A 43,306-nucleotide genomic window follows, 5' to 3' on the forward strand; every position below is an offset into this window, starting at 1 on the left:
AGACCATGGGCCACGCGGGTGCGATCGTGTCCGGCTCGGCCGGCACCGCCCAGGCCAAGAAGGACGCCCTGGAGAAGGTCGGCGTCCGCGTCGGCAAGACCCCGAGCGAGACCGCCCGCCTGATGCGCGAGGTCGTCGAGTCGCTTTAGGGCCCGAGCCCGAGCCCGGGGCCACGGCCCCGGGCGAGGGAACGCGGTATGGCGCCGCGCGATCCGGTGGTGGGCTCGCCACCGGATCCGCGTTGTCCAGGTGGTGGGCTCGTCACCGGATGGCGCACCGGTCCCGCCGCGTCAAGTCGCGTCAGGCCAGGGCGAACCGGGTCGAGCCGGACCCCGCCAGATCCACCGCGTCGAGGACGATCGAGGGCGTCCGGCCTCCCGCCGGACGCCCTCCGCCATGTGAACCCCATGGCCTCGGTGGTCCCGGTGTGGTCCCGCTGTCGTCGTGGAGGTTTCGCCGGTTCCCCGCTGATGAGCGCCGTACGTCCCTCCCCGGAAGAGGGGCCGCACGCGGTTTCCGTACCGGCGCCGTCCGGATACCACAGGCGGCTCCCGTCACGCGGTGCGCGACACGCGGGCGCGGGAGTCCCTTCCGCACCGAAGATCCTGAGACCATCGACTACTGTGACGGCCCTTTTCGATCAGCTACGGACGGCTCCCCGCAACGTCCTCAGCCGTATCCCCCTGCCCGGCCTCACGGGTGACGACGATGACGTCCGCCGGCCGCTTCCCGTCTCCGGGATGCTCGCCGCCGCGTGGACCCTCGGCGTGGGGCTGGCGGTGCTCACCACGCTCACCCTGGTCGGCTGGATCGCCGCTCCCCGTGGCGCGCTCGGCGCGGGCCTGCCCGCGGTGTTCCGCACCGCGTCGCAGCTCTGGCTGGCCGCGCACCACGCGGGCTTCGCGATCCCCGGCGGCTCGGTGGGCCTGCTCCCGCTCGGGCTGACGGTCCTGCCCGCCTTCCTGCTGTACCGCGCCGGGATGTGGATGGCCCGCGACGCGGACCTGCGGCTCCGGCTGCCCGCCAGGCTGCCCAAGAACACCCCGAAGGAGGTGTCCAACGCCCGCCGCAAGGCGCAGCTGGTCCTGATCGCGCAGGCGGGCATCTCGCTCGCGGCGCCGTACGCGCTGCTGGCCGGGCTGATCGCACTGATCACCAGGAACGAGATCACCCAGCCCTTCCTCGGCGACGTGCTGATCAGCCATCTGGCACTGGCCTTCATCGCGGGCTCGGTGGCCGTCGCCAGGACGATCGGGCCCTGGCGGTCGATGCTGCGCCTGCTGCCCGAGCGGCTGCGCTCGGTCGTGGCCGGGACGTCCGCCGCGTTGGCGATCATGCTCATGGCGGGTGCCGTCATGGTGCTCGGGGCCGTCGTGGTCAACTTCGGGCAGGTCCAGGAGCTGTCGGGGATCCTGGCGCCGGGGTTCGTCGGCGGCCTGCTGCTCCTGCTGGTGCAGGGGCTCTACCTGCTCAACGCCGTCATCTGGGGCCTCGCCTACATCGCGGGTCCGGGTTTCGCGGTCGGCACCGGCACACTGGTCGCGCCGACGGGCGTGCAACTGGGCACGGTGCCGAGTCTGCCGATCCTGGGCGCGCTGCCCGAGGCGGGCCCGACCCCGGCCTGGGTGATGATCGTGATCGCGGTGCCGTTCGTGGCCGGGGCCGTGGCGGGCATCCTGGTCGTCCGGATCTCGCCCTCCCCCTCGTACGAGGGGGCGCCGCTGTGGGGGTTCGTCTGCGGGCTCGCGACCGGGGCGGTGGCGGGCCTGCTCGCGGCGCTCTCCGGTGGCTCGCTCGGCGGCGCGCGGCTGGCCGCGCTGGGCCCGTCGGGGTGGGAGGTGATGCTCTCGGTGACCCTGGAGGTGGGTGTCGCGGCGGGGATCGCCGCGGGGCTGGCCAACTGGTGGCTGATCTTCCGTGGGCACAACACCGCCGTCACCAAGGCGGCGGCCAAGGTCGGCACGGCCACCGCGCCGGTGCGCAAGGCGGGCGTCAAGATCGCCAAGGCCGCGGCCTCCGCGGCGGGCAAGGTCGGCTTCGCCGAGTCGGAGGAGCTCCAGAAGCTCCCCGGTTACTGGCTGGACGCCACGGAGTGCGAGACCCAGCCGATCCCGGTCATCAGGGACGACTGGGAGGACGAGCACGCCTCGGCCGCGGCGGAGAGCGCGCAGAAGGCCCGCCGCCCCGACCCGCCGCGCCCGCCCCGGCGCGACATCGTCGACGAGACCGACGACAAGGGCGGCCATGTCATCTACGTCGACCCCTACGCCTGGGACCGCGACTGAGCACCCGATGCGCATCGGCCCCGAGCGCCTGAAACCGTGACCGCCGGGGCCGCGACCGCCTGAGAGCGTGACCTCCGGGAGCGCTGGGACCCTGGGCCCCGGGGCCGTGACCCCTGGGCCCCTGACCTCCGGGACCGTGATCGCCCGGGACGCCGACCGCCGCGACAGAGAAACGCGACCGGGAAGCCGGTGACCGGAAATCCGGTCAGGGCTGGAAACCCTTTGCGCGGGGCCGGGCGTATGGACGGGTATGAGACCTAAGACGGCCGCGTGAGCGGTCACGAGGGGTTCACCGAGTTCGTCGCGGCGCGCGGAGCGAGCCTGTTCAGGATCGCCCATCTCACCTGTGGCTCCCGCGACGAGGCCGAGGACGTCCTGCAGAGCGCGCTGGAGAAGGCCTACCGCAGCTGGGGCCGTCTGCACGCGGGCAGCGACCCGGAACCCTACGTGCGCCGCATCATCGTCAACACCGCGATCAGCCGCGCCCGCCGTCGCGCGATCCTGCGGATCTTCCTGACCCACTCGCCCCCGGACATCCCGGCGCCCGACTCCCTGAGCGGCGTCGAGCTTCGCCAGATCCTGATCGCCGGTCTTCGGAGTCTGCCGCCACACCAGCGTGCCGTACTGGTCCTGCGCTTCTTCGAGGACCTGACCGAGGCCCAGACCGCGGAGGTCCTCCGCTGCTCGATCGGAGCGGTCAAGAGCCAGGCGTCCAAGGGATTGACCCGTTTGCGCGCCCTGATCGGCGCCGACCTGCACGAGGAGGCGTTGCCCCATGCCGAACACTGAGATCGAGAACGAACTCCGGCTGGCCATGATCGAGGAGACCTCCGCGCTCGGCGTCCCCCCCGGACTCGCCCACAGGGTCGTACGGGACGCGGACCGGGGGAGGAGGGGGCGTACGACGGCCGTGGCCCTGGTCGCCGCGGCCGTGCTGGCGGCGGCCGTACCCGGCTACCTGAGCGTGGCGGACCGGAGCGGGGTGGCCGCTCCCACCCAGGCGGCGGGCGTGGACGGCGTCAAGGTCGGTTACCTCCCCATGGGACTCGGCACCCCGGTGCTGGCGAGAGCCGACGCCGGAGGTCTTCGCGGCACCGGCGCGACCTGGGGTTCGGGGGACGACCTCGTCCGCGTCACCGTCTACCGTGACCCGGCCTTCCACACCGGGGGAGCCGAGCGCGTGCTCGGCGGGATCAAGGACATCCCCGAGACGCTGCCGGGGATCCTCACGGTGACGGTGCGCGGACGCGGGGCGTTCACCCGGCCCGAGGGGGACGACCTGGTCTGGGAGGAGCGGCCCGGTCTGGTCCTGCGCGTCACGGTGGGCGCCCGATACCGGGACGACCTGCGGAGGATCGCCGGTGGTCTCATTCCCAAGGATCCGACCGGCGGGGTCTTCCAGGGCCTGCGCGTCACCTACGTTCCCCCCGGCCTGCACCTGACGGCCCCCTTCTCCATGGTCGACCGGAACGGGTGGGCCGAACTCGGATGGGCCGGGGACGACGGCGCCTCGATCCGGCTCCTAGCGGTGCGCGGGGTGGACGCCGCGGACGCGGAGAAACTGCTCACCTGGGCCAAGACCCGTCAGAACCTGTCCACCGCCACCCCGGAGAAGGTTCGCGGCAAACCCGGGTACCGGGCGGAGGGGAACGGCGACGAGACCTCGTCCCCGCGGATGCGTCTGTGGCTGGAAAAGCCCGGCCTCGGATACGTCGTGATCGTGAACCAGGGCCTCGCGACCACACTGAACAGGATCGTGAAGGGCCTCGTCCCCGCCGAGCCGCCGTCCACCTCGGGTAACGCGGTCGACCGCGTCACCGTCGCCTATCTGCCTCGCGACCTGCGGCGGGTCGCCGGGGAGACGACGCGGCTCGGCGGGGGCTGGAGCGCGACGACCGGACGGTGGTCCGGCGGCTCGCGCGACGTCGAGGTCAGCGTGATCCGCGGCGGGGTCCTGCACAGCAGCCAGTGGGTGGACGAGTTTCTGCGCGGGGAGAAGCGGGAGCGCTCCCGGGTGGGAAGGTCGCTCCCGATCGTGACACGGACCACCGATCGGGACGGGCGCCGGGGAATCTTCTTCGAGACCGCGGAGGTCGCCGTCCACATCAAGGCCGATCCCGCTCTCGCCGGCGAACTGGACAGGATCGCCCTGGGGATCCGCGTCCCGCCGCTGACCTACCGGCCCTAGCCGGCCAAGGAGGGGGCGGAGCCCGCCCGCGCTCCCTAGGGAGCGCGGGCGGCTCTCCCACCGGTGCTCGCCCCGGGGCTCCGCTCAGAAGCCGGACGGAAACCGACCGGGTGACGGGCGGGGGGCCTGCTCAGGGGCCGGTCCGGGCGGGAAGGGCGACCAGGACGGGAGACGGGAAGGGCCAGGACGAGAGGGGAAGGTCAGGGCGGGAAGGGGAACTGCACCTGGCCGGGCTGGAGGAAGGTCATCTTCTTCTCCATGGCCCGTTCGAGCTGCTCCACGCACTCGTTCTGCGACGCCACGGTGCCCGCGCCCCTGCCGCACTCGGTGTAGGCGGCCAGCTCGTCACCGAAGTAGAACTGCAGCGCCGTCACCGCGAGCGAGATCAGCAACGCCCCGGCCGACAGCACGACGCCCACCACGGCGGTGCCGGCCGGCTTGGGGATGGAGCGCAACGTCCTGATCGCGCGGATCGAGGTGACGAGGGCGAAGATCGCCATGACGATCCCCGCGAGGGGGAGCACCAACGTCATCACCACCGCGGCGACCGCGAGCCACAGCGCCCTCCGACCGGCGCCCTCGGTGGGCCGCGCCTGGACCGGTAGTGTCACCTGACCTCCTTGCGTTGTTCGTGTGGACAGGCCGATACCCTTGCAGCGGCGTGAGTCCCCGTCCGAATGGAGTGCGTCGGTGTCATCCCAGGCCGTTCGGCTTGTGGTTCTCGTGTCCGGTTCTGGGACCAACCTACAGGCCCTGCTGGACGCTGTGGCAGACGAGACCTACGGTGCCCGGATCGTGGCCGTGGGTGCCGATCGCGGCGGTGTCGAGGGGCTGGCCCGCGCGGAGCGCGCGGGGGTGCCGACCTTCGTGGAGAGGCTGGCCGATCATCCCACCCGCGAGGAGTGGGACGGCAGGCTCGCCGCCCGCATCGCCGAGCACCGGCCGGACCTCGTGGTCTGCGCGGGGTTCATGAAGATCCTCGGCGCGCCGACGCTGGAGGCGTTCCCGGTCCTCAACACCCACCCCGCGCTGCTGCCCTCCTTCCCCGGCGCGCACGGCGTCCGTGACGCGCTCTCGTACGGCGTGCGCGTCACCGGCTGCACCGTGATGCTCGCCGACGCGGGTGTCGACACCGGGCCGATCATCGCCCAGGAGGCCGTGGCCGTGCTGGACGGCGACGACGAGGCGACCCTGCACGAGCGCATCAAGACCGTCGAGCGTCACCTGCTCGTCGACACCGTCGGCCGGATGGCCCGCGAGGGCTGGACCGTCACCGGCAGGACTGTTCGATTCGGACGACCCGGCGGATGAGCCGGGCGCCCCGGAGAAAAGCCCCGGAGAAAACCGGGACCAACCAGGAGGAGCACGAAGTGACCCGCATCGCCATCCGGCGCGCGTTGATCGCGGTGTATGACAAGAGCGGGCTGGAGGAGCTGGCCCGCGGGCTCGACGCCGCGGGTGTGGAGATCGTCTCCACCGGGGGCACCGCCGCGAGGATCGCCGCCTTCGGCGTCCCCGTCACTCCTGTCGAGTCGCTGACCGGCTTCCCCGAGTGCCTCGACGGCAGGGTCAAGACGCTGCACCCGCGCGTGCACGCCGGGCTGCTGGCCGACAGCGGCAACCCGTCCCACGTCAAGCAGCTCGAAGAGCTGGAGATCGAGCCGTTCGAGCTGGTGGTGGTCAACCTCTACCCGTTCCAGGAGACCGTGGCCTCCGGCGCCTCCGACGCCGAGTGCGTGGAGCAGATCGACATCGGCGGCCCCGCCATGATCCGGGCCGGGGCCAAGAACCACGGCACCGCCGCGGTCGTGGTCGACCCCGCCTCGTACGGCGACGTGCTCGCCGCTGTCGCCGCGGGCGGCTTCACCCTCGTCGAGCGCCGCCGCCTGGCCGCCGCCGCGTACGCCCACACCGCCTCGTACGACACCGCGGTGGCCTCCTGGTTCGCGAGCGTCTACGCCGCCGAGGACGGCGCGTGGCCGCGCTACATGGGCGCGGCCTGGGAGCTGCGGTCGCCGCTGCGCTACGGCGAGAACCCGCACCAGGGCGCCGCCCTGTACTCGGGGCAGAAGGACGGCCTGGCCAACGCCGAGCAGCTGCACGGCAAGGAGATGTCCTACAACAACTACCTCGACGCCGACGCCGCCTGGCGGGCCGCCTGGGACTTCGACGCGCCCGCCGTGGCGATCATCAAGCACCAGAACCCGTGCGGCATCGCGGTCGGCGCCGATGTCGCCGAGGCGCACCGCAAGGCCCACGCCTGCGACCCCGTCTCGGCGTACGGCGGTGTGATCGCGGTCAACGCCGAGGTGACCGGGGAGCTGGCCCGGCAGATCGCCGAGGTGTTCACCGAGGTCGTGGTGGCGCCCTCCTTCACGCGGGAGGCGCTGGAGGCGCTCACCGCGAAGAAGAACATCCGGCTGCTGTCCTGCCCGGTGGGGCCGTCCAACCCGGCGGAGTTCCGCCGGATCGACGGCGGCCTGCTGGTGCAGGCCGCCGACCGGGTCGACGCCCCGGGCGACGACCCGTCCACCTGGGAGCTGAAGGCCGGGCCCGCCGCCTCCGCCGAGGTCCTCGCCGACCTCGCCTTCGCCTGGAAGGCGTGCCGCTCGGTGAAGTCCAACGCGATCCTGCTCGCCTCGGACGGCGCGAGCGTGGGTGTCGGCATGGGCCAGGTCAACCGGGTCGACTCGGCGCGGCTCGCGGTCTCCAGGGCGGGGGAGCGCGCGGCGGGGTCCGCCGCCGCCTCCGACGCGTTCTTCCCCTTCGCCGACGGCCCGCAGATCCTCATCGACGCGGGAGTGCGGGCGATCGTGGAGCCGGGCGGTTCGATCAGGGACGAGGAGGTCGTCGCGGCGGCCGAGGCGGCCGGGGTGACCCTCTACTTCACCGGCACCCGCCACTTCTTCCACTGATCCGTTCCCGGTGCGTGGCCGCCGTACGGATGTGGCGGCCGCGCACGGGAGATAAAAAAGTGGCGGATTGGACAGGACTACCTGGATGAAAAAGGCTTGACCTGCGGTTAGTCTGAAGCATCCCTTTCATCCCAGCCGTGGAGATCCCTTATGCCGTTGCTCGACCACGCCCTGTACGCCTTTGTGATCATGCACGGTTTCTGGGTCAGCCCCTGGATGATGATCATTATCGCGCTCGGCGCGGCCTACCTCAGCGGGCGGGCCATGGAGTGGATTCCCTTCACCCGCAGGATCATCGAGCGCAGGGAGGCGAGGGAGGCGGAGCGCGGCTGATCCCGGCGCCGCCGTGAGAGTGCCGTGAGAGGGTTGTCCGCATGAGCGCGCGGATTCTCGACGGCAAGGCCACGGCGGCGAAGATCAAGGCAGACCTCACAGCGCGGGTGACCGCGCTGAGGGAGCGGGGCGTCGTCCCCGGGCTCGGCACCGTCCTGGTGGGCGGTGACCCCGGCAGCCAGATCTACGTGGCGGGCAAGCACCGCGACTGCGCGGAGGTGGGCATCTCCTCCCTCCGCAGGGACCTGCCGGAGGACGCCACCCAGGCCGACGTCGAGGCGGTCGTCGACGAGCTCGACGCCTCCGCCGAGTGCACCGGCTACATCGTCCAGCTCCCGCTGCCCCGTCACCTCGACACGCAGGCGCTGATCGAGCGGATGGACCCGGCGAAGGACGCCGACGGCCTCCACCCTGTCAACCTGGGCCGCCTGGTCCACATGGTCGACGCGCCGCTGCCCTGCACGCCGTACGGCATCGTCGTGCTCCTCCAGGCGTACGGGGTGCCGATCAAGGGGGCGGAGGTCGTCGTGGTCGGCCGGGGCATCACCGTGGGCCGCTCGCTCGGCCTGCTGCTGACCCGCCGCTCCGAGAACGCCACCGTCACCCTCTGCCACACCGGCACCCAGGACCTCGCGGCCCACACCCGGCGCGCCGACATCGTCGTCGCCGCGGCGGGGGTACCGCACCTGATCACCGCGGACATGGTGAAGCCGGGCGCGGCCGTGCTCGACGTCGGCGTCTCCAGGGTCGACGGGAAGATCGCCGGTGATGTCGCCCCCGGCGTCGAGGACGTCGCGGGCTTCCTCACCCCCAACCCCGGCGGCGTGGGCCCGATGACCCGGGCGATGCTGCTCACCAACGTGGTCGAGGCCGCGGAGCGGCGCGTCCGCGAGCGGGGCTGAGCCACGCCCGCCGGGCCGTCCCCTCGGGGACGCCGGACGAGCTCGGGCGACCCCTGACCGCTCAGGCGACGTTTGACCGCCCAAGCGACGCGGGCGTCCCGAGCGGCGCGGGTGGTGTCGGGCTGCTCGGGCGAGGCCGAACGTCGCGGGAGGACCGGTTGCCCGGCCCGCCCGGCCCGTTCGGCTCGCCCTGTGGACGAGCCCTTTCGCGAGCCCCGCTACGAGGCCCTGCGGTTCGCGGTGGTGGACGACGCCGTCTGAGCCTCCGGGGCGCCCGCCGCGCGCTGCGGTGGCACCACGGGGGTGGGCCTGACCAGCCCCAGGGCGACGACCTCGTTCGCCAGCCTGGTGCGCCGGTTGGTCCCCTCGGGGATCCGGAACTTCTGGTAGAGACGCAGGAGGTGCTGCTTGACAGCCGCCTCCGTCACCACCAGATCATCGGCGATCTCCCTCGCCGTGGCCGGTGCGACGAACGCCTCGTCCGACAGCGCCGGACGGCACAGCGACGTCAGGACATCAACCTCCCGCCTGGTCAGCTCGGGCGCCGCGGCGCGGCGGAGCTCGACCTCCGGGGCGAAGTCCTCGCGTGGAACCCCGCCGATCCTGCCTCGTGCCGCGCCGAAGGACACCACGTCACCGTCGTCAAGCACCCTCCGGGCGATCGGCCGGCCGTTGACCCGCGTGCCGTTGCGGGACAGGCCCAGGTCAACGACGTACAGATAGGGCCCGCGCCGGACGAATTCCGCGTGCAGCCGGGAAACACTCGGATCGGTGAGCCGGATGTCCACTCCCCGGCCACGTCCGATCGTCGTGATCTCGGGGCGCAACGGGACCACCTCGCCTGTGTCCTCGATGCGTATGAACGGCCCCTCCACGGCAGTTCCTCCCCAGGTAGCCCGCCGTAACTATTCCTACAGCTCCGGCTTACCCAAACGAGGTGATGGGGAATCGCCTTTGCCAGAAGGAGAATCCTGCGTGAAATTGGTCTGTACCTCTCGGGAGGGTTTCCGCTGCTCACAGGTAGACTTCGGGCACAGATAAGCGGAGGAAATACTCATGGCGGACAAGCCCACCAAAGGTCTCGCCGATGTCGTAGCCGCGTCCACAGCGCTCAGCGACATCGACGGTCAGGCCGGTCGCCTCTTCTATCGTGGCTACGACATCCACGATCTGGCAGGCCGCACCACCTTCGAAGAGACCGCCCATCTGCTCCAGTACGGCAGCCTCCCCACCCGGGAGCAACTGTCGGCGTACGGTGAGGAACTGGTCCGAGGGCGCGCGCTCGGCACGCTCGCCGAGGCCAACATCGCGGAGATCGCGGAGAAGCAGGCCCCGATGGAGGCGCTGCGCACGCTGGTCTCGCTCGCCGGGGGCGACGATCCGGACAAGGACACCAACGCCCCCGAGGCGAACCTGCGCAAGGCCGCCAGGCTGACCGCGCAGCAGCCGATCCTCGTCGCCCGCTACCACGCGGCCAGGACCGGGACCACCGTCCCCGATCCTGATCCCGAGCTGAGCGTGGCGGCGAACTTCCTCCTCCAGATCACCGGCCGCGTCCCCGGTGAGCGCGAGGTCGAGATCTTCGACGCCTGCCTGGTCCTGCACGCCGACCACACGATGAACGCCTCCACGTTCGCCGCCCGCGTCTGCGCCGCGACCCTGTCCGACATGCACTCGGCCGTCGTGGCGGCCATCGGCACCCTCAAGGGCCCCCTGCACGGCGGCGCCAACGAGCAGGTCATGCGCACCCTGGAGTCGCTCGACGCGGGTTCCGTCGCCCAGGCCGTACGGGACAGGCTCTCCGCCGGAGAGAAGATCATGGGCTTCGGGCACCGCGTCTACAAGACCGAGGACCCGCGCGCCACGCACCTGCGCAAGATGTCGCGGGAACTCGGCGAGGCGTCCGGAGACGACACCTACTACCGGATGTCCAAGGAGATGGAGGAGGTCGTCTTCGAGACGAAGGGCCTCTACCCGAACGTCGACTTCTACGCGGCGACCGTCTACCACTATCTCGGCATCCCGACGGACCTGTTCACTCCCGTCTTCTCCGTCAGCCGCATGTCAGGATGGACCGCACACGTCATCGAGCAGCACGCCGACAACCGGCTGATCCGCCCGGACAGCGAGTACATCGGCGAGCGCGACCAGAAGTGGAAGCCGATCGCCGAGCGATGATCCGGAATCAGATAACCCGGAATCATGTGCCCCAGAATCAGATGAATCGGGATCATGTGCGCCGAGATCATATGAACCGGGATCATATAAACCGGGATCGGACAGGTCGGAATCGATGAGTCGGAGGCGAGAGCGAGTGGTGGGCCGGTGAACGCGCGAGCGGTGAACGCGAACAGGGAGCGCTGGGGCGCGTACCCTCTGGTGGCGATCGGCGCGGTCGGCGCCATGGTCTTCGCGGTGCTGCTTGACATGCCCGAGTGGGGTGGTTTCGCCCTCGGCGCCGTCATGACGCTGGGGGCGCTGGCCCGGCTGGCCGGAGGCGGGCGGCTCGCCGTGCGCAGAAAGGCGACCGACGCCCTCACTCTCGCGGGCCTCGGAATCGCGCTCATGGTGGGCGGGCTGATCCTCGAATTCCCGGCGCTTATGCCGATGCGGTAGGTCTGGGGGAACGGGTGCGTCGCGAGGCGATCGACCCGGTCCGATAGCCTCAACGGCCAGTGAGCCTCAAAAAGGACTGTTTGGCCAATTTAGTTCAGAAGGGGAACCACACGCATGCCCAAGATCAAGGTAGAGGGCCCCGTCGTCGAGCTCGACGGCGACGAGATGACCCGGATCATCTGGCAGTTCATCAAGGACCAGCTGATCCTTCCCTACCTCGACGTCGATCTTAAGTACTACGACCTCGGGATCGAGCACCGCGACGCCACCGACGACCAGGTGACGATCGACGCCGCGAACGCGATCAAGCAGTACGGAGTCGGCGTCAAGTGCGCCACGATCACCCCCGACGAGGCTCGGGTGGAGGAGTTCGGCCTCAAGAAGATGTGGAAGTCCCCGAACGGGACCATCCGCAACATCCTCGGCGGTGTCATCTTCCGTGAGCCGATCATCATGTCCAACGTGCCGAGGCTCGTCCCCGGCTGGACCAAGCCGATCATCATCGGCCGTCACGCGTTCGGCGACCAGTACCGCGCCAGTGACCTGAAGGTCCCCGGCGAGGGCAGCCTCACCCTCACCTACACCCCCAAGGACGGCTCGGAGCCGATCGAGCTCGACGTCTACGACTTCCCGGGCCCCGGCATCGCGCTGGCGATGTACAACCTGGACGACTCGATCCGCGACTTCGCCCGCGCCTCCATGCGGTACGGCCTGTCGCGCGGCTACCCGGTCTACCTCTCCACGAAGAACACGATCCTGAAGGCCTACGACGGCCGCTTCAAGGACATCTTCGCCGAGGTCTTCGAGACCGAGTTCAAGGCCGACTTCGACGCCGCCGGGATCACCTACGAGCACCGCCTCATCGACGACATGGTCGCCGCGGCGCTCAAGTGGGAGGGCGGATACGTCTGGGCCGCCAAGAACTACGACGGCGACGTCCAGTCCGACACCGTCGCGCAGGGCTTCGGCTCGCTCGGCCTGATGACCTCGGTCCTGCTCACCCCCGACGGCCGTACCGTCGAGGCCGAGGCCGCCCACGGCACGGTGACCCGCCACTACCGCCAGCACCAGAAGGGCAACCCCACCTCCACGAACCCGATCGCCTCGATCTTCGCGTGGACCCGGGGCCTGCAGCACCGCGGCAAGCTCGACAACACCCCCGCGCTGATCGACTTCGCGGAGAAGCTGGAGCAGGTCTGCGTCGAGACCGTCGAGGGCGGTCAGATGACCAAGGACCTCGCCCTGCTGGTCGGCGGCGACGCCGAGTGGCTGACCACCCAGGACTTCCTGGCGGCCCTGGACGAGAACCTGAAGAAGAAGGTGGGCTGACCGGCGCCCGGCCGTCACCCGACCGGCATCCGGTAAGCACCGCCGCCCACAGGAAAAGGGCCGCCCCACGGCGGCCCTTTTCCCGTTCCCCGCCTTCACACGGGGCTTCTTCCCCCGTGGCTCCCGCCCCCCTTAGCCGCGCCTTCCCCGTTCCCCGTCCTCCCGTGCGGGGTTTCCCGTCCTCCCGCGCGCTCCGTTCAGCCGCGCCTTCCCCGTCCCCCGTCCCCCGTCCTCCCGCGCGCTCCGTTCAGCCACGTCTTCCCCGCTCCCCGCCCTCCCGTCTTCCGCGCGTTCCGCGCCGGAGGCGGGCCTTCCCGGAGGGACCTGCCGGTGCCCCCCGTACGGCGCCGGGCGGCCGGTCACGGTGTCACCGCGGCCCCCAGCACGAACGGGACGTCGGCCGGGAGGCCGGGCACGCGGTGCGCCCGCCCGCTGACGGCGTTCACCCGGAAGAAGCCGAGGAGGTCGCCCTTGGCCTTGGCGCTCATCCTCACGACCACCTCGCGGTTGTTCAGCCAGCCCACGACCTCGGCCTCGGCGGGCCGCCTCACCTCGGGGAGCGGGAGCCGCCTGAAGACCCGTCGCGACGCGGCGTCGACGATGTGGAGGCTGTGGAGGTCCTCACCCTTCCCGGCGGCGATCGCGGCGGAGTGTCTCCCGCTGGGGGAGTCGGACCAGGTCCCGTACCGCCCCCGGAGCCAGGGGGCGATCTTCTCCGCCGGGGGCATCTGTCCTGCGGGCACAGATGCCAGGGCGCCGGTCGTGAAGTCGGTGCGCAGCCGCCGCTCGCCGAGGACGACGGTGAAGTGGCGGCCGTCGAGGGAGACGCTCACCAGCGTGCCGTTCTCGGTGTCGGCGGGGACGAGGACCGGTGACAGGTAGCGCTTCACACCACTGCCGAGGTCATGGGCCACGTAGCGTCGCTCCGCCGCGCTGAGGTAGGCGATGCGACGCCCGTCGCGGCTGATGGCCGGGGTGAGCAGCGCGGGCTCCCTCTCGTCGTCCCCGTGTGTGAGGCGCTGGACGGCGTCGGGGACGCTCAGAGTCGCCTCGCAGGGTTTCCGGCCCTCGCAGGCGGTGAGGCCGGGAGCGGGGCTCTCGGGGCCGCCTGAGGCCAGTGTCAGCGTCCATCCCGCGCAGGTGGCGTCTCCGGCGCGCGCGGGAGGTGTCCCGACGGGGGCGTCGGGACACGGCCCGGGGACCGCGTAGCGGATCACCGAGGAGGTCGGCGCGGCCTGCCACGGCACCGGGACGGCGCCCGGTTCCCGGCCGGTCGGCTCGGGGCCGCCCGATTCCCGGTCGGCGGGCTCGGGACCGGAGACCGCTCGTACGGGCTCCTGCGCCTGTGCCGCGTGGGGCTGGTTGCGCTCGCCCAGCGCCGAGTTCCACACCTCGCCCTGCTGGAACACGGTGAAGGCGGCGACCAGGCCGACCGGGACGAGCGCCGCCGCCACGGCGAGGAGGGCTCCCCGGGCGCGACGCCGCCTGAGCGTACGCATGGACCGGACGGTGAGGTCGGGGACGGAGGCCTCGCCCGCGGCGTTGGCCATCCTGGTGATCAGACGGCTCTCGCTGCCCTTGGTGAGGGTGTCGACCGCCGTGGTGATCTCCGCGTCCACAGTCTTCTCCGGCACCCCGAGAAGGGAGGCCATCTCCGCGCGGGACCTGCCGTCGTGCAGGCAGGCGACCACGAGGAGCCGCTGCCGGGGCGGGATCCGTACCAGGGCCGTCGGCCCGGCGGCGCTCGGCCGCTGGAGGAAGCGGCGGTAGAGCGCGATCTGGGCGTGCGTGGTGGGGTTCTCCCACAGCGGCGGCGGCCAGGAGAGGGCGACGGTGTGGAAGGAACGCAGGGTGAGGCGGATGGCCTGCTCGTGGCTGCCGGTGAGGAGAAGGGCGGTGCCGACGAGGGAACGCTGATCGCGCTGCACGAACTCGCGATAACCGATATATCGGCGCATGGAAGTTTTTGCTCCGGCTTGCCTGAGGGACGTACAACGGTAGCGATCTAAGCGGCTGGAGCGCCAGATTGGGGTGAATGTCGGAGATTGGGTGGGTGAGAACGCCTGCCATTTTTCACCGTGACACGGGCGGAGGGCGGGGCGTTCCCGGAAGAAATGTGAGGTCACGTCGGGATAACGGGGGGAGAGGTCGGGTCATGGCGCCGTAAAGTTTGCCACGTCGAAGATTACGAGACCGTGGGGACGATGATGCCGGAGATCGCGCCACTGGAAGCGGGAGAGCCGCGCCAGCTCGGGCCGTTCCGCGTTGTCGGGCGGGTCGGCGAGGGCGGTCAGGGCATCGTCTACCTGGGGGTCAACGCCGCGGGGGAGCGGGCGGCGATCAAGTTGCTGCACGTGAAGTTCTCCGGCGACGCCATCGCCAGATCCCGGTTCGCCAGGGAGGCGAGGGCGGCCCAGCGGGTCGCCTCGTTCTGCACCGCCGGCGTGATGGACGCCGACCTCGAAGGTGATACCCCCTACATCGCGAGCGAGTACATCGAGGGCAGGTCGCTGCGCGAGGTCGTGGAGACCGACGGCCCTCTCAGGGGCTCCCCGCTGCAGCGGCTCGCGGTCGGCACGGCCACCGCGCTCACCGCGATCCACCACGCCTCGATCGTGCACCGCGACTTCAAGCCGGACAACGTGCTCATCGCCGCCGACGGCCCGAGGGTCGTCGACTTCGGCATCGCCCGCATCCTCGACTCCACCGGCACGATCACCAGCCGGGCCATCGGCACCCCCGCCTACATGGCGCCCGAGCAGATCTCCGGCGCCGACGTCGGGCCGCACACCGACGTCTTCGCGTGGGGGGCGACCATCGCGTTCGCCGCGACCGGCGAGACGATCTTCGCCGGAGGCTCGATCGCCGTGGTGCTCAACCGCATCCTCAACCACGAGGTCGACCTCGGCGTGCTGCCGGAGCCGCTGCGCGGCGTGGTCGGTTCGGCGCTGGCCAAGTCACCCGCCATGCGGCCCTCGGCCGACCAGCTCCTGCTCCGGTTGCTCGGCCACCCCGAGACGGTGAACGCCTCGCCCGCGATCCTCACCCAGGGCGCCGAGGTCGCCGTCCCCACGTCGTCCCCCGGCGAACCCCGGCCGGGTTCCCGGGACCGCGATCAGGGTCGGGAGCATGAGCGGGGGTACGCCCGCGACGGCGATCAGGGCCGTGACGACGACGCCACCAGTCCCATGCGCACTCCGAACCCCAGGACGGGCGTCTCGGGCGACCCGTCCCTCCCGTCCACGGGGTTCCAGACCCGGCCTCCCGTCTACGGCGACCAGGGCGGCCAGAACGTTCAGAGCGGTCACGGGGTTCACCCGGATCCGGGAGGCCGGACCGGGCCCGGCCAGGGCGAGCACCGCCCACCCGCCGCCCACGGCGGGCCCTCCCACGCCCCCACGGAGCACCTGTCCTTCCCGGACCACCGCTCCCCTGAGCACCGCCCTCCGGATCGGCACCCTTCGGACCACCGTTCCCAGGACCGCCGCTCTCCCGGCTACCGGGACTACCCCTCGTCTCCCGGATACGGCGACGGCAGGGGGTACGCGGAGCACGCCGGGGAGGTGCCGCCGCCCAGCTGGCAGGCGTCCACGACCCGCGTCGGGACTCCGGAGACGCCGCGGCGCCCGCGCGGGAGGCGCTGGATCGCCGCCGCCGTGGTCGTGCTGCTGCTGGCCGCCGGGGCGGCCGCCGCCGTCCGCTGGTGGCCGAGGGCGACTTCGGAGGGCGGATCCGAGGAACCGGTCCCCACGGCGTTCACCTCCGTGGCGGACAAGGCCGCCAGGACGGGCAAGCTCGTCATCGGCCTGCGCGACTCCCTGCCCGGTATCGCGCTGAACAACGGGGGTAGGTGGAGTGGCTTCGAGGTCGACTTCGCCCTTGAGATCGCCAAGGCGCTGGGGGTGCCGGAGAGCGGTGTCACCTTCCGGGCCACCGCCCGCCCCGAGCGGCCGAAACTGCTGGCGGACGGGGACGTCGACCTGGTCCTGGCGACGTACTCGATCAACGACACCGACGACGTCACCTTCGCCGGACCGTACTATCTCGCCCACGTCGACGCCCTCGTCAAGTACGGCTCGCCGATCGTGACCGTGAGGGGCCTGGAGGGCAGCCGGATGTGCCAGCCGGCCTCCAGCGCGGCCGTGACCGTCCTCCAGGGCGCGGTGGAGCGGCTCACGCTGGTTCCCGCCCAGACCTACTCCGAGTGCGTCAACAAGCTGCAGGCCGGTGAGGTCGACGCGATCCCCGGCGACGACCTGCTGCTGGCCGGTTTCGGCAACCGGGAGAGCATCCGCTACAAGCTGCTCGGCCTGAAGCTCACCGACGAGCGCTACGCGGTGGCTCTCAAGAGGGGTGACGTACGCACCTGCGAGGCCGTCAAGGGGGCGATCGCCGACCTCTACCGGAGCGGCGCCGTCCGCAGGCTGCTCGACAAGCACTTCTCCAGGGTCGAGTTCCCCACGCGGGAGAACGACCTCCCCGCCATGGCCGCCTGCGCCTAGCCACCCCGGCCCGCACCTCCCTCGCAGGCGGATCGGGGCACTCGCCGGACGGTCGTCCGCCGTGGACGGGTAGCATCCGAGCGTCACAATTCATCCTTCGAGTGGGGGAAGGTCATGGCCCAGACTCCCGTAAAGGTCACCGTCACCGGCGCCGCCGGTCAGATCGGCTACGCGCTGCTTTTCCGCATCGCCTCGGGCCAGTTGCTGGGCGCCGACGTCCCGGTCACGCTGAGCCTCCTGGAGATCCCGCAGGCCGTGAAGGCCGCCGAGGGCACCGCGATGGAGCTCGACGACTGCGCGTTCCCGCTGCTGAGCGGCATCGAGGTCACCGACGACCCGAACGTGGCGTTCAACGGCGCCAACGTCGCGCTGCTGGTCGGCGCCCGTCCCCGCAGCAAGGGCATGGAGCGCGGTGACCTCCTCCAGGCCAACGGCGGCATCTTCGGCCCGCAGGGCAAGGCGATCAACGACAACGCGGCCGACGACATCCGCGTGCTGGTGGTCGGCAACCCGGCCAACACCAACGCGCTCATCGCCCAGCAGCACGCCCCGGACGTCCCGGCCGAGCGCTTCACCGCGATGACCCGTCTCGACCACAACCGCGCGCTGTCCCAGCTCGCCGCGAAGCTCCAGGTCCCGGTCACCGAGATCAAGAAGATGACCATCTGGGGCAACCACTCCGCCACCCAGTACCCCGACCTCTTCCACGCGGAGGTCGGTGGCAAGATCGCCGCCGAGCTGGTCGACGAGACCTGGCTGCGCGACACCTTCATCCCCACCGTCGCCAAGCGCGGCGCCGCGATCATCGAGGCCCGGGGCGCGTCCTCGGCCGCCTCGGCCGCCAACGCGGCGATCGACCACGTCTTCGACTGGGTCAACGGCACCGCCTGGACCTCGGCCGCGATTCCCTCCGACGGCTCGTACGGCGTGCCCGAGGGGCTCATCTCGTCCTTCCCCGTCGCCTCGCGTGACGGCAAGTGGGAGATCATCCAGGGTCTGGAAATCGACGCCTTCTCCCGCGAGCGCATCGACGCCACGGTGCGCGAGCTGGAGGAGGAGCGTTCCGCGGTGCGCGAGCTCGGTCTGATCTGATCGGTCCGATCTGCGCCGTCACGCGAAAGCCGATCTGAGCCGTCACGCGAAAGGGTCCCGGCACGCCGGGGCCCTTTCGCGTTCCCGGCCCTTTCGCGTTCCCGGCCCTTTCGTGGTCCCCGGCTCTTCTCCCGGGTTTCCCGGGCGGGCGGTGAAGGGAAAAGGCGGCGTGTCGATCGTCGCGGAGCGGCGTGACCCGGCGTTCAATGATCACTTGTGGTCGGGGGATCGGTGTTCGGGGAGTACGCCGCGGTGCGGATCGTCGCCGGGGTGATCTGTCTCGTGCTCGCCGCGGCACCGCGTGGGGCGCTCGCCTCGCCCGAGGACGACGCCTGGGGCGGCGCCGATCTGTCGGTCCGGCTGACGGTCTCCCCGAAACGCGCGCAGCCGGGGCAGCCGCTGACCTACCGGGCCGAGGTGCGCAACGACGGTCCCGGAGACGCGGTGCTTCCGCTGCTCACCGTACGGCTGCCCGAGGAGGTGGTGGTGATCGGCGTCGACGTCGCCGAGTGTCTCCCCGGCACCGTGGCCGGAGCGGCGGCCGGAGTGGTGGTCTGTCCCTCGACGAAGGACGTCCTGGCCGGGCAGACCGGTGGGGTGACGATCACCGGGCTGGTGAGGTCCGGAGCGCGGGGCCCGCTGGAGGCGACCGCGACGCTCTCCTCCGAGGTCGTGGACGACGACGAGACGGACAACTCCTCCCGGACGCTGACCGAGGTGGGCGAGGGCGCGGACCTGGCGGTGAGGCTGTCGCGCGCGACGCGTGCGGGCCGTCTGGTCACCGTGGCCGCGGTGGTGCGCAACCGCGGGCCGCGTCGCGTCCACGACGCCGGGGTCCTCTTCGACACCGGCGGGGCGCGCCTCATGTCGGCGAGGGGCGCCCGGTGCGACTCCCACCCCGCCTACGTCGGGTGCAGGCTTCGTACGGTCGGCGCGGGCAGGCGGGTGAGCTTCCTGCTCGCCTTCGTGGCCCGCGCGCACGCGCCGCGGGCCGAGGCGACCGTCTACTCCCTCCGGCTGGGCGACCGCCGCCCGGCCAACAACACGGCCCGCTTCAGCCTGAGGTAGCCGTGGCCGCCCGGCCCCGGTCGTACGTTTCCAGAAACGGTGGGGCGGGGCGGTCTCAGGCGCGCAGCGCGGCCCAGGCGTCGGCGACGACATCGCGGATCGACGGGTGCTCGGGCTTCCAGCCGAGCTCACGCTGGATCCTGTCGGACGAGGCCACCAGCACGGCCGGGTCACCGGCGCGGCGCTCGCGTACGACCGCGGGGATCTCGTGACCGGTGACCTCGCGGCAGACCGACAGCACCTCCTGGACCGAGAAGCCCGTCCCGCTGCCCAGGTTGTAGATCCTGTGCTCGCCCGGCGAGCAGGCGTCCAGTGCCAGCAGGTGGGCCCTGGCGAGGTCGGACACGTGGATGTAGTCGCGCACGCATGTGCCGTCGGGAGTGGGGTAGTCCGTGCCGAACACGCTGACCGACTCGCGCCCGCCGAGCGCGACGGCGAGGATGTTAGGGATCAGGTGGGTCTCCACGGTGTGACGCTCGCGGTAGACCCTGCCGTCTCCGGCGGTGTAGGCGCCGCCCACGTTGAAGTAGCGCAGGCTCACCGCGGCCAGTCCGTACAGCCCGGCGAACGTGCTCAGCGCGGTGTCGACCGCGAGCTTGGACGCGCCGTAGGGGTTGGTCGGCCGCGTCGGGTCGGTCTCCCTGATCGGGGAGCGCTCCGGCTCGCCGTACGTCGCGGCGGTGGAGGAGAAGACGATCCGCCCCACCCCCGTGCCCCGCATGGCGTCGAGCAGGGCCAGGGTGCCGCCGAGGTTGTGCGCCCAGTAGAGGCCCGGCCGTTCCACGGACTCGCCGACCAGGGATTTCGCCGCGAAGTGGAGCACGCCGTCCATGCCCTCCAGCAGGGGGGCGGCCTCGGTGATCGACCCCTCGACGAAGCGGGCACCCGATGGCACCGCGTCGGCGTGGCCGGTGGAGAGGTCGTCCAGCACGGTCACCTCGTGACCGGCCTCGACGAGTTGCGCCGCCACGACCCCGCCGATGTATCCGGCACCCCCGGTGACGAGCAGCTTCACGGAGCCTCCTGTTTGATGATGTTTGTACTTGTTGACTTTTGTAAGTCTATCGCCAGCATATGCTGGCACATCAAATATCGGCCACCGCCGGAACGGGCGACCGCCATGACGGAGACGATCTCGTGAACAGCGTCCTGGCGAACATCGCCTTGGTCATGCTCTTCGTATTGATCGGGGGATTCTTCGCCGCCGCGGAGATGGCCATGGTCTCCCTCAGGGAGAGCCAGGTCAGGCGGCTCGACACCCAGGGCCGCAGGGGTGCGAGGGCGGCCAAGCTCGCCCGCGACCCCAACCGCTTCCTGTCCGCGGTGCAGATCGGCGTCACCGTGGCGACCATGCTCTCGGCCGCCTTCGGCGCCGACACCCTCGCCCAGGACCTCATCCCCGTGGTGACCGGCTGGGGGGTACCGGAGGCCGTGACGGCCCCGCTCTCCCTGGTGCTGGTGACGCTGGCGATCTCGTACGCCTCGCTGGTCTTCGGCGAGCTGGCCCCCAAGCGGATCGCCCGGCAGCGCGCCGAGGGGATCTCCCTGCTGGTCGCGCCGTTCCTCGACCGGATGGCCGCGCTGTCACGGCCGATCATCTGGGCGCTGTCGAAGTCCACCGACGGGGTCGTCAAGCTGCTCGGCGGCGACCCCGACGCCGACCGCGAGGAGATCTCCACCGAGGAGCTGCGCGACATGGTGGTGGGCCACCACGAGCTCACCGCCGACGAGCGCCACCTGATCGGGGAGGTCTTCGCGGCGGGCAAGCGGCAGCTCCGCGAGGTGATGCTGCCGCGCACCGAGGTGGAGTTCATGTCCGCCGACACGCGGCTGGCCGAGGCGGCGATCCTGGCGGCGGCCATGCCGCACTCCCGCTTCCCCGTCTACCGCGACTCCTACGATGACGTCGTGGGCTTCGTCCACATCCGCGACCTGCTCGACCCGGTGCTGACCGGGTCCATCGAGCCGATCAGCGAGCTGGTGCCCATCCGCCCGGTCAAGCTGGTCCCCACCAGCAAGCGGCTGATGGCCACGCTGTCGGAGATGCGCAGGGAGGGACACCACCTGGCGATCGTGGTCGACGAGTACGGCGGCACGGCGGGCATCGTCACCCTTGAGGATCTCGTCGAGGAGCTCATCGGCGACATCCGCGACGAGCACGACGTGGCGGACGAGCACGTCGCGCTGCCCGCGGGGGAGGTCGAGCTCGACGGGCTGGCCAACCTCGACGAGGTGGCGAGCGAGAGCGGGATCCGCCTGGCCGACGGCCCGTACGAGACCCTCGGGGGGTTCGTCATGTGGGCGCTCGGTCACCTTCCCGCGCTGGGGGAGCGGGTGGAGATCCCCGGGTTCGAGATGACGGTCACCGACATGGACGGCCGCAGGGTCTCCCGGGTCAGGATCAAGCGGAGCGTGCCGCGCCCGGAGACGCCGCCGCCCCCTCCCGACAGCTGAGGGGCGTCGCCGGAGGTGGTGGTCCGGGACCGCGCCCCCCGTGGCGCCGTACCCCCGCCCCCGCGACGCCGCGCCCCCGGACCTCGGCGCCCCCGCGACCTTGCGGCGCCGCGCGATCGGGACGCCGTGATCGAGATGTCGTCGCCGGGTGCCGCGATTGGCGCGCCAACCCTGGCGCGCTGAAGTTGGCGCGCTAACCACTCCTGGCAGCTGACAGAATTGGCTGTTATGGCCAGTCCTCGTGTCCTGTCGGGAATCCAGCCCACCGCAGACTCCTTCCACCTGGGAAACTACCTCGGTGCCATCAGGCAGTACGTCGCCCTGCAGGAGGGTTACGACGCGTTCTACTGCGTCGTCGACCTGCACGCGATCACCGTGGACTACCAGCCCGAGGTGCTGCGCAGGCGCTCCAGGGTCGCCGCGGCCCAGCTCTTCGCCGCCGGTCTCGACCCCGAGCGTTCCACGGTCTTCGTGCAGAGCCATGTCCGTGAGCACACCGAGCTGGCCTGGGTGCTGATCTGCCTCACCGGCATGGGCGAGGCCGGGCGGATGACCCAGTTCAAGGACAAGGCGGCCAAGGGCGGTGAGAGCTCGGCCAGCGTCGGGCTGTTCACCTACCCGATCCTGCAGGCGGCCGACATCCTGCTCTACCAGGCGAACCGGGTGCCGGTCGGCGCCGACCAGAAGCAGCACCTGGAGCTGACCCGCGACCTCGCGCAGCGCTTCAACCACCGCTTCGGCGAGACCTTCACGCTGCCCGATCCGCACATCGTCAAGGGGGTCGAGAAGATCACCGACCTCCAGGAGCCCACGGCGAAGATGTCGAAGTCGTCCTCCTCGCCCACCGGGATCCTGGACCTGCTGGAGCAGCCGGGGCCGCTCCGCAAGAAGATCATGCGCGCGGTCACCGACACCGGCTCCGAGGTCCTCGCCGACGACGAGAACAAGCCCGGCGTCACCAACCTGCTGCGCATCCAGTCCGCGCTGAGCGGCGTCCCGATCCCCGAGCTGGAGACCCGCTACGCCGGGCAGGGGTACGGCACGTTCAAGAAGGACGTGGCCGAGCTCGTGGTCGACACCTTCACCCCGATCCGCGAGCGCACCGAGAAGCTGCTCGCCAACGAGACCGAGCTCGACCGGATGCTCGCCGTCGGGGCCACGCGGGCCCGCGCGGTGGCCGCGGAGACCATGGCCAGGGTGCGCGACCGGGTGGGGTTCCTGCCCACTTCGTGACCTCCCGTCGCCCGGTCCCGGCGGGGTTCCCGCCCGGACCGCGACGCCTCTCGTCCGGCCGGAGGATTCTCCGTGGTACGGGCTCCGGCCGGCCTCCCGTCCGTTCCGTGGTCTCCCGTGTACGCACGGCTGCTTTTCCGCCGCCGTCCACGATCGGGACGGCGGTGATTGGGTAGGGGGCGCACGTGAAAAACGTGCTGGAACGGATCCAAGCGGCCCAGGAACGACTCGGAAGGACGCTCGGCGCGGCCCGGATCAGGTGGCACTGGCTCGATCACCTGGTCAGGACCTTCCAGCGTTACCAGATCCAGGCCGGTGACCGGCTCGCCGGAGCGGTCAGCTACTTCGCCTTCCTGTCGTTCTTCCCGATCATCGCGCTGGCCTTCGCGGTCTTCGGCTACTTCCTCTCCACCAGGCCCGGCGCCACCGAGGCCCTTGAGACGGCGATCAACCAGTACCTGCCCGGCCTCGCCGCCAGGCTGCCGATCAAGCAGATCGCCGAATCCCGGACCAGCGCCGGGGTCATCGGCCTGCTCGGGCTCCTCTACGCCGGGCTCGGCGCGATCGACGCCCTGCGCGGCGCGCTGCGCGAGATCTCCATGACGACCGAGGCGCCACTCAACTTCTTCCTGGCCAAGCTGAGAGACCTGGCCGCGCTCGTGACCGTCGGCACGACGATGGTGACGTCGGTGCTGGTCGCCGGTTTCGCCACCCAGGCCACCGGGGTGGTGGCCGGATGGTTCGGCCTGTCGGGGTCGCTGGTGGCCACCGCCACGATCTGGCTGGCCGGGCTGGCGGTCAGCGTGCTCACCGACGTCGTCGTCTTCCTGGTCATCCTGCGCGGGCTGGGCCGGTCCAGGCAGCCGTTGCGGGTGCTGCTGCGCGGCGCCCTGCTCGGCGCGGCCGGTTTCGCGCTGCTCAAGCAGCTCGCCGCGCTGATCCTCTCGGGCACCCTGAACAACCCCGTCTACGGGGTGTTCGCCGTGGTGGTCGGCCTGCTGGTCTGGATCAACCTCTCGGCCCGGGTGATCATGTACGCCGCCGCCTGGACCGCGACCGCCTCCCTCGGCCCCCCGCCCGACCCCACCCCGGTCCCGGCGCCCGCCATCCGCGCCTGAACGCGTCTCGACGTCCCTGCGCTTGAACGTCCGCTATCCGCGTCCGAACGCCCGGCATCCCGGGAATTCCGGCTCTTTGTATACCCTGCTTTCCGATATATACTGCGAGGCATGACTCCAAGGGCGATGACAGAGCCCGCGTTCCTCATCCTCACCGCGCTGGTCGACGCGCCGTGTCACGGCTACGGCATCGTGCGGGAGGTCGAGCAGCTGTCCGGCGGGCGGGTCCGGCTCAAGGTCGGCACGCTCTACGGCGTGCTCGACCGGCTGGCGGGCGACGGGCTGGTGGCGATCGACCGCGAGGAGGTCCAGCAGGGACGGCTGCGCCGCTACTACCGGCTCACCGACTCCGGCTCGCGGACGCTGGAGGCCGAGGCCGTCCGGCTCGCGGAGAACGCCAGGACCGCCGTCGACCGCCTCCGCGCCCGGCACGCCCGCCCGTCCGCCGCCGGAGGCCCCGCGTGAGACCGGTGCGGGGACGCCCTCCGGGGGCGAGCGCGAGGACAGCGCGGGGGTGCGCCTTGAGGGTGAGCGCAAGGGCGGTGCGGGGATGCCCCCTGGGAGCGAGCGAGAGGCCGGTGCGGTGATGTCCCCCGAGGGTGAGCGTGAGGACAGTGCGGGAGTGCCCCCCGGAGGCGAGCGTGAGGCCGGTGCGGGGGTGTTCCCCGAGGTCGGGCGAGAGGCCGGTGCGCCGGTGAGCCTGCTGGAGAAGCGCTACCGATATTGGCTGCGCCTGCTGCCCGCCTCCTACCGCGCCGAGCGCGAGGAGGAGATGGTCTCCGTGTTCCTGGAGGGCTCGCCGGGCGTGTCCGACGACGACGGGCCCCGGCCTCGCTGGTCGGAGGTCGCCAGCGTCGCCGTGCTGGCGGTCCGGGTCCGTCTCGGGGGAGCGGGCCACCCGGTGCCGAGGTTCCTCGCGTGGGGAGAGACGGTCCGCCTCGTGGCCCTGCTGGGGCTGGGCCTCCAGGCGTTCCTCGGAGCCCTCGCCGCCACGGGCACCCTGCGCGCGTACGGGATGATCGGCACGACCGAGCCCATGATCGCCCAGATTGCCGGGCCCGCCGGGTCGCCCGAGCGGCTCGCGGCCATCCTGGGAGGTCTCGCGGGCGCCCTCTGGTTCGCCCCGCTCGCGGCGCTCCTCGCCGGGCGCCCGCGCGTCGCCAGGGCGCTGGCTCTCCTCGCGCTCGTACTGGAGGTACCGGGCCTGATCCAGGTGTTCCTGACCGCCCTCTCCCGCCTGATCGCCTTCTCCGGCCTGACCACGTTCTCCGGCCTGCCGGTCTTCTCCGGCCTGCCCGACTTCTCCGGCCTGACGGTCTTCCCCTGGAGCGTGCCGGTCGGCCTGCTGCCGCCCCTGGTGACGGTGCTGGCCCTGTGGGCCGGTTTCCACCGGGACGCGCGGCCCGAGCGCCGGTCGCTGTGGCTCCTGCTGCCTCCCCTTGTCAGCGGTGCCGCTCTCGTCGGGATGTACGAGGCGGTCGCGTCCCCCACGATCGCCGCCTGGGTATGGCCCTGGCTGGACCTGCCCGGCCTGGTGAGCGTGCTCATCCTGGGCGCGGGCGTCGCGTACGCCTGCGTACACGCGTACGCGCCCGCCCGGCGCACCCCGTCGTGGCCGCTGGCCCTGGCGATCCTGGCGTTACCGGTGCTGTGCGTCCGTCTGGCCGGGCTGGGCTATGACGTCGGCATCGGCTTCGTCGACGAGACGAGCCGGGTCATCACGCTCGCCATGTTCGGCCAGGCGGCCCTGCTCCTGGCCTTCGTCGTCGGGAGCGCCGTCCTGGGAGTCAGGACCCTTCCGGGCCGCTCCGGCCCGGGAGCGTGAGGGACCGGTCGGGGGGTGACGAGTCGCCGGGATCGGGCGAGCCGTCACGGCAGAACCGCCCCTGCGTGCCGGATATCTGATCATGTAGGCATACGCATTATGTATTGCCGAAATCTTTGGCCGGGAATTCTGTTCTGGTGATACGCGCACTTCTTTGGTATGCTCTACCGCGCAAATATGAATAGCTTAATTTATTTCTTTTAGGTTGAATGTCCAGTATCCTGTAGACCTGCTCGCTCAGTCGAGGGTGACGTCGATGGAAAGACAGCTGGACCCGCCCGTTTTTCCCGGCGTGCGCAACCTCCTGGAACTCATTCGAACCCTCCGGGCCAGGCCCCGTTTCGTCGATCGTGACGTCAAACGCGAGATTCGAGGCGAAGAGCCTCTTCCGATGGTCTGCCTCAAGCGCGGTCCCGGCGAGCATGAGTTCCTGGCTCGTCTCTCCGACCTTTTCTCCCGGGCTGAGGAGGAACAGGCGCCCCATATCCGGATCGACGCGAGTGCTCTGGCCGATCATGCCGATGACCACTGGGATGCCGGTGACGTCCACCTGGTCCCGGAGGGCGATCCCTCGGCCGTTCCGCTCCTCCCGATCGCGGCGCCGTTGTTGCCCCTGCTGGAGGAGATGTGCCGCCGGCTGTCTCAGGACAGGTTCGGATCCGGGCGGCTCGCCCGCTTCGACCATTATCGTCTGGCCTCCTTTCTGACCAGGGTCTCCCTTGCCCCACCTCGTGGGCGAGACCACGGAACGCGCATCGTGAAGGTACTGCGGGCCTGGATGGGAGATATCGGCGGACGAGACGTCGACGTCATCGCGGAGCTGGGGGGGCTGGTGCCCGATCCCGCCACGAAATCCGTTTTCCGCTTCCTGGCGATGGCGGGCCGTTCCCTGTTCTCCCGTTCCGGGAAGAACTGGATTCCCGGGCTGGGCGGCAGGCCCCGCTGGTTCATGCGCAAACAGGGCTTCATGGTTCCGAAGCACTCGATGAGTTTCCTCGGATTCGCCGAACGGCTGACCCTCACCCAGCGCGGCTCGGAAAACGAGAAGGAGGTCAAGGCGCTCCTCGTCCACGCATTTCTGGAGGATCTGCGTGTCGCCTACCGCCGAAGGGGTTTGATCCTGCCCCGGAGGCAGGGGTGGCGGCGAACCGCGTACGTGACCGTTCTGCTGGACAACGTGACCGTCGCGAACGGCGGGTGGGAACTCCTGGAACTCATCAACACCGTCCGCAACAAGACCGGCGAGCTCGATCCTCTGCTGGTGATCGCGGTGAGCGAGGAGCAGTCGGCGCCGATGGGAGAGGCCGAACCGGCCGAGCCGGGCAGGGCGCTCACCGCACTGGAGAACTGGCGGAGAAACCTTCCCAGCAGGCGCCAGCGGCTGGCCTCCGACGCGAGATACCTGCTGCTCCGGCTCCCCGAACCGACACCGGCCGACCGGTTGAACGATCTGAACGCCGACGACGCCGGAGCATGGGGGCGAGATCATGAATTCGCGTCTCGCGCGTCACCGTTCCTGGCCCGCCCATGGGTGGCCGAGTCGCTGGTCTCGCTGGCCGTCGTCCCGGCACTGGTCGTCGGTGCCGTGAACGTCAGGGATCACCTCCAGGCCGGATGCTCGCCCGCGAGCCTGCTCTCCGGCTGGTTCTCCGACGACGTGCTCGTCGAGGCGTACCGGATCGGTGAGGGAAACTCGCAGTGCGTCGGTTACAGCGCCGACGCCCTGCAGGTGTTCACGTCCGGTGGCGACGAGAAGGCGGGTGAGGCGGGCACGCGCCTGCGGACGCTCCAACTCAAGATTTTCGAGCAGAACGACAGAGCCGGCAGGCTTCACGAGCTCAAACCCGGGCGCCCGCTCGTCGGCCTCGTCTACTTCGCGGGGCTCACGCACCAGGAGGCCGACCCCGACACCGACGACGCCGTCGCCGAGGAACTGGAGGGTCTACTTCTCCGGCAGCGGGAGCAGAACACGCCGAACCGGCAGGGCCCCCTGCTTCGGATCGTCATCGCCAACGGCGCGGAGAAGATGGTCGCGGCGGATGAGGTCGCGCGGCGGGGCCTCACGCCTCTCCTGCGATCCGACCCCACCATCATGGGCGTCGTCGGTTTTGACAGGACCGTCCGGCAGACGAGAGACGCGATCGGATCCCTGGGGGCCCAGGGCGTCATCGCGCTGGGCACCACACTCACCGGCGAGCGCCTCGCCCAGAGCTCCCCGCTGTATTTCCAGCTGGTCCCCTCCAACGCCCAGCAGGCGATTCTGATCGTCGGCTACGCCAAGTATCTGCGGAACACGAAGGTGACCCTCTATTACCCGCGCTTCGACAAGGACGACGTCTACATCGAAACGCTGCTGAAGGAGTTGCGGACGCACCTGAAAACGGCGGGCCTGGAGGTGAGGGAGGCCACGGGGGCGATGGCGTCCCTGTGCGGGGATCCAGAGGATTCGGCGAATCTGAAGGACCGCAGCGACGAGATGCTCTTCTACGCCGGACGCGAGGACGGTTTCGGGGACTTTCTCACCAATGCGGTCAGGGGGTGTCACACACCCGCCAGGTTGCCGACGATAGTGGCGGACGACGCGACGTCCAGGTTCATGGCGCAGAATCGCAGCCGCAGCCAGGCGGGACTCCCCGCAGTCCCCGTCTCCTACGTGGGAATGGGCAACCTGGTCGTGCTCGCCGGTAAGGACTGCCTTGAGGGACGAGCCGGTGGCAGGTTCCCGGCCGGTACCCCCATCGACACCTTCTGCACGGGCATGTCCGCCCTGCGCGGGGAGATGAAGGGCGAGCGGAAGGCACCCTGGGTCGGGGAACGGGTCGGGGTCGCCTACGACGCCGCCGGCATGGTCATCGAGGCGACCAGGTCGCTGAGCCTCAACGCCCCGGTGCATCGGGCGGGAGTGGGGCAGTGGTTCAGGGAGAACACGTTCGGCGGCGTCACGGGACTGGTCGACTTCACGGGGTCCCGGATAGGTGACAGGCGGAACATCGCCGTCCTGAGGATTCCCAACATCCGTGATCTCGACGCCCAGCCGGTCTGCGTCTTTCTCCAGGGGGATCTGTACGAGGTGGGGGATCTGAACGAGGTGAACCGGCGCCGTTCGGAAAACGGCTGCCCTCTGGCCGGATCGTGATCCGGGCGCGGGGCGGCCGGAGCGGCCACCCCGCGCCCGGATCACCGCACCCGGCGGGAGCGCCTGCGCAGACCGTACGCCAGCCAGGTCAGGCCGCCGAGCAGGACGGCGCCGAGGGCGGCGTAGACGCCGATCGGGACGCCCTCGCCGGCGGGTCCGCCGGCCGCGGCCGGGTCCGGCGCGGAGACCGGGGCCTGAGCCGTGGGTGTCGCCGGGGCGACGGAGGCGGTGGGCAGCGGGGCGGCCTCGGGGACCGGGTCGACCAGCCTTCCGACCGGAACGACCTTGCCGCGGTTGGCGAAGCCCCAGTCGAGCAGGTCGGCGACCTCCTCCCAGAAGTAGCCGTCGTGCCGCATGATCGACACGATGACGGTGTGGCCGTCGCGCTTGGCCGCGCCGACGAAGCTGCCCAGGGCCTTGGAGGTCCAGCCGTTCTTGACGCCGATCATGCCCTTGTAGCGCCAGAGCAGCTTGTTGTGGTTGCCGATCTCGTAGTAGCCCTTGGGCGCCGGGAACTTATCGGTCTTTGTGCTGATATAACGCCGAAAATCGGCGTTGGCCAGGCCGGCGCGGGCGATCAGCGCCAGGTCGTAGGCCGAACTGCTCTGGCCCGGCTTGTCCAGCCCGCTCGGGGTCTTGGCCACCGTGTCGAACGCCTGTAGTCGCTTGGCCTCGGCGTTCATGTCCGCCAGGGTGGTGGCCAGCCCGCCGTTGGCCTCGGCCAGCGCCATCGCGGAGTCGTTGCCCGATACCAGCATCAGCGCCTTGAACAGGTCCTCGACGGTGTAGAGGGGCTTGGGGACCAGACCGACCGCGCTGCCCTCCTCGTTCACCGCGCGCCTGCTCGGCTTGATCTTCCGCTCCTTGTCCAGCTTCGGGATCAGGGTGAGGGCGGTCAGCGCCTTCAGCGTGCTCGCGGGAAGGTAGCGCCCGTGGGCGTCCTTGGCGGCCAGCACGTCACCGGTCTCGGCGTCGGCGATCACGTACGCCCTCGCGGCCGTCTTGGGAGGGGCCTTCACTCCCGCGGGGACGATGAGGCCCCGCCCCCCGAGCCGGGCGCCGCCGACCGGCTCCCTCTCGCGGTGGGTGCGTGGGCCCGCCTGTGAACCGGCGCCCGCGTACGTCGAACCGGCATCCGCGCGCAGGTCCAGCGGACCGGTGGCGGGCACGTCCGTGACCTGGGCCTGTGCGGGCACGCCGAGGAGCGCGGTCGCCGCGAGCAGCACCCCGACGGGCGCGACATGTTTGATCCCCATGATGATCTCAGGGTAGCTTCGTACCGGTTCGCATGGAGTTACAGGTGCCCTGACCAGCTGTAAGCCACTCGGCGGAATACTGACATCATGCAAATAACGCGAAAGATGGCCGCTTTTCTTATCGGTCTTGCCGTTTTCATGATCTTTGAATGGATCACCCTTGGCTTCAACCTCACGGACGGTCATCCGACGGCCTTCTACGTGGTTCACGGAATCCTGATCGCCGTCAACATCGTGCTGGCGGTCGTGCTCGGGGTGATCGGCCTACGCGGTCTGGCGCAGCGTGACCAGCGTCCTCCGGTGTAACTCGGCGGCCTCGTCCGCGGAGTCGCCGATGCTGGTGAACCCGAGCTTGCCGTACTTCGTGATCCCGCCCAGCATGTGCAGCACGTTCCCGGTACGGCGTTCGCGGTCGAAGCCGAGACCCTCGTCGTGGACCAGCTTGACCACCTCCCCGGGCGTACGGCCCCGCAGCGTGGGCGCGGCGCAGTTGTCCGTCGCCACGTAGTGCTTCGGCCGGCCCGCGTGCACGAGCGTGTGGCTCTCCGGGTCGTACGACGCGCCGGTGGTCAGGAGGGCGGCGCCGAACGGGTGGGTGGTGCCGCCGATGCGCAGGTTGATCTCGCACATCAGGGTCCGGTAGCCGCCGTCGGTCTTGACGGCGAAGAAGTCGATGCCGAACAGCCCCACCACCCCTCGGCCCGCGAGGATCCTGGCGATCCGCTCGGCGTGCGCGCCCAGCTCGGCCCGGTACTCCTGCCGGGCGGGGAAGCTGCAGCCCTGGTAGACGTCGCCGTTGGGGCCGCCGAGGACCTGTTCGTGGGTGGCGACCACGTCGTACGTGCCGCCGGGGGTGATCCGCGCCAGCGCGCTGGGGGAGTGCAGGGGCCGGTCCTCGATGAACTCCTCGATCACCGCTCCCCGCTCGGCGACCTTCTCGGCGAACGTCGTCCAGCTCTCGTCCGCCGCGGAGAAGCTCGTGGGGCAGGAGGGGAGCGGCCGGTCGTCCTTGGTCACGATGGCGTTGCCGAGACCCGAGTAGCTGTTGTTGAGCTTGACCATCAGCCTGCTCGTGGGGCTCATCGCGCGGGCGGCGTGCTCCACCTCGGTCAGCGAGCGCAGGTCGCCGAAGCCCCTGACCAGCGGTACCCCGGCCTCGTCGCCGATCACGCGTCCCCCGCTCTTGGACCCCAGGTGGGCCAGGGAGGTGGCCGGGCCGTACACCGGCAGGGAGAGGATCCCGGCGAGGCGCTCCTCGTACTCGCTCACCACGAACGGCACCATCCAGGCGGACCTGCCGTTCCTGGTGTTCCCGCCGGAGGGATCGTCGCCGAGGGCGGCGCGGACGCGCGCGATCACGTCCGGGCGGCGCAGCAGCGCCTCGGTGAGCGGATGCGTGTCGGGATCATCCAAACTGATCATTTGCAGGCGCGTGCGGGCCTCGTCGGGGTCGTCGAGGAAGCCCAGGTAGTAGTCCACGACCGCGCCGTCCACCGGCGTCGAGGTCAGGTAGACGACCTCGACCTTCGGCTTCCTCAGGGTGAGGAGGAGAAACAGCAGCCGCTCCTCGTAGCAGAGGGCTCCGGTGATCCTGCGCAGCTCATCCTGGGGAAGCGACAGCGAGGGAAGGACCACCAGGGTGCCCTCGTCCGGTTCGAATATGCTCAAACGCGACTGCCTCTCCCCGAATGGGATGTTAGTGATCATGTGAGGAGTGAAACACGCATTCCTCCTGTTTACATCACTCCGCCGGGTTCGATGACCGGCACCGGAGGTCACGTAAATTGCCAGGTCGGCGACGTTTGGAAATGGCTCGGGGGTGACCACCGCCTGGACCTGCCCTCCCCCGATGCGACCATCGTCTCATAGTCAATTTGGGCTATCTTTCCTAGTCCTCCCGGGTCAGAAGGTGTACGAGTGGGGCATGGGGTGACAAAACATTTGGCCTAGATGTCGGCGAGCTGCTCGGGGGGAGGGATAAAGTCGTTGTCATCGCCAACGCGACGGCTTCCCCGGACCACCGGCCTGCCGTTTCAGCGTCGGTGACCACCAGTTCCGTGCTGACGCGGCCCGTGAGAACCCCCTCCGGCCCGTCGGTGCGGCGATCGCTTTTTTTCGAGACTGCCTATGGGTTTCGAGATCCTGGGCAGTTGGCACGGTGCGTCGAGGATCCAGGCCCGCCGGCGCGGATGGGACGGTGAGCAATGCGGGGGCGTAATTTGCGGGGAGAACTCGACACGTTCCTCGCCGGTCGCGAGCAGGAGCTGATCGGCTTTCGTCGAGACCTGCACATGCATCCCGAGCTCGCGTTCGCCGAATACCGCACGACGCAGCGCGTCGCCGAGCGCCTCACCGCCGCCGGGCTGGTCCCCTCGGTGCTGCCGCGCGGCACCGGCCTGCTCTGCGACGTCGGCAGCGGCGACGGCCCGACCGTGGCGCTGCGGGCCGACATCGACGCGCTGCCCGTGCCGGACGAGAAGGACGTCGCCTACAGCTCGACGGTCCCCGGCGTGTGCCACGCCTGCGGCCACGACGTGCACACCACGATCCTGCTCGGCACCGGGCTCTTCCTCGCCCAGCAGGCCGAGGCCGGCCTGCTGCCCGGCAGGGTCCGGCTGATCTTTCAGCCCGCCGAGGAGCTTCCCGGCGGCGCGCTGGAGGTCATGGCCTCGGGCGGCATCAGCGGCGTCGACCGCATCTTCGGCCTGCACTGCGACCCCCGGCTGGACGTCGGCAAGGTCGGCCTCAAGAGCGGTCCCATCACCTCGGCCTGCGACAGGGTCACGATCCGGGTGAGCGGTCCCGGCGGGCACACCGCCCGGCCGCACCTCACCGCGGACCTCGTCTTCGCGCTCGCCAAGATCCTCACCGAGCTGCCCGCCGCGCTCTCGCGCCGGATCGACCCCCGCTCCTCGCTCAGCCTGGTCTGGGGCCGGGTCGAGGCGGGCTCGGTGGCCAACGCCATCCCGGACGACGGCGTCGCCGAGGGCACCGTGCGCTGCCTGGACGAGGCGGCCTGGCACGCGGCCCCCGACATGATCAAGTCGCTGCTGGAGTCGGTCGCCGGCGCGTACGGCGTCGAGGCCGAGATGGACTACGTGCGCGGCGTGCCGCCGGTGGTCAACGACAAGGTCAGCGTGCAGATGCTCGCCGAGGCCGCGGAGGGCGTGCTCGGCGAGGGCGCCCCCGTGCCGACGGAGCAGAGCCTGGGCGGCGAGGACTTCGGCTGGTACCTGGAGTCCATCCCCGGCGCGTTCGCCAGGCTCGGCACCCGCGAGCCGGGGTCGGCGCACCTCGCCGACATCCACCAGGGCACCTTCGACGTGGACGAGAACGCGATCGGCACCGGGGTGCGTTTCCTGGCGGCGACCGCGCTGACGGCCCTGTGGGAGGGACAGCGTCCCGTCGCGGGCGAGGCCCTCATGGCCCTGAACGCCGACAACTAGCGGGCTCCTGACATCTAGTCAGCTGAAAAGTCCGGACTTATCCTGAGAAACCAGTCGACGATCACCGAAGAAGATCGTCGACTGCCGGACGGGCGTGCCGATGCCGGGCCGTGGCGGACGTCCGGATCTACCGACAGGTAACCCTGTCCGGTTTTTGGGTCACAAGGTGGCCTGAGCTGGATAACGGACCTGTTGCGGACTCATGCGTTGGTTTGGTCAACCCTGATGGACCAACTATCTTCCGTGCAGGGTTGCCGTGCGTCTCTTCGCGCGTGCACTGGAACGCGAAGGGAGTCCGTCTTGCTTCAGAACCGATTCGGCAAGCTGGCCGCGACCGCACTGGCCGGCAGCATGCTCATGGGAGCTGCCGCGTGTGGTGGAAGCGAGGAACCGACCACGTCGGCCGCACCGAGCGGGGCCGCCAGCAGCGAGGCGCCGGCGGCGGCGGGACCGAAGGTCGGTCTCGCGTACGACATCGGCGGGCGTGGTGACCAGTCGTTCAACGACTCCGCGGCGGCGGGCCTCGACAAGGCCAAGGCCGAGCTGGGCCTGGCCGAGGTCAGCGAGCTGGAGGCCGGTAACGGCGAGACCGAGGCGGCCAAGGAGGAGCGGCTCCGCCTGCTCGCCGACGGCGGCTTCAACCCGATCATCGCCGTGGGCTTCGCGTACTCCAACCCGGTGAAGAAGGTCGCGACCGAGTTCCCCGACGTCAAGTTCGCGATCGTCGACGACGCCGCGGCGGCCGCCCCCAACATCTCCAACCTCCTCTTCGCCGAGCACGAGGGTTCCTTCCTGGTCGGCGCCGCGGCGGCGCTGAAGAGCAAGAAGAACCACGTGGGCTTCGTCGGCGGCGTGCAGGTGCCGCTGATCAACAAGTTCGAGGCCGGGTTCGCCGCGGGCGCCAAGGCGGTCAAGTCGGACGTGAAGATCGAGGTCAAGTACCTCACCCAGCCGCCGGACTTCACCGGCTTCAGCGACCCGGCCAAGGGCAAGACCGCGGCCGAGGGCATGTTCGACGCGGGTGCCGACGTGGTCTACCAGGCCGCGGGCGGCTCCGGCGGCGGCGTGTTCGAGGCGGCCAAGGCCGCCAAGGGCCTGGCCATCGGCGTCGACTCCGACCAGGCGAAGACCGCCGCCCCCGACCTGCAGAGCGTCATCGTGACCTCCATGCTCAAGAAGGTCGACGTCGCCGTCTTCGACTTCCTGAAGAGCTTCACCACCAACTCCGTGAAGTCGGGCAGCACGATCTACGACCTCAAGGCCAACGGTGTCGACTACTCCACCACCGGTGGCCAGATCGACGACATCAAGGCCCAGCTCGACGAGTACAAGCAGAAGATCATTTCCGGCGAGATCACCGTTCCGGACAAGACCTCCTGACCTGGTACTAATGAGGGGCCCGGTGGACATTTCCCCCGGGCCCTTTTCCTCTCTGACCACCACGTTCCGTATCGGGGCATCCGTACGGAGGAGGCCGTCATCAGCACCTCGGCACCGGCCGTCGAACTCTCGGGCATCACGAAACGATTCCCCGGCGTCGTCGCCAACCGCGACATCTCCCTTTCCGTGCGGCAGGGGCACGTGCACGCCGTCGTCGGCGAGAACGGCGCGGGCAAGTCCACCCTCATGAAGATCCTGTACGGCATGCAGCGCCCGGACGAGGGGAAGATCCGCGTCAACGGCGCGGACGTGGGCTTCCGCTCCCCCGGGGACGCGATCGCCGTGGGCATCGGCATGGTCCACCAGCACTTCATGCTGGCCGACAACCTGACCGTCCTGGAGAACGTGATCCTCGGCAGCGAGCCCCGCAAGGGCGGGATCGCCCTCGACTTCGGCACCGCGCGGCGAAGGATCCGGGAGATCTCCGACTCGTACGGCCTCGGCATCGACCCTGACGCCACCGTCGAGGACCTGGGCGTCGGGGCCCGCCAGCGGGTGGAGATCCTGAAGGTCCTCTACCGGGGCGCCCGCATCCTCATCCTGGACGAGCCGACCGCCGTGCTCGTCCCGCAGGAGGTCGAGGAGCTCTTCGCCAACCTGCGCGAGCTGGTCCGCGAGGGACTGACGATCATCTTCATCTCGCACAAGCTGGACGAGGTGCTCTCGGTCGCCGACGCCATCACCGTCATCCGGCGCGGCACGACCGTGGCCAGCGTGGACCCCAAGGACGTGACCGCGAGGCAGCTGGCCGAGCTCATGGTCGGCAGCGAGCTGCCCAGCCCGGAGACCCGCGAGTCCACCGTCACCGACGCGGTGGCGCTGTCGGTGCGCGGCCTGACCGTCCTGTCGGCGGACGGCCGCCGCGTCGTGGACGACGTCGGCTTCGAGATCCGCAGGGGCGAGGTGCTCGGCATCGCCGGTGTCGAGGGCAACGGCCAGGCCGAGCTGGTCGAGGCCGTCATGGGCATGCGCGCGGCCGAGGGCGAGATCCGCCTCGGCGAACACGACATCTCCTCCTGGACGACACTGCGCCGCCGAGAGGCCGGAATCGGCTACATCCCCGAGGACCGCCACCGGCACGGCCTGCTGCTGGAGGCCCCGCTCTGGGAGAACCGGATCCTCGGCCACCAGACCCGGCGGCCCAACGTCAGGGGCCCCTGGATCGACCGCGCGGGAGCGCGCGAGGACACCCGGCGCATCGTCGAGGCGTACGACGTCCGGACCCCGGGCATCGACGTGGACGCCGCGGCCCTGTCCGGCGGCAACCAGCAGAAACTGATCGTCGGCCGGGAGATGAGCGGGGAGCCCGTCTTCCTGATCGCGTCCCACCCGACGCGCGGCGTCGACGTGGGCGCCCAGGCCGCGATCTGGGACCACCTGCGCGCGGCGCGCGCCGCGGGCCTGGCGGTCCTGCTGATCTCGGCCGACCTCGACGAGCTCATCGGCCTGTCGGACACCCTGAAGGTGATCCTGCGCGGCCGGATCGTCGCCGAGGTGGATCCCAAGGACGTGACACCCGAGCGGCTCGGTTCGGCCATGACGGGTGCTGGAGAGGCGGCATGAACACCCACGCAGCGCACACGCCCCCCGGGACGCGCGGTATGAACACCCACGTGGCGCACACGCCCCCCGGGACGCGCGGTATGAACATCCATGCGGCGCACACGCCCCCCGGGACGCGCGGATGAGCCAGGAAAAGTCCACCTTCACCGACCGGCTGCTCGGACGGGTCTCCCCGGCGGGGCTGCTCTCGCTCGCCGCCCCGCTCGTCGCCATCGTGTTCGCCGCGCTGATCACCATGGTCATCCTGTCGATCACCGGCGCCCCGCCGATCGACACGCTGGTCGTCATGGGCGAGTACGGCATCCGGCCGCGCTCGATCGTGCTCACCCTGAACTACGCGACGACCTACTACCTGTCCGCGCTCGCGGTGGCGATCGGGTTCAGGATGAACCTCTTCAACATCGGCGTCGACGGCCAGTACCGCCTGGCGGCGCTCACCGCCGCGGCCGTCGGCGGCGCGGTCGTCCTGCCCGCCCCGCTGCACGTCGCACTGATCATCTTCGTCGCCATGCTGGTCGGCGCCGGCTGGGCCGCGATCGCCGGGCTGCTCAAGGTGCGGCGCGGGGTGAGCGAGGTCATCTCCACGATCATGCTGAACGCCATCGCCACCGCGCTCGGCTCCTGGCTGCTCAACAAGGAGCGCCTCGCGGTCGAGATCGCGGGCAGCAACAACATCGGCACCAAGCCGATCGGCCCCTCCGGCCAGGTGCCCGGTCTGGAGATCATCCCCGGCACCCAGACGAAGGTGTTCGGCCTGATCCTTCTCGCGGTCGTGATGGGCGTCCTCTACCACGTGGTGATCAACCGGACCCGCTTCGGCTTCGACCTGCGCGCCACCGGCCGCTCGGAGTCGGCCGCGGTGGCGAGCGGCGTCAACGTCAAGCGGATGATCCTCATCTCGATGGTCCTGTCCGGCGCGGTGGCGGGCCTGGTCGGCATGCCGCAACTGCTGGGGGCCTCCTACAGCTACGCCCTGGACTTCCCCCCGGGACTCGGCTTCATCGGCATCGCGATCGCGCTGCTCGGCCGCAACCACCCGGTCGGCATCGCGTTCGGCGCCCTGCTGTGGGCCTTCCTCGAAGCCTCGGCGGGCATCCTGCAGGTCATGAAGATCTCTCCGGACATCGTCACCATCATGAAGGGCACGATCGTGCTCTCGGTGATCATCGCCTACGAGCTGGTCCACCGCTACCAGATCTCCGCCGAGCAGCGCCGGGTGAGCCGTCAGCTGGCGGGCACCACCCCGGCCAGGGAAGGAACACCGGCATGAGCCAGGGCGCCCTCATCACGCCGGAGGCTCCCTTCCTGGAGCCGAAGACCCCCGCCCGCAGGTTCAGGGTCACCTGGCGGGTCCTGCTGCTCGGCCTTGGCGCGCTCGTCCTGCTGCTCTCGTTCACGCGGACCGTCACCGGCGCCGTCGACCTCACCTCCGCGGGCGCGATCAACGCCTCCGTCGCGCTCGCCATCCCCATCGGCCTGGCCGCCCTCGGCGGCCTGTGGGCCGAGCGGGCCGGGGTGGTCAACATCGGCCTCGAAGGCATGATGATCCTGGGCACCTGGTGCGGCGCCTGGGGCGCGCTCCAGTTCGACAACCCGTGGGCGGGCGTCGTGGCGGGCCTGGTCGGCGGGGCCCTGGGCGGCCTGCTGCACGCGATCGCCACCGTGACGTTCGGCGTCGACCACATCATCTCCGGTGTCGCGATCAACATCCTGGGTGCGGGCGTCACCGAGTTCCTGTCCAAGGTCACCTTCGCCGAGATGCCGGGCGGCGGCGACTCCCAGTCGCCCCCCGTGCCCAAGCCCGGCGTGGTGAGCGTGCCGTGGATCGGGGACCCGCTCAGGACGCTGGAGGCCAAACAGTGGTTCCTGCTGTCGGACGTGGCGGGCATCCTGCGCGGCCTGACCACGAACGTCTCGCTGCTCACGATCCTGGCGATCCTGCTCGTCCCGCTCTCGTACTACCTGCTGTGGCGTACGGCGTTCGGCCTGCGGCTGCGCTCCTGCGGGGAGAGCCCGGTGGCCGCGGAGTCGCTGGGCGTCAACGTCTACACCTACAAGTACGTCGCGGTGCTCGTCTCCGGCGCCCTGGCGGGCCTGGGCGGCGCGTTTCTGGCGCAGGTGGCCGCGAGCGCCTACCGCGAGGGGCAGACCGGCGGACGCGGCTTCATCGGTCTCGCCGCCATGATCTTCGGTAACTGGCGGCCGGGCGGGCTGGCCGGGGGCGCAGTGCTGTTCGGCTACACCGACGCGCTCCAGCTGCGCAGGGGCGGCGAGTCGGTGCACGCGCTGCTGCTCGTGGTGACGATCCTGCTCGTCGTGGTCGCCGTCTACCAGCTCGTACGGCAGAACCGGACGCGGGCCGCACTGATCACCGGGGTCGCGGCGGTCGCCGTGTTCGTGGTGTTCGCGCTGACCGACTCCATCCCCTCGGAGTTCACCTCCGTCACCCCGCACATCACCACGCTGCTGGTGCTGTCGCTGGCGGCGCAGCGGCTCCGCGCGCCCGCCGCCATCGGCGCGCCGTACCGCAGGGGACAGGGTAAGTGACCATCACGCGCACCTCACGAGCGGATCTGATTCGATGGGCACCGAGATGAGCACCCAACCAGGCACCGGACCGAGCACCGGACCGAGCATCGACTGGGCGGCGCTGAAGGCCGAGGCCGTACGAGCGATGGGGCACGCCTACGCCCCCTACTCCAAGTTCCCGGTCGGTGCCGCCGCGCTGGTGGACGACGGGCGGATCGTGTCCGGCTGCAACGTCGAGAACGCCTCCTACGGTCTTGGGCTGTGCGCCGAGTGCGGGCTGGTGTCCGCGCTCCGGGCCACCGGCGGCGGCCGTCTCGTCGCGTTCACCTGCGTGGACGGGCACGAGGAGCTCCTCATGCCGTGCGGCAGGTGTCGTCAGCTCCTGTACGAGTTCGGCGGCCCGGAGCTGTTGCTGGAGACCATTGACGGCCCGAAGACGATGGCGGAGATCCTTCCCTACGCCTTCGGGCCCGACGACCTGAGCCGGGGGGCCTGAGCATGGACGCGATCGACGTCATCGTCACCAAGAGGGACGGCAGGGAGCTGTCGGCGGAGCAGATCGACTGGGTGATCGACGCCTACACCAGGGGTGTCGTCGCCGACGAGCAGATGTCCGCGCTCGCGATGGCGATCCTGCTCAACGGCATGAACCGGCGGGAGATCGCCGAATGGACCCAGGCCATGATCCGCTCCGGGTCCCGGATGGACTGGTCGTCGCTGCCGGGGCCCACCACCGACAAGCACTCCACCGGCGGCGTCGGTGACAAGATCACGCTGCCGCTGGCGCCGCTGGTCGCCGCGTGCGGGGGGTACGTGCCCCAGCTGTCCGGCAGGGGACTCGGTCACACCGGCGGCACCCTGGACAAGCTGGAGTCCATCCCGGGCTGGCAGGCGTCCCTGTCCAACGACGGGATGCTCGACGTACTCGGCAAGGCCGGGGCGGTCGTCTGCGCGGCGAACGACGGCCTCGCCCCCGCCGACAAGAAGCTGTACGCGCTCCGCGACGTCACCGGCACCGTCGAGGCGATCCCGCTGATCGCCTCCTCGATCATGTCGAAGAAGATCGCGGAGGGCACCGGCGCGCTCGTCCTGGACGTCAAGGTCGGCTCCGGGGCCTTCATGAAGAACGTGGAGCAGGCCCGTGAGCTGGCCACGACCATGGTCGAGCTCGGCACCGACGCCGGGGTCAATACGGTCGCGTTGCTGACCGCGATGGACCGGCCGCTGGGCCGGGCCGTGGGCAACGCCCTGGAGGTCACCGAGTCGGTCGAGGTGCTCGCCGGAGGCGGTCCCGCAGACGTGGTCGAGCTGACCGTGCGGCTGGCGCGGGAGATGCTCCAGGCGGCGGGCCTGTCCGGGGGCACATCTGGCGGCAAGGACCCCGAGCGGGCCCTCGCGGACGGCTCGGCGATGGACGCCTGGCGCCGGATGATCACCGCACAGGGCGGCGACCCGGACGCCCTGCTGCCCAGGGCCGCCGAGACGATGGAGATCACCGTTCCCTCGTCGGGCGTGTTGTCCAGGCTCGACGCGTACGGCGTGGGCCTGGCGGCCTGGCGGCTCGGCGCGGGCCGGGAGCGCAAGGAGGACCCGGTGTCGTTCGGCGCGGGCATCGTGCTGCACGCCAAGCCGGGAGACCTGGTCCGCGAGGGGCAGCCGCTGATGACGCTGCACGCCGACGAGACCTCGCGCTTCGAGCGGGCGCTCGCCGCCCTGGAGGGCGCCTACAGCGTCGGTGAGACCGCCGACCCCGACCTGCTGCCCCTGGTGATCGACCGCGTCACCGCCTGACACCGGCGGCCTGGCCGTCCTCCCTGTCTTTCTCGCGGCCCTTCTCGCTCCCGCCGAGGCAGTCCCAGCTCTTCCCGCTCCCGCCGGGGGCCTCCCCGTCTCCCTCGCGGGCCGGTGAGCCGAAGATCTCGCCGATCACGGCTCGGTGGGTGGGCAGGGCGGTCGCGTGGCGCTCGCGGCCGTCGTCGGTGACGCCGACGAAGATGCCGCGCCGGTCGTCCTCGCAGATGTGGCGGGTCACCAGGCCCGCCTTCTCCAGGCGGGCGATCAGCCGGGAGCAGGCGCTCTGGCTCAGGTGGACCGCGTCGGCGATCTCCTGAACCCGGTATTTGCCCTGGCCGCCCTCGACCATCCGCTCCAGGACCTCGAACTCGCTCATGCCGAGCCGGTGCCGATCGGAGAGCTCACGCTCCAGCGCGCAGGCGGTCGTGGCGTGCTTGGCGAGCACCTCACGCCACGCGCGGACCGCGTACTCCTCGTTCATGCGGCGGATCGTACCATGCGTGAACATTAAATGCACAGGAATTAAATGCCTTTGCATTAGATGCGCCTGCATGTATTGTCGGACGACATGACCCCTTCACCGACTTCAACGGCTTCACCCGCTTCACCGGCTGCATCTGTTTCCCCAGGCGACGAGCGCTGGGGTGCGGGACTGTGGGCCGCGCTCGCCGTGCTCTGCGCCGTGATCTTCCTTGACGCCCTCGACGTCTCGATGGTGGGAGTCGCCCTGCCGTCCATCCAGGCGGACCTGGGGCTGTCCACGTCCTCCCTGCAGTGGGTGGTCAGCGGATACGTGCTCGGTTACGGCGGGCTGCTCCTCCTCGGCGGCAGGACCGCCGACCTGCTCGGGCGTCGCAGGGTCTTCCTGGTCGCCCTCGCGGTCTTCGCCGTGGCCTCGCTCCTCGGCGGCCTCGTCAACGACGGCACGCTGCTGATCGCGGCCCGCTTCGTCAAGGGCGTCAGCGCCGCCTTCACCGCGCCCGCCGCGCTCTCCATCATCACCACCACCTTCGCCGAGGGGCCCGCCCGCAACAGGGCTCTCAGCGTCTTCACCGCCTCCGGCGCCAGCGGCTTCTCCCTGGGGCTGGTCATCTCGGGATTCCTGACCGAGCTCGGCTGGCGCTGGACGTTCCTCATGCCGGTCCCCGTCGCGATCATCGCGCTGGTCGCGGCCCTGAAGTTCCTTCCCAAGCAGCGGGAGGAGCGCGCCGAGAGCGGCCACGACATCCTCGGCGCCGTCACCATCACCGGCTCCATGCTGCTGCTCGTCTACGCCGTGGTGGAGGCGCCCGACGCGGGCTGGGGCTCGCCGCGCACGATCGCCTCGCTGCTGGGAGCCGCCCTGCTGCTGGCCGTCTTCGTCTACACCGAGCAGCGCGTCAAGCACCCGCTGGTACGCCTCGGCATCCTGCGCTCCGGCCCGATCGTCCGCGCCAACCTGGGGCTCGTGATCCTCTTCGGCTCCTACGTCGGCTTCCAGTTCGTCGCGATGCAGTACTTCCAGAACTTCCTGCACTGGTCGGCCCTGGAGACCGCGCTGGCCTTCCTGCCCGCCGGACTCCTGGTCGCGATCACCTCCACCAGGATGGGCAAGCTGGCCGACCGGTTCGGCACCGCCCGGCTGATCGTGATCGGCTCGGCCGCCCTGGCCGCCGGGTACGCGTTCTTCCTCCGGGTGAACGGCGACCCCAGCCTGGCCACCCTGATCATCCCGGGCATGGTCCTGCTGGGCATCGCGTTCGCGCTGTCCTTCCCCTCGCTGAACATCCAGGCCACCAACGGGGTGGCCGACGACGAGCAGGGGCTGGCCTCCGGCCTGCTCAACACCTCGGGGCAGGTCGGCGGGGCGGTTGTCCTGGCCGTCGTGACGGCCGTCCTCACCTCCGGCACGGGCGCCGACCCGATCGGCACCTTCCGCGCCGCCATCACGGTCTCGGGGATCCTCGCCCTGGTCGGCCTGGTGATCGCCCTGACGGGCCTCCGCGCCCGCCGCCGCGCGCCCGTCGCGGTCGAGGGGGAGAAGGTGCTGGAGACCGTCTAGCCGTCCCCTCCACCGGGACCGCTCGCGTTTCCGTCCCGTACGGGAACGGGGACGGGGACGCGAGCTCCCGGGACGGCCGAGGGGGCCGCCGCCGGACACCGGGGCCCGGCGGCGGCCCCCTCGGCGTCCCGGAGCTTCTTCCCCCGGAGCTTCTTCCCCCGGAGCTTCTTCCCCCGGAGCTTCTTCCCCCGGAGCTTCTTCCCCCGGAGCTTCTTCCCCCGGAGCTTCTTCCCCCGGAGCT

The 43,306-nt window shown here is 70.5% G+C and carries 37 protein-coding genes and 1 pseudogene; 29 read left to right on the plus strand and 9 right to left on the minus strand.

Translation table 11 applies throughout. The features are described 5' to 3' along the window. The 4 genes and pseudogenes from ABD817_RS39120 to ABD817_RS39135 all read left to right on the plus strand — a co-directional run. Nucleotides 1–149 (plus strand): annotated as a pseudogene (locus tag ABD817_RS39120) (succinate--CoA ligase subunit alpha); the annotation flags it as partial. A gap of 474 nt (nt 150–623) precedes the next feature. Then, the gene (locus ABD817_RS39125; RefSeq protein ID WP_344923523.1) at nt 624–2,285 is read left to right on the plus strand and encodes a cell division protein PerM; all 1,662 of its coding nucleotides are present in this window, start codon (nt 624–626) and stop codon (nt 2,283–2,285) included. 270 nt (nt 2,286–2,555) lie between these two features. Further along, nucleotides 2,556–3,074, plus strand: coding sequence for a SigE family RNA polymerase sigma factor (locus ABD817_RS39130; RefSeq protein WP_344923524.1), 519 nt, complete (start codon nt 2,556–2,558; stop codon nt 3,072–3,074). After that, on the plus strand, nt 3,061–4,473 hold the full coding sequence (locus ABD817_RS39135) for a hypothetical protein (RefSeq protein ID WP_344923525.1): 1,413 nt from the start codon (nt 3,061–3,063) through the stop codon (nt 4,471–4,473). The genes ABD817_RS39130 and ABD817_RS39135 overlap by 14 nt, the downstream gene beginning before the upstream one ends. A gap of 200 nt (nt 4,474–4,673) precedes the next feature. On the opposite strand, the gene ABD817_RS39140 is transcribed toward ABD817_RS39135, so the two are convergent. Then, complete coding sequence (locus tag ABD817_RS39140) at nt 4,674–5,084, minus strand: hypothetical protein (RefSeq protein ID WP_344923526.1); 411 nt, start codon at nt 5,082–5,084, stop codon at nt 4,674–4,676. A 79-nt stretch (nt 5,085–5,163) separates the two neighbouring features. Here ABD817_RS39140 and purN point away from each other — a divergent pair, with 79 nt between their 5' ends. The 4 genes from purN (at nt 5,164) to ABD817_RS39160 (ending at nt 8,623) form a co-directional block, all read left to right on the plus strand. Then, entirely contained in the window at nt 5,164–5,784 is a 621-nt protein-coding gene (purN, locus tag ABD817_RS39145; RefSeq protein WP_344923527.1) for a phosphoribosylglycinamide formyltransferase, read from the plus strand. A gap of 59 nt (nt 5,785–5,843) precedes the next feature. Next, nucleotides 5,844–7,388, plus strand: a complete 1,545-nt coding sequence (purH, locus tag ABD817_RS39150) for a bifunctional phosphoribosylaminoimidazolecarboxamide formyltransferase/IMP cyclohydrolase (RefSeq protein ID WP_344923528.1) — start codon at nt 5,844–5,846, stop codon at nt 7,386–7,388. A gap of 150 nt (nt 7,389–7,538) precedes the next feature. After that, entirely contained in the window at nt 7,539–7,721 is a 183-nt protein-coding gene (locus ABD817_RS39155) for a hypothetical protein (RefSeq protein WP_344923529.1), read from the plus strand. Nucleotides 7,722–7,762: 41 nt separating this feature from the next. Next, a complete protein-coding gene (locus tag ABD817_RS39160) occupies nt 7,763–8,623 on the plus strand; it encodes a bifunctional methylenetetrahydrofolate dehydrogenase/methenyltetrahydrofolate cyclohydrolase (RefSeq protein WP_344923530.1) in 861 nt (286 codons plus the stop codon). A gap of 218 nt (nt 8,624–8,841) precedes the next feature. On the opposite strand, the gene ABD817_RS39165 is transcribed toward ABD817_RS39160, so the two are convergent. Then, complete coding sequence (locus ABD817_RS39165) at nt 8,842–9,498, minus strand: FHA domain-containing protein (RefSeq protein WP_344923531.1); 657 nt, start codon at nt 9,496–9,498, stop codon at nt 8,842–8,844. Between the two features lie 181 nt (nt 9,499–9,679). On the opposite strand from ABD817_RS39165, the gene ABD817_RS39170 reads away from it, so the two are divergent. The 3 genes from ABD817_RS39170 to ABD817_RS39180 all read left to right on the plus strand — a co-directional run bounded on the left by ABD817_RS39170 (nt 9,680) and on the right by ABD817_RS39180 (nt 12,568). Then, on the plus strand, nt 9,680–10,801 hold the full coding sequence (locus ABD817_RS39170) for a citrate/2-methylcitrate synthase (protein WP_344923532.1): 1,122 nt from the start codon (nt 9,680–9,682) through the stop codon (nt 10,799–10,801). Nucleotides 10,802–10,948: 147 nt separating this feature from the next. After that, nucleotides 10,949–11,239, plus strand: coding sequence for a DUF3017 domain-containing protein (locus ABD817_RS39175; protein WP_344923533.1), 291 nt, complete (start codon nt 10,949–10,951; stop codon nt 11,237–11,239). Nucleotides 11,240–11,353: 114 nt separating this feature from the next. Continuing rightward, entirely contained in the window at nt 11,354–12,568 is a 1,215-nt protein-coding gene (locus ABD817_RS39180) for an NADP-dependent isocitrate dehydrogenase (RefSeq protein ID WP_344923534.1), read from the plus strand. Between the two features lie 359 nt (nt 12,569–12,927). Here the strand turns inward: ABD817_RS39180 and ABD817_RS39185 are convergent, their stop codons facing one another. Continuing rightward, nucleotides 12,928–14,526 carry an RNA polymerase sigma factor gene (locus ABD817_RS39185; protein ID WP_344923535.1) on the minus strand — a complete coding sequence of 533 codons (1,599 nt, stop codon included), beginning with the start codon at nt 14,524–14,526 and terminating at the stop codon, nt 12,928–12,930. Nucleotides 14,527–14,772: 246 nt separating this feature from the next. On the opposite strand from ABD817_RS39185, the gene ABD817_RS39190 reads away from it, so the two are divergent. The 3 genes from ABD817_RS39190 to ABD817_RS39200 all read left to right on the plus strand — a co-directional run bounded on the left by ABD817_RS39190 (nt 14,773) and on the right by ABD817_RS39200 (nt 19,230). After that, on the plus strand, nt 14,773–17,070 hold the full coding sequence (locus ABD817_RS39190) for a bifunctional serine/threonine-protein kinase/glutamate ABC transporter substrate-binding protein (RefSeq protein ID WP_344923536.1): 2,298 nt from the start codon (nt 14,773–14,775) through the stop codon (nt 17,068–17,070). Between the two features lie 114 nt (nt 17,071–17,184). Continuing rightward, complete coding sequence (locus tag ABD817_RS39195; RefSeq protein ID WP_344923537.1) at nt 17,185–18,162, plus strand: malate dehydrogenase; 978 nt, start codon at nt 17,185–17,187, stop codon at nt 18,160–18,162. A 216-nt stretch (nt 18,163–18,378) separates the two neighbouring features. Continuing rightward, the gene (locus tag ABD817_RS39200) at nt 18,379–19,230 is read left to right on the plus strand and encodes a hypothetical protein (protein ID WP_344923538.1); all 852 of its coding nucleotides are present in this window, start codon (nt 18,379–18,381) and stop codon (nt 19,228–19,230) included. A gap of 55 nt (nt 19,231–19,285) precedes the next feature. Here ABD817_RS39200 and galE read toward each other — a convergent pair whose 3' ends face one another. Then, a complete protein-coding gene (gene galE, locus ABD817_RS39205; RefSeq protein WP_344923539.1) occupies nt 19,286–20,245 on the minus strand; it encodes a UDP-glucose 4-epimerase GalE in 960 nt (319 codons plus the stop codon). A 122-nt stretch (nt 20,246–20,367) separates the two neighbouring features. Between galE and ABD817_RS39210 the strand changes: the two genes are divergently transcribed. From ABD817_RS39210 to ABD817_RS39230, 5 genes are all read left to right on the plus strand, one after another. Then, a complete protein-coding gene (locus ABD817_RS39210) occupies nt 20,368–21,684 on the plus strand; it encodes a hemolysin family protein (RefSeq protein WP_344923540.1) in 1,317 nt (438 codons plus the stop codon). Between the two features lie 228 nt (nt 21,685–21,912). Next, nucleotides 21,913–22,917, plus strand: coding sequence for a tryptophan--tRNA ligase (trpS, locus tag ABD817_RS39215; RefSeq protein ID WP_344923541.1), 1,005 nt, complete (start codon nt 21,913–21,915; stop codon nt 22,915–22,917). A gap of 185 nt (nt 22,918–23,102) precedes the next feature. Then, nucleotides 23,103–24,035: a YihY/virulence factor BrkB family protein gene (locus ABD817_RS39220; RefSeq protein ID WP_344923542.1), complete on the plus strand. Its 933-nt coding sequence runs from the start codon at nt 23,103–23,105 to the stop codon at nt 24,033–24,035. Nucleotides 24,036–24,146: 111 nt separating this feature from the next. Continuing rightward, the gene (locus tag ABD817_RS39225) at nt 24,147–24,500 is read left to right on the plus strand and encodes a PadR family transcriptional regulator (RefSeq protein WP_344923543.1); all 354 of its coding nucleotides are present in this window, start codon (nt 24,147–24,149) and stop codon (nt 24,498–24,500) included. A gap of 49 nt (nt 24,501–24,549) precedes the next feature. Beyond that, on the plus strand, nt 24,550–25,860 hold the full coding sequence (locus tag ABD817_RS39230; RefSeq protein ID WP_344923544.1) for a hypothetical protein: 1,311 nt from the start codon (nt 24,550–24,552) through the stop codon (nt 25,858–25,860). A 97-nt stretch (nt 25,861–25,957) separates the two neighbouring features. Here the strand turns inward: ABD817_RS39230 and ABD817_RS39235 are convergent, their stop codons facing one another. Continuing rightward, entirely contained in the window at nt 25,958–26,545 is a 588-nt protein-coding gene (locus ABD817_RS39235; protein ID WP_344923545.1) for a hypothetical protein, read from the minus strand. A gap of 72 nt (nt 26,546–26,617) precedes the next feature. On the opposite strand from ABD817_RS39235, the gene ABD817_RS39240 reads away from it, so the two are divergent. Then, on the plus strand, nt 26,618–28,996 hold the full coding sequence (locus ABD817_RS39240; RefSeq protein WP_344923546.1) for a type 1 periplasmic-binding domain-containing protein: 2,379 nt from the start codon (nt 26,618–26,620) through the stop codon (nt 28,994–28,996). A 41-nt stretch (nt 28,997–29,037) separates the two neighbouring features. Here ABD817_RS39240 and ABD817_RS39245 read toward each other — a convergent pair whose 3' ends face one another. Continuing rightward, nucleotides 29,038–30,252: a D-alanyl-D-alanine carboxypeptidase family protein gene (locus tag ABD817_RS39245; RefSeq protein ID WP_344923547.1), complete on the minus strand. Its 1,215-nt coding sequence runs from the start codon at nt 30,250–30,252 to the stop codon at nt 29,038–29,040. A 105-nt stretch (nt 30,253–30,357) separates the two neighbouring features. Between ABD817_RS39245 and ABD817_RS39250 the strand changes: the two genes are divergently transcribed. Further along, a complete protein-coding gene (locus ABD817_RS39250; protein ID WP_344923548.1) occupies nt 30,358–30,558 on the plus strand; it encodes an SCO4848 family membrane protein in 201 nt (66 codons plus the stop codon). Here the strand turns inward: ABD817_RS39250 and ABD817_RS39255 are convergent. Beyond that, nucleotides 30,517–31,920, minus strand: a complete 1,404-nt coding sequence (locus ABD817_RS39255; protein ID WP_344923549.1) for a peptide ligase PGM1-related protein — start codon at nt 31,918–31,920, stop codon at nt 30,517–30,519. The two genes, ABD817_RS39250 and ABD817_RS39255, sit on opposite strands and share 42 nt — an antisense overlap. Before the next feature lie 536 nt (nt 31,921–32,456). On the opposite strand from ABD817_RS39255, the gene ABD817_RS39260 reads away from it, so the two are divergent. From ABD817_RS39260 to ABD817_RS39290, 7 genes are all read left to right on the plus strand, one after another. Beyond that, nucleotides 32,457–33,698 carry a M20 family metallopeptidase gene (locus ABD817_RS39260; RefSeq protein WP_344923550.1) on the plus strand — a complete coding sequence of 414 codons (1,242 nt, stop codon included), beginning with the start codon at nt 32,457–32,459 and terminating at the stop codon, nt 33,696–33,698. 300 nt (nt 33,699–33,998) lie between these two features. After that, on the plus strand, nt 33,999–35,078 hold the full coding sequence (locus ABD817_RS39265) for a BMP family lipoprotein (RefSeq protein WP_344923551.1): 1,080 nt from the start codon (nt 33,999–34,001) through the stop codon (nt 35,076–35,078). Nucleotides 35,079–35,177: 99 nt separating this feature from the next. Next, a complete protein-coding gene (locus ABD817_RS39270; protein WP_344923559.1) occupies nt 35,178–36,701 on the plus strand; it encodes an ABC transporter ATP-binding protein in 1,524 nt (507 codons plus the stop codon). 121 nt (nt 36,702–36,822) lie between these two features. Continuing rightward, nucleotides 36,823–37,971: an ABC transporter permease gene (locus ABD817_RS39275; protein WP_344923552.1), complete on the plus strand. Its 1,149-nt coding sequence runs from the start codon at nt 36,823–36,825 to the stop codon at nt 37,969–37,971. Further along, complete coding sequence (locus ABD817_RS39280) at nt 37,968–39,248, plus strand: ABC transporter permease (protein WP_344923553.1); 1,281 nt, start codon at nt 37,968–37,970, stop codon at nt 39,246–39,248. Before ABD817_RS39275 ends, ABD817_RS39280 begins: the two co-directional genes overlap by 4 nt. A 46-nt stretch (nt 39,249–39,294) precedes the next feature. After that, nucleotides 39,295–39,726, plus strand: coding sequence for a cytidine deaminase (locus ABD817_RS39285; RefSeq protein WP_344923554.1), 432 nt, complete (start codon nt 39,295–39,297; stop codon nt 39,724–39,726). Between the two features lie 2 nt (nt 39,727–39,728). Further along, on the plus strand, nt 39,729–41,021 hold the full coding sequence (locus tag ABD817_RS39290; RefSeq protein ID WP_344923555.1) for a thymidine phosphorylase: 1,293 nt from the start codon (nt 39,729–39,731) through the stop codon (nt 41,019–41,021). On the opposite strand, the gene ABD817_RS39295 is transcribed toward ABD817_RS39290, so the two are convergent. Continuing rightward, entirely contained in the window at nt 41,011–41,505 is a 495-nt protein-coding gene (locus ABD817_RS39295) for a MarR family winged helix-turn-helix transcriptional regulator (RefSeq protein ID WP_344923556.1), read from the minus strand. The genes ABD817_RS39290 and ABD817_RS39295 overlap by 11 nt on opposite strands. Before the next feature lie 201 nt (nt 41,506–41,706). Here ABD817_RS39295 and ABD817_RS39300 point away from each other — a divergent pair, with 201 nt between their 5' ends. Continuing rightward, entirely contained in the window at nt 41,707–43,065 is a 1,359-nt protein-coding gene (locus ABD817_RS39300) for an MFS transporter (protein ID WP_344923557.1), read from the plus strand. Here ABD817_RS39300 and ABD817_RS39305 read toward each other — a convergent pair. Then, nucleotides 43,062–43,306 (minus strand): hypothetical protein (locus ABD817_RS39305; RefSeq protein ID WP_344923558.1); only part of this gene is annotated, 245 nt, incomplete at its 5' end. The genes ABD817_RS39300 and ABD817_RS39305 overlap by 4 nt on opposite strands.

The sequence above is a fragment of the Streptosporangium oxazolinicum genome (assembly GCF_039537505.1).
In the GTDB taxonomy this organism is placed as follows: Bacteria; Actinomycetota; Actinomycetes; order Streptosporangiales; family Streptosporangiaceae; genus Streptosporangium; species Streptosporangium oxazolinicum.

Excerpts from the sequence above, each read along its gene's own strand:
- ABD817_RS39135 (WP_344923525.1), top strand. The coding sequence starts at position 3,061 with ATGCCGAACACTGAGATCGAGAACGAACTCCGGCTGGCCATGATCGAG.
- ABD817_RS39155 (WP_344923529.1), top strand. The coding sequence starts at position 7,539 with ATGCCGTTGCTCGACCACGCCCTGTACGCCTTTGTGATCATGCACGGT.
- ABD817_RS39160 (WP_344923530.1), top strand. The coding sequence starts at position 7,763 with ATGAGCGCGCGGATTCTCGACGGCAAGGCCACGGCGGCGAAGATCAAG.
- ABD817_RS39170 (WP_344923532.1), top strand. The coding sequence starts at position 9,680 with ATGGCGGACAAGCCCACCAAAGGTCTCGCCGATGTCGTAGCCGCGTCC.
- ABD817_RS39180 (WP_344923534.1), top strand. The coding sequence starts at position 11,354 with ATGCCCAAGATCAAGGTAGAGGGCCCCGTCGTCGAGCTCGACGGCGAC.
- ABD817_RS39185 (WP_344923535.1), bottom strand. The coding sequence starts at position 14,526 with ATGCGCCGATATATCGGTTATCGCGAGTTCGTGCAGCGCGATCAGCGT.
- ABD817_RS39190 (WP_344923536.1), top strand. The coding sequence starts at position 14,773 with ATGATGCCGGAGATCGCGCCACTGGAAGCGGGAGAGCCGCGCCAGCTC.
- ABD817_RS39195 (WP_344923537.1), top strand. The coding sequence starts at position 17,185 with ATGGCCCAGACTCCCGTAAAGGTCACCGTCACCGGCGCCGCCGGTCAG.
- trpS (WP_344923541.1), top strand. The coding sequence starts at position 21,913 with ATGGCCAGTCCTCGTGTCCTGTCGGGAATCCAGCCCACCGCAGACTCC.
- ABD817_RS39225 (WP_344923543.1), top strand. The coding sequence starts at position 24,147 with ATGACTCCAAGGGCGATGACAGAGCCCGCGTTCCTCATCCTCACCGCG.
- ABD817_RS39235 (WP_344923545.1), bottom strand. The coding sequence starts at position 26,545 with ATGGTCGAAGCGGGCGAGCCGCCCGGATCCGAACCTGTCCTGAGACAG.
- ABD817_RS39245 (WP_344923547.1), bottom strand. The coding sequence starts at position 30,252 with ATGGGGATCAAACATGTCGCGCCCGTCGGGGTGCTGCTCGCGGCGACC.
- ABD817_RS39250 (WP_344923548.1), top strand. The coding sequence starts at position 30,358 with ATGGCCGCTTTTCTTATCGGTCTTGCCGTTTTCATGATCTTTGAATGG.
- ABD817_RS39260 (WP_344923550.1), top strand. The coding sequence starts at position 32,457 with ATGCGGGGGCGTAATTTGCGGGGAGAACTCGACACGTTCCTCGCCGGT.
- ABD817_RS39275 (WP_344923552.1), top strand. The coding sequence starts at position 36,823 with ATGAGCCAGGAAAAGTCCACCTTCACCGACCGGCTGCTCGGACGGGTC.
- ABD817_RS39280 (WP_344923553.1), top strand. The coding sequence starts at position 37,968 with ATGAGCCAGGGCGCCCTCATCACGCCGGAGGCTCCCTTCCTGGAGCCG.
- ABD817_RS39285 (WP_344923554.1), top strand. The coding sequence starts at position 39,295 with ATGAGCACCCAACCAGGCACCGGACCGAGCACCGGACCGAGCATCGAC.
- ABD817_RS39290 (WP_344923555.1), top strand. The coding sequence starts at position 39,729 with ATGGACGCGATCGACGTCATCGTCACCAAGAGGGACGGCAGGGAGCTG.
- ABD817_RS39295 (WP_344923556.1), bottom strand. The coding sequence starts at position 41,505 with ATGAACGAGGAGTACGCGGTCCGCGCGTGGCGTGAGGTGCTCGCCAAG.